We start from the raw sequence: 55,741 nt of genomic DNA, 5'->3' as shown, positions 1-55,741 counted from the left end.
ACCGGTCTCGGCATCCCGATGGCGATGGAGGAGCTCTTCTGGGGTGACGCGGGCATCGCCCTGTCGATCGTCGGCACGGGACTCGCGGCCATCGGCGTCCTCGCCAACGGCACCGAAGAGCAGATCGGCACCTGGATCCCGCAGATGTACGGCGACGCGACCGACGTCAAGGTCGCCGCCTTCTGCTCGTCCGAGCCGGACGCCGGCTCCGACGTGGGGGCCATGCGCACCCGCGCCGTATACGACGAGGCCAAGGACGAGTGGGTCCTGAACGGCACCAAGACCTGGGCGACCAACGGCGGCATCGCCAACGTCCACATCGTCGTCGCCGTGGTCGACCCGGAACTCGAGACGAAGGGGCACGCCTCCTTCATCGTCCCGCCGAACACGCCGGGACTGTCACAGGGGCAGAAGTTCAAGAAGCACGGCATCCGCGCCTCGCACACCGCCGAGGTGGTCCTGGAGGACTGCCGCGTCCCCGGCTCCTGCCTGCTCGGCGGCAAGGACAAGCTGGACGAGCGTCTCGCGCGCGCCCACGAGCGGGCCAGGGCGGGCGGCGAGCGGGTGAAGAACGCGGCCATGGCCACCTTCGAGGCCTCGCGCCCGGCGGTGGGCGCCATGGCCGTCGGCACGGCGCGCGCCGCCTACGAGGTCGCCCTCGACTACGCGAAGACCCGTAGCCAGTTCGGCCGCCCCATCATCGACAACCAGGGGGTGGCCTTCCAACTCGCGGACATGCGCACGCAGATCGACGCGGCCCGGCTGCTCGTGTGGCGGGCCTCCTGGATGGCGGTCGCGGGCAAGCCGTTCACCTCCGCGGAGGGTTCGATGTCCAAGCTCTTCGCGAGCGAGGTGGCCAAGAAGGTCACCGCCCAGGCCGTGCAGATCCTCGGCGGGAACGGCTTCACCCGGGAGTACCCCGTGGAGCGCATGCACCGCGACAGCGCGATCTACACCATCTTCGAGGGCACGAGCGAGATCCAGCGCCTGGTGATCGCCCGCACGATCTCGGACATGCCCATTCGCTAGGCGTGCCCCGGCCGCGGTTGTCCCTGCGCGCGCCCCCGCACTCCCGCGCCTGCGCGCGGGGACGGGGGCGGCCGTCGTTCAGCTCGTCGCGGCGCCGATCACGATCAGCGCGACGATGGACAGGGCGATCAAGGCCATCGGCGTTGCGATGATCAGCGCGGGCGGGCGCTGCCAGAGCGGCTTGCCCGGGTCGAGCGGGGGCCGGAAGCCGCCCACCGGAGGGCCGAGCTTGCGGAACGCCGAGCGGGGCACGAGGTTGACCAGCACCGTGAGGGGCGTGATGAACAAGGACGCCGGGCCCCACCAGCCCTGCCACAGGGTCTTCGCCGACATGTCGCGCACGATGGAGGTGCCGCAGTCCCGGCAGAACGGGCCGTGCGTGCTCAGGAACCGCATCATCAACACCATGCCCTGGTGTCCCCGCACCGTGCCCGGCGCTGCCGGCTGGGCCCCGCAGAAGCGGCAGGCGTACCCGGCCTGGTGGGGCTGCCGGGGCTGAGGCTGCTGCTGGTAGGCGGCGTAGGGGTTGCCGTACGGAACCCCCTGCGGCTGGGGCTGCTGCGGCATGGCGTAGGGGTTGTGCTGCGGGGCCGCGCCCTGCTGCGGCGGCGTGCCGTACGGGTTGTGCGGGGCGGCGCCCTGCTGCGGTGGTGGCGGAGTGGCCATGGAGGTCCCCCTGGAGACGTGACGGGATCACCCGGGCGAGGTGATCACGGAACCCTAGCCTCCCTTGTCAGGAACGCAGCAACCGGGCGAGGGCACGGCCGAAGAGCAGCCGCCCGGCGTGCGCCACGACCGGGTCGAAGAGCCGCCCGAGCCCCCGTACCCGCAGGTCCTCCAGCCACCGGACCTCCGCGCCGGCCGGCTCCAGCGGCAGGACCTCGATCCGCGCCCACCCCAGGACCACCCGTCCCCGTTTGACAAGACGCACCACCCCCGCCGAACCGGCGGTAGGCGGCTGCCAGACGGTGACTTCCATGGGGTCGTCGAAGGTGACCCTTCCCACTCCCGTGCGCGCCGTGAAGCGCGTTCCCACGCGCGTGGGCGGCGCGGTCTCGACCGTCGTGCGGGTGAGGGGGACCTCGGACCCGTGGCGCGTCCAGTCCGTCAGCCTCAGCCAGGCCTCGGCCGCCGGGAGGGAGGTGCGGTGAACGATCCGGATCAGTGGCATGAGCGCATGGTAATCGGGCATACACACCCTGAACTCGACCGCGAATATGGGTTCCGTCAGGGGGCGGCGATCGGTAATACTCACCGCCACCGTGGATCGCGGATTCGACCGGGTGACCACCGGCCCTCCCGCCCCACACTGCGAGGAGGTGCGCCATGTGCTCCCACCAGCCCCCCTGCCCGTCCGCCGACAGCGCCGACCACGACGCTGCCCGCACCGTGGCCTTCCACCCCGAACAGGGATGGAGCCTGCTCTGCAACGGTCTGGTGGTGTTCGACGACACCGGGGAGCTGCTCCCCGACGGCCGCACGGTGGAACCCCGCCGACCGGCCCTGGTCTGAGCCAGGAGGCAGCATGCGCCAGCAGCTGATCCGCAAGCCCGTCCCCAAGCCCGCCCCCCGAGACCTGGACCTGCGGACCCCGTCGGGCAGACCCCTCCCGTACTGACGGCGGCCCGTCCGCCGCCGGTCCGGGACCCGGGGCGTCCGCGGGCGCGCGCTCAGGCGGTCGCCGCCGCCGCGCCGCCCCGGAAGGCGCTCTCGTACGCCGCGTCGCCGATCGCGGCGCGGGCCCGCCGCTCTCCCTCGTCGCGCAGCGCCGTCAGCGAGGGGGAGCCCATCTGCGGGCGCCCCACGGTGCGCCACCAGGCGTGCCCGGTCCCCAGCAGCCGCGCCGCCAGTTCCCCGTCGCCCAGCCCCGCCACGGCCGCGGCGAGCAGGTCCAGGCCGAGCGCGATGCCGAAGCGGTCTCCCAGCAGCCGTTTTCCGGACAGCATGGCCCGGGCGTGTCGGGCCGCCTCCCCGTGGTCGCCGACGCCCAGCGCCGCCACGGCCAGGAGGTAGTCGGCGTAGGCGCGCAACCACCTCTCACCGAGCGCCGCGCACGCCTCGCGCAGACCGCGCGCTTCCTCGGCCGCCTCCTCGAACCGCCGCTCGTCGCACAGCGCGTAGCCGGTGGCCAGCCGGCACAGCAGCCACCCCGTCCCGTCCGGCCGGCCGCCGCGGGCGGCCCGGGCCCGGGGCCCCGCCAGCCCGAGCGCCCCCACCGGATCGCCCGGCATCATCACCGCCACCGCGCGCAGGTAGGCGGCGCGCAGTTCCGGCTCCGGGTCGCCGAGCCGGGACGCCTCCAGGGCACACCGCCGACCGAGCTCCACCGCCGCGTCCATGTCGCCCCGGGCCAGGGCCGTCAACCCCAGCGCCCACAGCGCCCGGGTGTACGCCGGCCCGCTGCGCGGACCCGCCGTGAGCGCCCGCTCCAGGAAGCCGCGGCCCTCGTGGACGCGCCCGCAGGCGGCCCAGAAGAACCACAGCGCCCCGGCCATCTCCTGCGCCGCCGCCGGATCGGTGCGCAGCAGGTGCTCCAGGGCGGTGCGCACCTGCGCGTGCTCTGCGCTCATCCTGCGGTACCAGTCGACCTGCCCCGGTCCCATCCAGCCCCGCTCCGCCGCGTGGCACAGCGCCGCGTACCAGTGGGCGTGCCGGTCCGCGACCGCGCGCAGCTCCCCGAGTTCGCTCAGCCAGTCGCGCCCGTACTCCCGGATAGTGTCCAGCATCCGGTAACGGGTGCCCGAGCCTCGCTCCTCGATCCGCCGGACCACGGACTTCGCCACCAGCCCGGCCAGCACGCGCTCCACCCGGGCGGCGGGCAGCGGGCCGCCCGCGCAGACCGCCCGGGCCGCGGCCACGTCGAAGTCGGCGGTGAACACGGACAGTCGGGCCCACAGCAACCGCTCCACCGGCTCGCACAGCTCATGGCTCCAGCCGATCGCGGTCCGCAGGGTCTGGTGGCGCGGCAGCAGCGCCCGGGCGTCGGTCAGCACCTCGAACCGGGCGTCCAGCCGCCGCACCATCTGCTCCAGCGTCCACGTCCGCATCCGCGCCCCCGCCAGCTCCAGGGCGAGCGGGATGCCGTCCAGCCTGCGGCACACCTCGGCGGCCAGCAAAGCTCGTTCGGGATCGCGGAACGCCTCGGCGGCCGCGGGCAGCGCGGCGACGGCGCGGGCGCGGAACAGGGCGAGGGCGTCGCTGTCCGGTTCCCCGTACGGCAAGGGGCGCACCTCGAAGACCAACTCGCGGGGGCTTCCCAGCGGTTCGCGCGAGGTGACGAGCACCGTCAGCCCGGGCGCGGATTGCAGCAGTTCGCCGACGAGGTGGCGGCACGCGGGAATCAGGTGCTCGCAGGTGTCGAGGACCAGGAGCAGTTCCTTGTCGGCCATCCACGCGCACAGTTCCTCGTCGAGGGGGCGCGCGGTGTGGTCCGCGAGCCCGACGGCGTGCGCCACGGTCGTGTTGAGCAGACCCGGATCGCGCAACGGGGACAGCTCGACCCACCAGACCCCGTCGCGCCGGGGCCGGCCGGTCGCCGCGGCGCGCAGGGCGAGCCGGGACTTGCCGACGCCGCCCACGCCCGTCATGGTGACCAGCCGACGGAGGTCCAAAAACCCGCGCAGCTCCCCCAGTTCGCGCTCCCGTCCGATGAACCCCGCCGACTCCGGCGGCAGGTTTCCCGGCACGGCGCGGAAGTCTGGCCCAGGCGCGCCACCTGCGGAGTGTGCCTGATTGTTGTTGACCGAGTACTCACCGAACACGGATGTATTGTGCGTGATCTTCTTTCGTGGCCATGCCGTTCGCGCCAGAATCACCACCGGATCTCAAGCCGGTCGCTCAACCGGCGAGGGCGGTCCGTCGCTCCGGGGTGAAGGCGCCCCAGGTGCCGTCGGGCAATCTGGCCCGCAGTTTCAGGGACCAGACCGTACCCGCCGGCTCGGTGGTCGTCAGCCGGTACTCCACCTTTCCGCGCGGAACGGCGCCGGCCCCGAACCGGATGACGGTGACGGGCTGTCCGTTGACGTAGAGCTGGTATTCGTCGGTCTGGCGCCCGATGTCGGGCGCGGTCCAGGACAGGGCGACGACGCCCGGGGACGGCAGCGCCGTGAAGTCGGACGGCGCGGTGTCCGGCCCCCGCTCCGGGGCGGGGGCCGTGGTCACCTCGGCGACCGGCCCGTCGGGAGAGGTGTTCTCGGAGCCGTCCCGGGCCCGGACGGTGAACTCGTAGCGGGTGCCGGGCTGGAGGCCCGTCAGGGTGGTGGAGGTCTCGCCGGGGCCGACCGTGTGGACGCGGACACCGCCCTGGTAGACGTCGTACGCCGTCACGCCCGTGTCGTCGCTCGCCGGCGCCCAGACGAGCCTGGCCGAGCGGGGACCGTCGGCGCGGCCGGTGGTGGTGGCCGGGGCGGTGGGGGCCCGGTGGTCCTCGCTCCGCGCGGCGGGGGTGGTGACCCGGGCGGCCGCGCTGAGGGCGGAGCGGTGCCCGGCGGCGTCCTTCGCCCGGACGGTGAAGGCGTAGGCGGTCAGCGGCCTGAGCCCGGTGACGTCCACCATCGTCTTCTCCGCGGGCAGGTCCCGGACCAGCCGGTCGGCCTCGAACAGCTGGTACCCCGTCACCGGTGTCCCCCCGGAGGCGGCCTCCCACATCACATGGACCGAAGTCGCGCTGCCGGCCTGGGCGGTGACCCCGACCGGGGCGGCCGGCGGTCCGGCCCCGCCCCCCGAGCACGCGGCCAGGGTCAGACACAGGGCGAGCGTGGCGGAGGTCCGCCCCGGGTGGTGTCGCGCGCTGTCTCGCACGGGGAGCGCCTTCCGCCGCAAGCCTCGTAAAGGTCTAGACATATATGGCACGTCGGGTGGCGGCCCGGCAAGCCCCGGGCGCCCCCCGGGGTCCCGTCGCAGGACCCGCGTAGGCCCCGCGCGGGTCACGCAGGGTCAACACCCGTACGGCGGACGCGTGTTTTGCCCGAGGAACCCCTCGGCTGCGCCACCATGGCGGCGCCCGAAGGAGGCTTCGATGGTGATTTCCCTCTCTGTGATCGTCCTGCTCCTCGTCCTCGCGTGGATCTTCCTGCGGGGCGGGGGCCTCAAGTTCTCCCACGCCCTCGTCTGTGTCCTGCTCGGCTTCTACCTCGCGAGCAGCAGCATCGCCGCGACCATCCACAGCGGACTCGCGGCGACGGCGAGCGTGGTCTCCGGCCTGAACCCCTGACCCAGTCCCGGCCGTCGGGACCTCCCGACCCCGTTGTCCCGCGCGGTGATCCACTGTTGCGCGTTCGTGAATCATCCGGCTCCTCCATGGACTCCTCCGACCGTTCGACCTAGCGTCTGGCGGCGGCGCGATGTCAGACGTTGTGTCAACACAACGGTTGGGAATGGAGGAAGCCCGGATGTTCCGAAGAGCGCTGAACTGCGCTGTGGTCCCCGCCGTCGCCGTGTTCGTGGCGATGTACGGTATCTCCCCGGCGCAGGCCGAGGAGATACCCAAGGCCCCCGGCCACCGCCTGGTCAGCCAGTACGACGGTGGTCCGGCCACCGCCGTCCCGCTGCCCGGCGAAGCCCCGCCGCAGCACCCCTACCTCGCGCCCAACGGACGCAGCGGCATGCACTCCGACGCCGCGGGCAGCGCCACCTCGCCCTGGTCCGGCCCGCTCGGCAGGAATCCCCGGGTCACCAGCGAGAAGATCGCCACGCTGGGCGGCGAATGCGCCACCGCCACCTTCGACAAGGCCGGCCGCCTCGTGACCGTCTGCGGCACCTTCTCCGGCTTCAAGGTCAAGCTGCTCGATCCGCGAACCCTGGCCACCCTGGCCGAACACCAGCTCCCGCAGCGCTCCTCGACCGTCGAGGCGATCACCTCCCTCGACTTCTCCAAGATCTTCAAGGACACCTCGGGCGGCGCCTACTTCTACCTGGACGACCAGGACCGCGCCGTGCTGGCCGACTCCCGCCAGCACGTCCTGCGGCTGGCCCACTCCCAGAACCCGGACGGGAGCTGGAAGTTCACCGTCGACGCGGACTGGGACCTCACCGGCCACGTCCCCCACGACTGCGTCGGCTGGACCAACCTGTGGCCGAGCGGCACCTGCGACCCCGTCACCTCGGTGATGCCCGACTGGGACGGCCGCATCTGGTGGGTCACCCGCCGGGGACGCGTGGGTACCGTGGACCCGGCGACCTCCCTGATCCGCTCCGTCCGCCTCGACGGCGAGGAGATCCAGAACTCCTTCTCGGTCGCCCGGGACGGCGTCTCCATCGTCAGCGATCACGCGCTGTACAGCTTCCGCGCCGCGGCGGACGGCACGCCCGAGATCCAATGGCGCCAGACCTACGACCGGGGGACCGGAACCAAGCCCGGGTCGGTCAACCAGGGCTCCGGCACGACCCCGGACCTCTTCGGTGACGGCTACGTCGCCATCACCGACAACGCCGACGACCGGATGAACGTCCTCGTCTACCGGCGGGGTGTGGACGTCCCGGCGGACCGGCGGCTGGTCTGCGAGGTCCCGGTCTTCGGCTCGGGTGCCTCCACCACCGACAACTCCCTGATCACCTGGGGCAACAGCATCGTCGTCGAGAACAACTACGGCTACGAGAACCCCACCAGCCTGCTGCTCGGCAAGTCGGTCGTCGGCGGGGTCAGCCGCATAGACGTCCGCCCCGACGGCAGCGGCTGCGACACGGTCTGGCAGAGCGCCGTCCGTTCCCCCTCGGTGGTACCCAAACTGTCCACCGGCAACGGGCTGCTCTACTTCTACGAGAAGGAACCCAATGCCTGGGGCATCGACGCCTGGTACCTCACCGCGGTGGACTTCCGCACCGGTGAGCGTCGCTGGCGGCAGCTGACGGGCACCGGCCCCCTCTACGACAACAACTGGGCGCCGATCACGCTCGGTCCCGACGGTACGGCCTACGTCGGCGTGTTCAACGGCATCGTCGCGGTACGCGACGGGAGCTGACGGGCCCGGGCGGCGGGCGGCGTCGTGGGAGCGCCGCCCGTCACCCGCCGTGCCGCCACAGCGGATGCTCGCGCTCCGCCCACCTCCGGTCGACGGAGCCCGTGCGCAGGCCGCGCCGGGCCTCCGGATCACGCACGGCCATGCCGATGTGTCCGGCGATGACGACGCCCAGGGTCAGGGCGAGCCAGTCGTGCACGAAGGTGGCGCCGGTCCGCAGGACCAGCGGGGCGAGGCCGGTCAGCCACATCAGCAGTCCGGTGCCCAGCATCACCAGGACGGCACCGGCCGACCAGCCCGCGTACAGCTTCTGGCCGGCGTTGAACTTGCCCGCCGGCCGCTCCCGCCCCCCGCGCAGCGTGCTGCGCAGCCAGATCCGGTCGTGCGGCCCGAACCGCCCCAGGCGGCCGAGGTCGGCGCGCACGGCGCGCGACGCCAGGCCGAACAGGACCGGAACCGCCAGCAGGAGCCCCGACCACTCGTGAACGGTGACCACGAGATGGCGCCGCCCCACCAACTCGGCGAGCGGCGGCAGGTAGAGGCACCCGGCGGAGGCCACGCACACGCCCATCAGGGCGGCGGTGGTCCGGTGGACCCACCGCTGGGAGCGGCCGAACCGGTGTACGCGCCGGAGGTCGGCCCGAGGCCGTTCAGCCTGCGGCCGTTCGGACGGGGCTCGTTCAGACGGTCGGGGCATCGTCGCGTCCGTTCGATCTGCCGACCCACGCGTCGACGTCGTAGCCGAGTCGTTCCCAGTAGCCCGGTTCCACCTCGTCGGTGACGGTGATCCCGGAGAGCCACTTCGCGGACTTGTAGAAGTACATGGGGGCCACGTAGAGCCGCGCCGGCCCGCCGTGGGAGTGGCCCAGCGGTTCGTCCTGCATGCGCAGGGCCACCATCACGTCGTCCCGGCGGGCCTGCGGAAGGGTGAGGCTCTCCGTGTAGGCGCCGTCGAAGCAGCTGAACCGGATGGCCCGCGCCTGCGGGCGCACCCCCGCCGCGTCGAGCAGCGTGGACACCGGAACGCCCTCGAAGGACGTACCGGGGACGCGCCAGCCGGTGACGCACTGGACGTCCCGGACCACGCGGGTCTGCGGGAGCCGGCGCAGGGCGTCCAGATCGTACGTGGCCGGCCGCTCGACCAGCCCGTCGACGGTCAACCGGTAGTTGTCCGGGCCGCGTTCGGGGACGGAGGAGGCGACCGAGTAGTACCGGAACCCGCCGCCGTTCGGCAGCAGCCCCGTGAGCCCCGTCGGGTCCTTGTCGGCGGCCGCGCCGAGCGCGGTCTCGACACCGCGCTGCAGGACGGGCGCCGCCAACAGGCCGGCGGCGCCGAGCCCGACCATGCCGAGGATCAGCCGCCGGCCGACCGGGCTGCCGGTCCCGTCGGGGTCGGGGCCCAGGTCCGGGTGCGGGTCGGTTCCGGGCGGGGGCGGCCCGATCTGCTCTTTGCTCACGCGCCGATTGGACCACCGAAGTGCGCCCGCCACCAGGGGCGACGCGGCGACGTCAGACTTCCGTCACATCCTGATCCGACGCCGGCGCGAGATAGCGCATTCGCTACCTGAGAGTCTCGATTCGCGCCGTAATTGCGTCGCTAAGGGCCTGTTAGAGCCCGCCGGTGCAATGCGGATGAGTACGGCGAACCGGCTGTTTCCCGCCCCCACCACCCCGTGGCCCTTCCCGCGCGGGTCGACACACCGGCCCGCCCGCCCTCACCGACCGCGCTCGGCACCTCCGTGGGCACGGCGTCACCGCACATCCCTTCCGTACCGCGTTCCCCATCGCGCATCCCTCAAGGGAGACTCCATGAACAAGGGGCTTCTGCTCCGCCGTGCAACCGGGAAGGCGCTCGTCATCGGCGCCGCGCTGGCCCTGGGCATACCGGCGACCGCGTACGCCAACACCGTGAGCGTGACGGTCAAGACGCCCGGAGCCACGTCCGGGCCGGCCGCCGCCTTCGCCGAGATCTCGACCCACGCGGACTGTTCCGGCGGCCTCGTCGCCGGCGGCGGCGTCAACCAGGCCATCGACCGGCACATCGTCCAACGGCAACAAGATCAACGGTACTTCGCCGAGTCCCGACGGCTCCATCGAGTACACCGGCTCGACCGGCGTCGCCGGGACGGACGTCACGCATTGGCTCGGTATCGGCGGCAGCGGCGGCGCCGTCAACGCCTCGTTCTCGGCCCGTGCCTCGCGTCGAACCGCTCCGGCCCGCTCACGGTGGGCGCCGACCAGGCCGTCTGCGTTCCTCCGGCGGCAGGCAATCGGGTCCCGTCACCCTCCGGCCCGGCGGCGCGCCGGCCGTCCTGGACGGTGGGATCACCGGCCCGGTCTCGGTCGAGGGCGCGCGTGCCCTCACCGTCTGCCGGTCCACGCTGACCCGCCCCGTCAGCGTGCGGGGCAGCGCCGGTGGGTGCTGCTCGGTTCCGACGAGGACGGGGACGAGGGCGGCGACGAGGAGGGCGGTGGGGACACGGGAGCCTGCGGCGGCAACCGGATCACGGGTCCCGTCAACCTGGGCGCCAACACCGGGGGAGTGATGCTGGTGGCCAACCAGGTCACCGGTCCGCTGCGCTGCGAGGGCAACGCGCCCGCGCCGCACCAGGCGGACAGCACCGTCGCCGGGCCTCGCTCCGGCCAGTGCGCTGAGCCGGCCCGGCACCGGGCGACGCATCGGATGACGTCTCGCCGGGCAGGGCCCCACGCCCCGCCCGGTCGGACGGGCGGGGCGTGGGGCACCTCGGGGGCCGCGGCGCCCGCGGCGGCCCGCGTAAGGAGTCCGTCAGGGCCGGACCGTCGGCCGTCAACACGGCGTCAGGGGGCTCCGCGAGCCGGGGCGCCACGCATAGCGTCGGGGAGTGCCCCGGACCGCCTCCCCGCGCCGGGGCGCAATCCCACCGAGGGTCCTCCAGGAGGAAACCCATGGCAGCGCTCTTGCACGGCGAAGACCCCGAACCCAGTGAACGGGGCCCGGCCGGACCGCTCTTCGTGCCCGTCCGGCCGGGACCCGCGGGGTACGCGGCCCGCGTCTTCCGTACGCCCCTCGGCGGCCGTACGGCGGTCGGCTTCACCACCCCCGACCGGCTGTCCGCCGCCCTCGGCCCCGACCAGCGCTGGACGCGACTCGCCGAACCCGCGTTGCGGGCGCTGGTCCGGCCGCTGGGCGTCACCACCGTCACGGTCGACCCTCTGCTGTGCATCCCGCGCTCCGCACCGGGACCCCGCGACGCGGCCGCGACCTCCGAGGCGGGGGTCCGCGCATGCGACGCGGCCCCGGCCGCCGAACCCGTCGGGGCGTTCCCGGCCCGCGTGGACGCGGAACCCGTGGGGGCGGCCCCCGTCCCGCGGATCGGCTGACGGCGCGCACGCGGAGAAGGGACACCCACGCCATGACCACCCGGCACGTACCGCCCTGGCCCCTCCCGGCCGCCCCGGACGGCCTGTCCGTGTGGCCCGCCTCGGCCACCCGGCTCCCCGGCGGCGGGCTCGCCGTCGCCGGAGTCGCACTCGCCGAGATCGCCGACCGCTTCGGCACCCCCGCCGCCGTCCTGGACGAGGCGAGGTGCGCGCACGCTGCCGCCGCCACCGCCGGGCCTTGCCCGACGCCGACGTCCTCTGCGCGGCGAAGGCGTTCCTCTGCCGCGCCCTGGTGCGCCGGGTGGACGAGGAAGCCCTGGGCCTCGACGTCCGCGCGGCCGGCGAGTCGGCACCATCCCGGCCGGCCCGCCCCGTAGGGGTGCGGTAGCGCCCCGGCTGATCGGACGCCGTTCGTCCGCCCCGTCCGACCGGGAGACCGTGGTGGGCGGCACTTCGAGGCGGGTGACGTGATCGCCGCCGGCGCCGAACTCCCGCGAGGGGTGCCCCGGTGACCTGGCGGCGGTCCCGGGCCGGCGCCTACCGGCTCTCGATGGCCTCCGGCTACGACCTGGTCGGACGGGCCCCGGTGGTCGCCGTCGCCGACGGTCGGGCCCGGCTGCTCGTGCGGCGGGAGTCGCTCCCCGGCGTCCGGGCCCGCGACGCAGGTCTGTGACCGGTGCCGGACGCGGGGGACCGGGAAGTCGGCGTCCGTGCAACGTCGACGCAACCTCCCCGCCCCTACCCTTCCCCCGAGCGCCGGCCGACGGCGGCCCGCGCCCGGCAAGGGGAGGAACCATGACCCGTTACGCCGCGCCCGGTACCGAGGGCGCCCTCATGTCGTACGCGTCCCGCTACGACCACTTCATCGGTGGCGCGTACGTACCGCCCGCCCGGGGCGAATACTTCGGCAACCCCTCACCGGTCGACGGGCAGACCTTCACCGAGGTCGCGCGCGGCACCGCCGAGGACGTCGAGCGCGCTTTGGACGCCGCGCACGCGGCCGCGCCCGCCTGGGGCCGCACGTCGGTCACCGAGCGCTCCGCGATCCTGCTGCGCGTGGCGGACCGGATGGAGCGGAACCTGGAGGCCCTCGCGGTCGCGGAGACCTGGGAGAACGGCAAGCCGGTCCGCGAGACCCTGGCCGCGGACCTGCCGCTGGCCATAGACCAGTTCCGTTACTTCGCCGGTGCCCTGCGCGCCCAGGAGGGGGCGCTCAGCCAACTCGACGACGACACGGTCGCCTACCACTTCCACGAACCGCTCGGCGTCGTCGCGCAGATCATCCCGTGGAACTTCCCCATCCTGATGGCGGTGTGGAAACTGGCGCCGGCGCTGGCGGCCGGGAACACGGTGGTGCTCAAGCCGGCGGAGCAGACTCCCGCCTCCGTGCACTACTGGCTGAGCCTGGTGTCCGACCTCTTGCCTCCGGGCGTGGTCAACGTCGTCAACGGCTTCGGGGAGGAGGCCGGGAAGCCGCTCGCCTCCAGCCCACGCGTGGCGAAGGTGGCCTTCACGGGGGAGACCTCCACCGGGCGGTTGATCATGCGGTACGCGGCGGAGCACCTCAAGCCGGTCACCCTGGAACTCGGGGGCAAGAGCCCCAACCTGTTCTTCGACGACATCTGGTCGACGGACGACGACCTGCGCGACAAGGCGCTGGAGGGCTTCACCATGTTCGCGCTCAACCAGGGCGAGGTATGTACCAGCCCCTCGCGCGCGCTGATCGAGCACGGACGCTACGGGGACTTCCTCGACGCCGCCGTCGCCCGCACGGAACTGATCGAGGCGGGCCACCCCCTGGACACCCGAACGATGATCGGCGCCCAGGCCTCGGAGGAGCAGCTCAAGAAGGTCCTCTCGTACGTCGAGATCGGCCGGCAGGAGGGTGCCAAGATCCTCACCGGCGGTGAGCGCGTGCGATACGGCGGCGAGTTGGCGGGCGGCTTCTACGTACAGCCGACGATCTTCGAGGGCGACAACCGGATGCGGATCTTCCAGGAGGAGATCTTCGGTCCGGTGGTGTCCGTGACCTCCTTCCGTGACTTCGACGACGCGGTACGGATCGCCAACGACACGGCGTACGGCCTGGGCGCCGGAGTGTGGACCCGGGACATCAACACGGCCTACCGCGCGGGCCGCGCCATCCAAGCCGGCCGGGTCTGGACGAACTGCTACCACGCCTATCCCGCGCACGCGGCGTTCGGCGGCTACAAGCAGTCCGGCATCGGCCGCGAGACCCACAAGATGATGCTGGAGCACTACCAGCAGACGAAGAACATGCTGGTCAGCTACTCCCCGAAGAAGCTCGGCTTCTTCTAGTCACCGTCGTCGTCCAGGATCATCTGGCGACGTTGCTGTTCGCGCTTGGAGTAGGCGGCCGCCCGGATCGCCTCGTCGCTCTCCAAGCCCGATCCGAGCGCGCCGCCCACCGTGGCGACCGAGGCGACGAACCAGGACAACGTCCAGTACTCCGTGCCGTGCAAGGGGGTCCGCGTCACGGAGGTGAACACCTGGTCGGTGAGGATGAACAGCGCGAACACCAAGTTGATGACGATCAGTCCCGCGTAGCAGACGAGCACCCCGATACCCACGGTCATGATCGTCGAGGCGTTGTAGAGCCTCGCCCTCTGCCTCGCCTCTCTGGAGGCCTCCGCCGATCGATGCCACAGCTGCGCGTCCACGATCAGCCAGCCGATCATGAGCGCGACGGACCCGACCATGGCGATCACGAGACGCGGCACGCTCAGGGACTCGGACAGGCTCCAGATGGTGGAGTTCACGGTGGCGACCGCTCCCGTGGCGAGTGCGGCAGCCAGGGCTTTCGACAGGCCCGGCACCAGGCGCCACGGCCGGTTGGCGCGGACCATGCCGACGAGCACCCTCAGGTAACCGCGCGGCCCGCTGACGACGTACCGGAGATCAGCGGTCTCCTCCTCACCGACCGGGCCCGGGCGGATGGGCGCGAGACGACCGGCGAAGGCCCCCAGCAGCGGCGGAGCCTGCGAGGGTCCTTCCGCCCCGGTGGCCCGCGCACGCGCCAGGCCGAGCACGGCTTCTTCCACGACCCGCCGGGCCCTCGTCGGCAGACGCCAACCCCCCAGCGTGGGAAGGGACAGCAGCGCCAGGCCGTGTGCGTGGCTCAGGTCCACAACGAGCTTGCGCCCGTGCGAGTGCAGCGGAAGGTCGGTGAGGGCCACCACGATGTCCCAAGGCTCCGCCTCTCCGCGGTCGATGATCCGGCGCATCAGGGTGGCCAGGTCCTCCGTTTCCGCGGTGAAGGGCTCACTGACCACCTCGACCTCGAACCGTCGCCCCCCGTCCGACTTGTCGGCGAGCCGCGCGGGAAGCATCCGGGCCATGCGCTCCGCGATTTCCGTGGGCGCGTCCGGATCCGCCAGGAGGGCCACGACCGTGACGTTCCGGGGCGACACCCGCATGACTGTGCCCTTCTCGTCTGCTGCCCCCGCGACCGCAAGTGTCCACAGGATGCCCCCGAGGCGGCGCCGACGCCGCGTGACACACCGCCCCCGCCGGCAGGTGCCGGCGGTACGGCAGATCGTCTCCCGGTCCGTCCCGGCAGGGTCGGCGTCATCCCGGAAGGGTCGGCATCGTCCCGGAAGGGTCAGTGCCGGGCCACGGGCCGGCCCGCCACCGTCGAGGCCGCTCGAGTCCGGCGGTGCGGACGAGGTTGCCCTTCTTCTCCCGGTGCTCGTGTACGAGGCGGATCGCCATGGCCCCCTCACCGGCCGCCGCGGCCACCCGTTTGACCGGGCCGCTCCCGCCCGGTCCGGTGGGCGCGGCGCGAAGGCCGGGGAAGCCGCGCTCGGCGACCTACGATCACCCCCCATGTCGCTTCGCCGTGTGGTGCGCGTCCTCCTCGTCCCGGTCGCGGCCCTGACCTTTCTCGGCCGGTGGCGCCACGAGCGCCGCGTCGGCCGACGGGAACAGAACGCCGACCGGTCGGCAACCGCTGTTCTTCAACCACGCCTACGGTGTCTTCGACCGCGAGACCGCCGACGCCGTCGAGCACTCCGCCTACCTGCGGGACTTCGCCGACTTCCAGGTCCGCACCACGACCGGATCGGGCGGGGAGACCTGGACCGGCCGCTACCTCATGGGACACGAGACGTATCTCGAACCGTTCGGGGTCGGTGACGTCCGCGGCCGGGACGGAACCCTCGGCGCCGGCGGAACGGGCCTCTCGGTCGAACGCGCCGGCGACCCGGCCAGGGTGACCCGACACCTGCCCCGCCACGGCGTCCCCGACCCGGTCGCCTTCCTCCAGACGCGGGACTTCGGGGACGGCGGGTGCGTGGTTCGACGCCGTCCTCACCACCGACCAGTACGACGCCCTCGGCGCCTGGGGCATGGAATACCGGCCGGAGTGCTTCGCCGACCCGCGCGGCCACACCGAGCCGCCCTCGTACCCCGGCGACATGGGCCCCGAGCGGTACCTCTCCGACGGATACCGTGATCATCCGATGCGGGACGTGACCTCGATCCGCCTCGCGGTCACCGCACGCGACCTCGCCGACACGGTGCCGTTGCTCCGGGCCGGCGGCCTCGCCGTCCCGGAGGTCGGAGGCGGAGGCGTGTCGGCGCAGGGCGGAGGGGCGGACGGGGCGTGCCCACACGCGGGCAGCAAGGTATCCGACGATCCGTCAGGTCAAGCGTCCCGGACTCTTGACTCTTGTGGCGGCAGTCGGGATTCTCGGGGAACCTTGCGCGGGACATGACAATGCACCCGCCGTCCACCGACCGGAGACATGGTGATGGCCGTGACCCGACAGCCGCACATCGGAGGCAGGCCGATCGCGGTCCTGTCCTTACTCCTCGCCATGCTCGCCATGGTCCTCGGCCCCACCCAGGGGGCCGCGGCGGCCGACCCCGACTGGTGGGACCCGGTGGCCCGCCCGGCGCCGGACTCCGCGATCAACGTCACCGGCGAGCCCTTCAAGGGCACCGACGCGCAGGGCAACGTACGCGGTTTCGTCGACGCCCACGACCACATCATGTCCAACGAGGGCTTCGGCGGACGACTCATCTGCGGCAAGCCCTTCTCCGACCTCGGTGTCGCCGACGCCCTCAAGGACTGTCCCGAGCACTACCCCGACGGCTCCCTCGCCGTCTTCGACTTCATCACCAAGGGCGGCGACGGCAGGCACGACCCCACCGGCTGGCCCACCTTCAAGGACTGGCCCGCGCACGACTCCCTGACCCACCAGCAGAACTACTACGCCTGGATCGAACGCGCCTGGCGCGGCGGCCAGCGGGTGCTCGTCAACGACCTCGTCACCAACGGGGTCATCTGCTCGGTCTACTTCTTCAAGGACCGCGGCTGCGACGAGATGGCCGCCATCCGGCTCGAAGCGCAGAAGTCGTACGACATGCAGGCCTTCGTGGACAAGATGTACGGCGGACCCGGAAAGGGCTGGTTCCGGATCGTCACCGACTCCGCGCAGGCGCGTGAGGTCGTCAAGCAGGGCAAGCTCGCCGTCGTCCTCGGCGTCGAGACCTCCGAGCCGTTCGGCTGCAAGCAGATCCTCGACGTGGCCCAGTGCAGCAAGCAGGACATCGACCGCGGCCTGGACGAGCTGTACGGGCTCGGCGTGCGCAGCATGTTCCTGTGCCACAAGTTCGACAACGCCCTGTGCGGCGTCCGCTTCGACGAGGGCGCCCTCGGCACGGCCATCAACGTCGGGCAGTTCCTGTCGACCGGCACCTTCTGGCAGACCGAGAAGTGCGCCGGCCCGCAGCACGACAACCCCATCGGCCTCGCCCCCGCGCCACAGGCGCAGGGCGAACTGCCGCCGGGCGTCGCGGTCCCGACCTACGCGGCCGACGCCCAGTGCAACACCCGAGGACTCACGGCTCTGGGCGAGTACGCGGTTCGCGGCATGATGAAACGCAAGATGATGCTCGAAGTCGACCACATGAGCGTCAAGGCGGCCGGCCAGGCCTTCGACATCCTGGAAACCGAGTCCTACCCGGGCGTCATCTCCTCGCACAGTTGGATGGACCTCGGTTGGACCGAGCGGCTCTACAAGCTCGGAGGGTTCGCCGCCCAGTACATGAACGGCTCCGAGGGCTTCAGCGCGGAGGCGAAGCGCACACAGGCCCTGCGCGAGAAGTACAACGTCGGATACGGCTACGGCACCGACATGAACGGCGTCGGCGGCTGGCCCGGCCCGCGCGGCGCGAACACCCCGAACCCGGTGAAGTACCCCTTCCGCAGCACCGACGGCGGCTCGGTCATCGACCGACAGACCGCCGGACAGCGCACCTGGGACCTCAACACCGACGGAGCCGCGCACTACGGACTGGTCCCGGACTGGATCGAGGACATCCGCATCGTCGGCGGCCAGGGCGTCGTGGACGACCTCTTCCGCGGCGCCGAGTCGTACCTCCGCACATGGGGCGCGTCCGAGCACCACCAGGCCGGCGTCAACCTCGCGGCGGGCGCGGCGACCAGCGCCAGCACCTCCGAGTGGAACCCGTTCACCAGCTACGCGCCCGGCCGGGCGGTCGACGGAGACCGGGGGACCCGCTGGGCCAGCGACTGGAGCGACGACCAGTGGCTGAGCGTCGACCTCGGCTCCCAGAGGCTCGTCAAGCGCGTCACGCTCGACTGGGAACGCGCCTACGGCAGGGCCTACCGCATCGAGACCTCGGCCGACGGCAGCAACTGGCAGACGGTCTGGTCCACCACCACGGGTGACGGTGGCCTCGACACCGCCCGGTTCGCGGGCGTCCCGGCGCGTTTCGTCCGCGTCCACGGGCAGGGCCGCGGCACGCAGTGGGGCTACTCCCTCTACGAGGTCGGCGTCTACAGCGGCTGACCCCGCGGGGCGCGCGTCCGGGCGGCGCGGGCCCAGTGAGCGCGTAGGAAAGGAACACGCATGGGACGCATGCCCCTGGCCGACCGGCGGCGCCAGTTGACCGAGGCGGCGATCCGGGCGATGACGCGCGACGGCGTCGCCCGGACGACCACCCGGTCCATCGCGGCCGAGGCCAGGCTGTCCCTGAGCGTCTTCCACTACTGCTTCGACTCGAAGCAGGCCCTGCTGGAATCCGTCATCGAGACGATCACCGAGCACTGCATCGGGGTGGTCCGGGAGGCGCTCCGCCCCCGGACCACCCCGCACGCGACCACCTTGCACGAGACCATTCGGGCCGGCTTCCAGGCCTACTGGGACCACGTGGTGGCCCATCCCGGCGAGCACATGCTGACCTACGAGCTCACCCAGTACGCCGTGCGCCAGCCCGGCTTCGCCCACCTGGCCCGACGGCAGTACCAGTTGTACTCCGACACCTACGGCCTGCTCATCGAAGACCTCCGCGCCGTCATGGGATTCGAACTCGGCGTCCCGGCCGAGGTCCTCGCCCGGTACCTGGCCGCCATGACGGACGGCCTGACCCTGCACTTCCTCGTCCTGGGGGACGAGAAGGCCGCCGCGGAGATCCTGGACATGATCACCGACCACGTCACCGGCCTGGTGCGGGACGCCTGAGCGGGCCGCCGGACCCGGGGGCGCAGGGTCCGAGAACCCCAGTGGACGGTGGCCTCGGCGGGCGGTGGTCCCGGGCGGCGGTGGCCTCGGGCGGGCGGTGGCCTCGGCGGGCGGTGGCCTCGGGCGGCGGCGGCCTGGGGGTGGGGTGGCCGGCCTCAGCGGCGCGCCCGGCCCCGCGGCGTCGTCGGCACGGCGGACAGCTCGCGGTCCAGAGACCGTACGAGGGCCAGCGCGGCCGGCCGGTCCTCGGCGGGCAGGGCCCCCGCCAGGGCCCGCCACACCTCCGGGTCGTCCGCCCCCCACGGACTGCACACCCAGTCCGCCAGCAGCCTCCTGTCCGCCCGGGCGATCACGGCCGCCCGCGCCTGGTCCTCGATCCGGCGCCGCAACCGGGTGATCCCGGGGGCCGTGGAGGACGGCAGCAGGGGCCCCGGATAGCGGGAGAGGGCGGCCGGGACGGCGCCCGCCGCCAGGTGCCGGGTGACGGCGGTGAAATCGGCCTCCAGCGCGAAGGCCGCCCGATACGGGCGGGACAGCAGGTTCCGCGCACCCCACAGGCGCCGAAGCCTGGAGATCTCCGCCCGCAGCGTGACGGACGCGACGGCCTCGTCCTCGTACAGGGCGAGCGCCAACTCCTCGCCCGAAAGCCCCTCGGGGTGGTGCGCGAGCAGGGCCACGATCTCGCTGTGCCGCCGCCCCAGCGGGATCTCGCGGCCGCCGCTCACCAGCAGCGCCTCGTCACGGCCCAGCGCGGTCAGGGTGTCCTGGCCCGGGGCGGCCGGTTCCCGGAGGGCCGGCTGCGCCTCCGCCGCCCTGGCCACGGCCCGGACGAAGGCCAGCGAGTGCGGGTGGGCCAGTCCGTCCCCGCCCGTGATGTCCACCGCGCCGAGCAGTGCTCCGGTGAGCGGGTCGCGCACCGGGGCCGCCGCGCAGGTCCAAGGGTGCACGCGACGGTTGAAGTGTTCGGCTCCGAAGACCTGGACGGGTTCCCCGAGCGCGACCGCCGTCCCGGGAGCGTTGGTTCCCATCGCCGTCTCCGACCAGTGCGCGCCGGGGACGAAACCGAGCCGGTCGGCCCGGCGGATCGTACCCGGCTCGCCCTCCACCCACAGCAGCGTGCCCCGCGCGTCGCACACCGCCAGCAGGTGCGCGCCGTGTGCGGCGAAGGCGCCGACGAGGTCCCGGAACAGCGGCATTACCCGGGCCAGTGGGTGCTGGTCACGGTACGAGCGCAGCTCCGCCTCCGCCATGTCCACCCGCGGCGCGCACTCCGGGCTCACCCGGGCCCGGGCGCAGCGCCGCCAGGATTTCGCGATCACCGCCCGGACGGGAGGTTCGACGCGGCCGTCCCGCGTGAAGGCGTCGTGTGCCCGGCTCAGTACGCGGGTACGCTCCGCGGGGTCGGCCCCACGCGGCAACGCCACCGACGGATCGCCCATGTCGCCCTCCCTGGTGTCGCCACGGCCGGAGCCCGCGTCCACCGTAGTGCGCCCGTCGTCGCGACGGTCCGGCCTCGCGGATCTGTCCGGAAGGCGGCGCGTGCGGCGCGCCCCGTGGCCGGGAACGCGTGGCGGGGGTCACGCGTTGAAGGGGTAGTGGCCGACGCAGGAGGAGGTGTCCGCAGATGTCCACAGGCGGAAAGGTCGCGGTTGTCGGAGTGGTGGCAGCCCTCGTGCTGTTCGCCACGGTCGGATTCTGGGCCGGGCTCCTGGTCCTGATCGGCGTGCCCACGGTGGGGTACTTCATGCTGGACTCCTCGCAGCGGCGTCGGCTCAGGGGCATATCCGGGAAGCAGATCGGCCGCTGACGGCGGCCAGGGGGACGGACATGGAGAACGCGCGGGTCACGGCGGTCGCCGGCAACGGCGTCTACTCGTTCACCAAACCCCGGCGGGAGAGCATCACGCTCCTCGCCGGGCTCGGCGTCGAGGGGGACGTACACGCGGGGGTCACCGTCAAGCACCGCTCACGGGTGGCACAAGATCCGACCCAGCCGAACCTGCGGCAGGTCCACTTGATCCACCGGGAGCTGTTCGACGAGGTCGCCGGGGCCGGCTTCACCGTCGGACCGGGCCAGCTCGGGGAGAACGTGACCACGGAGGGCGTGGACCTCCTCGGCCTGCCGGTCGGGACCCTGCTGCGGCTCGGCGAGGAGGCGGTGGTGGAGGTGACTGGCCTGCGCAACCCGTGTCTCCAGATCGACAAGTTCCAAAAGGGGCTGCTCAAGCAGGTCGTCGGCCGGGACGAAGAGGGCCGTCCGGTACTCAAGGCCGGCGTCATGGGCGTGGTCCGGCACGGCGGCACCGTCCGCCCCGGCGATCACATCGCCGTCACCCTCCCGCCGACCCCGCACACCCGCCTCGCACGCGTCTGACGCTCGCAGGCGCCTGACGTTCGGGCGCGTCTGACGTTCGGACGCGTCTGACGTTCGGGCCCGACGCGGGGCGGGCCCTCTGTCCCTCAGGCCGGTCGACCCGCGACGCGGGCCAAGGCCGCCAGCAACCCGGGTAGTTCCGGCAGCTCGGGATGGGCGGGGAAGCCCTCCCGCGGGATGGCCAGAACCCCACCCGGCTCCTCGTCGAGCAGGACGAATGCCGCCTCGCCGGTACGCGCCACCAGCGACCAGCCGGGCCCGTCCGCCCGGAGCGTCCGCGCGCCCTCCTCCGCGAAGGAGGATCGCACCCGGCCCGGCGGCGGCGTCTGCTCCGCGTAGCCCGCGGCCTCCTCCAGCGCCCGGGCGAGACCCGGGTGGGCGGCGGCCGTGGCCCCGCCGTCCGTCGCCACGCGCTCGCGCCAGTCGGCCCACTCCCGCGCGATCTGGTCGGCGCCCAACCGGCGCTGCACGGGTCCCCACGCCTCCGCCGAGGGCGGGGCAAGCGGCACGCGTCCCGTGCCGTCCGCGCCCTGCTCGGGATCGTGCGGCTCGGGTATGCCGGAGGCGGAGACCGTGAGCTGTAGCGGCCAGCCCGCCAGCGAGACCACTATGGTCCGCTCGTCGGGGGACAGGTCGTACTCCATGCCGCAGTCCCAGGAGGCGATCGCGGTCGCCACCAGCGCGACGTCGTCCACGACGACCGTCCACCGCGCGCCGTCCTCGTCCTGGCCGAGCACCAGCCCGTACCCGTCCGCGACGGGCGGCACGCCCAGGAGCGCGCACGCCTCGGGAAAGTCGTCGCCCAGGACCGTCGGGAACCGGGTGGGGGTCAGCAACACGGCGGTCAGCACGTACAGCGAACCCCCGTCCTCCGCTTCTGACACGTGGCCTCCTCCCGATCCGGTCGCTCGCTCGTCGGCGCACCTTAACCAGTGGGTAACTCACCCGTCGAGAGCCTGCGGCAGTCGATTTTCAAGCCGCGCACGCGCACGACGAGTTGAGCTCCCACCCCGGAAGGACCGGTGTCGGGCCGGGGGAGCGGAAGGGCACGGCGCACGGCCGGACCGAGCCGGGGAGCGGATCTCGACCGTCGCCTTCAGGGCGCCCGGCCGCGCGTGGCAGTGGAAGCGGGAAGGGCTCCGCGGGCCGGCTGCCCGTCCGTCGCCCTCGCACGCCGACCCGCGACGGGGTCAGGGGCGGCGGAGGGCCACGACCAGGAACCGGTCGTCCTCGTCCGCGTACGAGGTCGTCTCCCAGCCCGCCGCCGACAGCAGCGGGTACAGGTTGGGCGCCGCCCGCAGATCGTCCGGGGACAGTTCGCGCCCATGGCGAGCGGCGAGCGCCGCCCGTCCGATCGGGTGGAACAGTGCGAGGTGCCCGCCCGGGCGGACCACCCGGGCGAGTTCACGCAGGTTCGACTCCGGATCGGGCAGGTGCGCGATCAGACCCGCCGCGAACACCGCGTCCAGCACGCCGGTGCGCAACGGCAGGCGGGCGACGTCGGCGAGCAGCAGAGTCGCGACCTCGTCCCGTCCGGCCTCCCGCGCGGCGGCCAGCATCTGCGGGGTGACATCCGCGCCGATCACCGTCCCCGCGGGCCCGACGGTCGCGCGCAGCGCGGGCAGCGCCCGCCCGGTGCCGCAGCCCGCGTCGAGCACCCGGTCCCCCGCGCGCAGACCGAAGTCGGCCACGGCGCGTGTGAAGGCCGGGCCGTCCTCGGGAAACCTGCGGTCCCAGTCCGCGGCCCGCGACCCGAAGAACTCCCGGACATGCGTGTGGTCTTCGCTCATGGCCCCATGATCTCCCACGCGCGCGCCTCCGGTCCGCCGTTCCGCGCGTCGGGCGTGGACAAGGTGACATGCGGCGTGATCGAAGACGAACGTAGCTCTGTCATATTCCAGCAGTTCCAGCGGCTTTCGAAATGCGCCCCTTGTTCGCGCCCTCACCCGCACTAGCGTCCGTTGGCCATGGGACACCTGCACCACGCCGCCTATGGCTGGCTGACACCCGCGCTGTCATACGTGATGGCCTGCATCGGCGCCGCCCTCGGGCTGCGCTGCACCGTCCGTGCCCTCGCCGCGACCGGAACCACCCGCCGCAACTGGCTCCTGACCGCCGCCTCCGCCATCGGCACCGGCATCTGGACCATGCACTTCGTCGCCATGCTCGGGTTCGAGGTCACGGGGACCGACATCCACTACGACGTTCCGCTGACCATCCTCAGCCTCCTCGTCGCCGTGCTGGTCGTCGGCGCGGGGGTCTTCGCCGTCGGTTACGGCAGGGGCCGCGGCAGGGCCCTGGTCCTCGGCGGCCTCACCACCGGCCTCGGCGTCGCGAGCATGCACTACCTGGGCATGGCCGCCCTGCGCCTGCACGGCACGGTCTCCTACCGTCCGCTCACCGTCGGGCTCTCGGTCGCCATCGCCGTCGTCGCCGCGACCGCCGCCCTGTGGGCCGCCCTCCACATCAAGTCGCCGCTGGCCGTCGCCGTCGCCTCGCTCGTCATGGGCGCGGCCGTCAGCAGCATGCACTACACCGGAATGCTGGCTGTCGCCGTCCGCGTCACCCCCTCCGACGCGGCCCTGCCCGGCGCGACCGCCATGCAGTTCATCTTCCCCCTCGCCGTCGGACTGGGCTCTTACCTCTTCCTCACCTCCGCGTTCGTGGCGCTGTCCCCGACCGCCGACGAACGGGCCGCCTCCACCTCGGCGCGCGACCTCGGACAGAGCGCCGTGGGAGCCCGCTGACCGTCCGGCCCCGCCGGCTCACCCGGCCCGCTCCCTCGAACGCCCGACCCGACCACACCCTCCGCACCGCCCCGAACGAGGAGCCCCATGCGCACAACCCGCAGGAGACCGGAAGCCGCGCCGCCGAGGACGTCCGCGCCCCCGGCACGTGGCCGCCGGGCGCACGCCGGGCCGGCCGCCGAGGAGCCGTCGGGCGGGTCGCCCGGGGACACCTCGCGGCGCGGGGCCCGGCGAGGCGCCGGGCCCGGCGTACGTCTGCGCCCCGGCACGGTACGCGCCAAGGTCGTCTGCCTGCTGATGGTCCCCGTCGTCTCGCTGCTCGGCCTATGGGCTTTCGCGACGGTGAGCACCGCCCAGGACATCGCCCGCCTCAGCCGCGCCCGTCGCGTCGACGCGCAGATGCGCACCCCCCTGCGGGCCGCCCTCACCGAACTCCAGGCGGAGCGGCGGGCCGCCGTCCGCTTCCTGGCCGATCCCGCGGCCGAGCAGGGCTCCGCACTGGAACAACAGGCCCGGCGCACCGACGCGGCCGTGCGCCGGCTGCGGCTCGGCGACCGGAACACCGTGGCCGACTCCGGCGACCACCCGGCGGAGGTGGTCTCCCGACTCGGCGCCTTCGTGGCCGCCGCCGAAGCGCTCGGCCCGTTCCGCAAGGAAGTCACCGACCGGCGGGCGAGCCCCGACACCGCCTACGAGACCTACACCCGCGTCGCCGACTCCGACCTCGCCGCCGCCGGGTCGCTCTCGGGCGGCCGGGACCCCGAACTCGGGGCCGCCGACCGGGTGCTGCTGGAGTTCGACCGGGCCGGGGAACTGCTGGCCCGGGAGGACGTGCTGTTCGCCCTGCCGGGGGCCCGGAACGCGGCGACGCCACGCCGCCTGACCGGTGTCATCGAGACCCGGCGCGCGGTCACCGACGCCGCCGCGCGAGACCTGCCGGACGCCGGCCGGCGCGCCTGGGAATCCGTGACGGGCAGCGCCCCCTACACCGAGCTCACCGGGGTCGAGGAACGGGCGCTGGGCGCGGCCGCGACGCCGAACGGGACGTCGGCGGGCGGGACCTCGGCGAGCGGGACGACGCCGAACGGGACGTCCGCGGGCGGGACCTCGGCCAAGGAGACCCGCGGGGTGCCCTCCGGATGGGACTCCGCGTACACCGGCGTCAGCGCTTCCCTGCGCGACATCGCGGAGGCCGCCCGTGCCGGTGCCGCCGACCGAGCCGCCCCGTTCGCCGAAGGCGCGTTCGGCGCGTCCGGCGCCGCCGTGCTGCTGGGTCTGGCCGCCGTCGCCGCCTCCCTCGTCATCTCCGTACGCATCGGGCGCGGCCTGGTCGTCGAGCTGGTCGCACTGCGCAACACCGCCCTGGAGATCGCCCACCGCAAGCTCCCGCAGGCCATGGAGCGGCTGCGGGCCGGGCGCGAGATCGACATCGACGCCGAAATCGCGCCCGCGCCGGTCGCGGACGACGAGATCACCCAGGTCGGCGAGGCGCTGTCCACCGTCAACCGGGCCGCCCTGAGCGCCGCCGTCGAACGGGCCGAACTCGCCGACGGGGTCAGCGGCGTCTTCGTCAACCTCGCCCGCCGCAGCCAGGTCCTGGTGCACAAGCAGCTCACCCTGCTCGACTCCATGGAACGGCGCGCCGACGACCCGAACGAACTCGGGGACCTCTTCCGGCTCGACCACCTCACCACCCGGATGCGGCGGCACGCCGAGAGCTTGATCATCCTCTCCGGCGCCGCTCCCGGGCGGGCATGGCGGTTGCCGGTACCGCTGACCAACGTCGTCCGCGCCGCCGTCTCCGAGATCGAGGACTACCAGCGCGTCGAGGTCCGCCGGCTCGCCGAGGCCGCCATCGTGGGCGGCGCCGTCGCCGACCTCACCCACCTGCTCGCCGAACTCATCGAGAACGCGGCCCAGTTCTCGCCGCCGCACACCAAGGTCCGGGTCAGCGGCGAGCCGGTGGGCGCCGGGTACGTCGTCGAGGTCGAGGACCGTGGGCTCGGCATGGGCGGAACGTCGCTCGACGAGGCGAACCGCCGCATCGAGCAGTCCGAGGCACTCGACCTCTTCGACAGCGACCGCCTCGGACTGTTCGTCGTCAGCCGGCTCGCGACCCGGCACGGCATCCGCGTGCACCTGCGCACGTCACCGTACGGCGGCACGACGGCGGTGGTCCTGCTTCCCAACGCGTTGATCCAGGGCGCCATCGCCCCGGGCGCCCGGCCCCACGGCGCGGAGCGGGCGCGGCCGGTCGGCGGGGCGGCTCCGGGGCCGCGCACCGAGCGGCATCCGGCGGCCGGTGACCTACGGGAACCCGCGCGTGCTGCCGCGGACCCGGACTCCGAGCCGGACCCGGACTCCGAGGACCCGTACCCCGACCTCGACTCGGAGTCGGGCCCGGGCCCGGCCGGGGGACCGGACCCGGCCGGGGCGCCGGAGCACGGGCGCCCCGCCCCGGTGGCTTCGCTCCGGCCGCGCGGTCCCGGTCGCGTCGACGGCGCGATCCGGATCCCCGCCGCACCGACGCCGGTCACCTCGCCCGTCACCAGGCCCGTCGCCGCCTCGGTGACCGAACTGCCGCGCAGGGTCCGCCAGGCCAGCCTGGTCCCGCAGCTGCGCGAGGTGCCCGACCCGGTGGACCCGGTCGCGGCGGGTCGCTTCGAGGACCCACCGGGCCGCAGCCCCGAGCAGGTCCGCGACCGGATGGCGGCGTACCGGGCCGGCTGGACCCGCGGCGCCCAGGAACAGTCCCCCCATGACGGCAGCGAAGGAGAATCACGATGATCGAACAACGGAGAACCGGTCCGGACGGGGTCCACGGGTCCGGCGAGCTGGACTGGCTACTGGACGACCTGGTGGTACGGGTCAGGGAGGTCAGCCACGTGGTGGTCCTGTCCAACGACGGCCTGGCGGTGGGTTCGTCCAGCCGGTTGAGCCGTGAGGACGCCGAACACCTGGCCGCCGTCGCTTCGGGGTTCCAGAGCCTCGCCAAGGGCGCCGGGCGACATTTCCGCACCGGTGGCGTGCGCCAGACGATGGTGGAGATGGACGACGGGTTCCTCTTCGTAGCGGCGGCCGGGGAGGGCTCCTGCATGGCCGTGCTCAGCGCCGCGGGCGCCGACATCGGGCTGATCGCCTACGAGATGGCCCGGCTGGTGAAGCGGGTCGGCGAGCACCTCTACACGCCGCCCCGGTTCACGGCGCGACCGCCTGCCGCCGGTTGAGGGCGGCGGCCGCACAGATGGAAGAGCACTGGTACGACGCGGCGGCGGGCCCGCTCGTGCGTCCGTACGCCATGACCGGAGGGCGCACCAAGCCGGGCCCGCACGGGGTCCGGTTCGACCTGATCGCCTTGGTCGTCGTGGACCGGTCGGGCCCCGAGGCCGCGGACGAGGCGCTGCTCGGTCCCGAACACCGGGCGCTGCTCGGGCTGTGCCGGGCGCAGACGCAGTCCGTGGCGGAGCTCGCGGCCGACGCCGACCTGCCGGTGGGCGTCGTACGGGTCCTGTTGGGGGACCTGCTGGAGGGAGGCCACGTGAAGGTCAGCCGCCCGGTGCCGCCTGCCCAGCTGCCCGACGAGCGGATTCTGCGGGAAGTCATCGAAGGATTGCGAGCACTGTGATGGGACTGCGGGACGACGGTCCGGCCCCGGGCGACGGAGCGGACGACGAGTCGGCGCCACTCGCCTTGAAGATCCTCGTGGCCGGTGGTTTCGGGGTCGGCAAGACCACCCTGGTCGGGTCGGTCAGCGAGATCAGGCCGCTGCGGACCGAGGAACAGCTCAGTCGCGCGGGGGAACTCGTCGACGACACGGGCGGCGTCGGCCGCAAGACGACCACGACGGTGGCCATGGACTTCGGCCGGATCACCATCAGGGCGGGGCTGTCCCTCTACCTCTTCGGCACACCGGGGCAGGACCGGTTCTGGTTCCTTTGGGACGAGCTGTCGCAGGGCGCGCTGGGTGCGGTGGTGCTGGCCGACACCCGCCGCCTGGAGGACTGTTTTCCGGCCGTCGACTACTTCGAGCACCGGCGTATCCCGTTCGTGGTGGCGGTCAACTGCTTCACCGAGGCGCGGCGGTACGGGGCGAACGAGGTGGCGCGGGCGCTGGATCTGGAACAGGGGACACCGGTCGTGCTGTGCGACGCGCGGGACAAGGACTCGGGGAAGGAAGTGCTGGTCAGGCTGGTCGAGTACGCGGGGCGGGTGCACACCGCCCGGATGCTCGACTCGGTGGGCCCCCCGACGGCGCCCCACTGATCGCCGGGCGCGGCGGTCGTCGACGGTGCGGGGGCGGCCCGGGGCGGCTCGCGGCGACCCGGGCGGGCGTCCGCCGCTCCTCTTGAGTCATTTCCGAGCCGGAGGTCCGTGCTCCTTGCCGGGAAGGAGCTGGTGGGGAAGGCTTGCGGACGACCGAGCAGGGTGGGGCGCGGCCGCGTGGGCCGCGCCGACGGGGAGGGGCTCCACATGGCACTGGACAAGCAGCTCGACTGGCTGTTGGACGATCTGACGCGCAGGGTGCCACAGGTCCGGCACGCGGTGGTGCTGTCCAACGACGGGCTGGTCACCGGTGCGAGCGCGGGGCTGGCGCGGGAGGACGCCGAGCACCTGGCGGCGGTCGCGGCCGGGCTGCAGAGCCTCGCGAAGGGTTCGGGGCGGCACTTCCGGGCCGGTGACGTGCGTCAGACGATGGTCGAGTACGACGAGGGGTTCCTATTCGTCATGGCGGCAGGCGCGGGCAGTTGCCTGTGCGCGCTGAGCGCGGCGGAGGCGGACATCGTCCAGGTCGCGTACGAGATGACACTGATGGTGAACCGGGTGGGCGAGCACCTGGGCGTCACGGAGCGGCGGATCACGGGCGGCTGACGGGAGTTGTCCACAGCCCCTGCGCCTTTCGTCGCTCTCGGTTACGGTCTTCACACAGAGTGATCGTCACTCGTGGGGGAGGACCGTGATGAACAGTGATGTGCGGGTGTGCGCCGTGTTGGACGAGCCCGGGCGGGTCGTGCCGGAAGCGCGGGCGGAGCAGCGGGCGGAGACGACGGCGGACGCCCCGCGGGAACCGCTGTTCGGTGCCGTGCGGGCGGCCCGGGAACTGGGTCTGAAGCGGGGCGAGTTGGCCCGCGCCGTCCAGCTGGGGCTGGTGCGCGCCGGGCCCCGTGCGCCCGGCGGAGCCGCCCGCTTCACCCGGGCGGAAGTGGATCGGGTCCGCGCCGCCGAGGGGTTCCCGCAGGCGCTGCGCGGGCGGGTCGAGACCGTGGCCGGCGCGGACGCCGCGGCCGAGGTGCTGGGGATCGGGCCGAGCCGGTTGACCCGGCTCGCGCGCTGCGGGCACCTCGTCCCGATCGGCTACCGGATCAACCGGTACCGGGCCGTGGTGTGGCTCTATCTGGCGGCGGAACTGCGGGAGTTCGCGGTCCGGGAGGCCGGGATGCTGACGGGGATCGCATCTCCGGCGGACCGGGAGCTGATCGCGGCCAGGACGGACCTGCGGCCGCGGGCGTGGCGCGGGCGGCATGTGGGGTTGCTGCTGAGACGGACCGCCGACCCCTGGGAGCGGGCGGCCGTACTGGCTTCCGTCCTGCCGGAGGAAGAGGTCCGGGCGGTGGTGCCCGACCCGGCGGAGCGGATCGTGCTCGCCGCCCTCGCACCCGCGCCGCCGTACGGGCATCCGCGGCTTCCGGCGGCCGCGGCCGTCGCGTCGCGGCTGTCCCGGGCGCAGGACCCGGATGAGATCCACTGGTACCGCACCAGCCTCGACTTCGCCCTGACCGGGGCGCGCGGTCAGTCGAAGTCGACGGGGGAGAGGGGGCCCACGTAGACCCAGGCCCCGCCCTCCCGGGAGAAGCCGCTGAGTTCGTGCAGGGACCCGGTGTGCCGTCCCTCGCGGTAGTGCGCCCGGAACTCCACCGACCCCTCAGTCTCGAACATCCCGCCGCGCTCGACGGCGAGCACCTCCAGCCGCTCCCAGCGCTGCCCGGGATCGAGTTCCAGACCGGCCGGGCGGGTCGAGGAGTGCCAGGAGCGCAGCAGGTAGGCGGTGTCGCCGACGGCGAACGCGCTGAAGCGGGAGCGCATGAGCAGTTCGGCGGTGGGGGCCTGCCGCCCGCCGGTGTGGAAACGGCCGCAGCACTGCGGGTAGGCGGCGGGCAGCCCGCAAGGACAGGGGAGGGCCGGCGTGGGCATGCTGGGGCTCAGTTCTTCGGGGACGAGGGAGCGGACGGCGAGGAGGAGTCCGTCGCGGCGGAGGTCGACGCCGCGGACGGATACGGGCGGAAGAGGCCTTCCTGGACCACGGAGACGAGCAGTCGGCCCTCCAGGTCGTAGATACGACCGCGGGCCAGGCCCCGGCCGCCGTGCGAGATGGGCGACTCCTGGTCGTACAGGAACCACTCGTCCGCCCGGAACGGCCGGTGGAACCACATGGCGTGATCCAGGGAGGCCATGTCGAAACCGCGCATCCCCCACAGGGGTTCGACGGGGATGCGCACGGCGTCGAGGAGGGTCATGTCACTGGCGTAGGTGAGTGCGCAGGTGTGGACGAGAGGGTCGTCGCCCAGCGGGCCGACGGCGCGCATCCACACCGCGCTGCGCGGGTCGGCGTCCTTGAGCTCCTGCGGAGTCCAGCGGAGCCGGTCCACGTACCGGATGTCGAAAGGCTGACGGCGGGCCATCCGCTCCAGCGCCTCGGGCAGCGCGCCCAGGTGCTCGCGGATCTCGTCGACCAGCTTCGGGAGCGAGTCCGGGTGGGGGAAGTCGAGGCGAGGAGGCAGTTGGTGTTCGATGCCGCCCTCCTCCGGGTGATGGAAGGAAGCGGTCAGATTGAAGATGGTCTTGCCCTGCTGGACCGCGGTGACGCGGCGCGTGGTGAAGGAACGCCCGTCGCGCACCCGCTCCACCTGGTACACGATCGGTACCCCCGGGATGCCGGGGCGCAGGAAGTACGCGTGCAGCGAGTGGACCGGGCGGTCGCTCTCGGTGGTGCGGCCGGCGGCCACCAGCGCCTGGCCGGCGACCTGCCCGCCGAAGACGCGCTGGAGGGACTCCTGGGGGCTGGCGCCCCGGAAGATGTTGACCTCGATCTGCTCCAGGTCGAGCAGATCGACCAGTCTCTCGGCGGGGTTCGTCATCAGGGGATCTCCACTGTCAGGTCCGACCGGGTCCGGCGGGTCCGGTGGTGCGGGCTTGCGGGGGCGGGTCAGAGCTCGCCGAGCTCACCGACCGAGGTGACGCGGATGACCGCCCGGCCCTCCTCGTCGGAGGCCGCGAGGTCGACCTCGGCGCTGATGCCCCAGCCATGGTCCCCGTTCGGGTCGGCGAAGGTCTGCCGGACGCGCCACAGGCCGTGCGCCGCGTCCTCCTCGATCTGCAGGAGCTTGGGTCCGCGCGCGTCGGGGCCGGTGCCGAGGTCGTCGTACTCGTCCCAGTAGCGGTCCAGGGCCTCGCCCCAGGTGTCGGCGTCCCAGCCGGAGTCGCCGTCCAGCTCTCCCAGCACGTTGACGTGGTCCAGTGCGGCCAGCTCCACCCGGCGGAACATGGCGTTGCGCACCAGGACCCGGAAGGCGCGCGAGTTCGCGGTGACGGGCTTGACCTGGTCGGCCTTCTCCTGGGCCTCCTCCGCCGTCTCCACCTCCGGGTTCGCCAGCTGCTCCCACTCGTCGAGCAGGCTGGAGTCCACCTGGCGCACCAGTTCGCCCAGCCAGGCGATGAGGTCCTGGAGGTCCTCGGACTTCAGGTCGTCGGGGATGGTGTGGTCCAGCGCCTTGTAGGCACTGGCCAGGTAGCGCAGCACGATGCCCTCGGTGCGGGCGAGTTCGTAGTAGGAGGTGAACTCGGTGAAGGTCATCGCCCGCTCGTACATGTCGCGGATGATCGACTTCGGGGAGACCGGGTGGTCGCGCACCCAGGGGTGGCTCTTGCTGTACACGTCGTAGGCGTGCAGCAGCAGCTCTTCCAGCGGCTTGGGGTAGGTGACGTCCTGGAGCCGCTCCATCCGCTCCTCGTACTCGATCCCGTCGGCCTTCATCGCGCCCACGGCCATGCCGCGTTCCTTGTTCTGCTGCGCGGCCAGGATCTGGCGGGGGTCGTCCAGGGTGGATTCGACGACCGACACCATGTCGAGGGCGTAGGAAGGGGACTCCGGGTCCAGCAGGTCGAAGGCGGCGAGCGCGAAGGTGGACAGCGGCTGGTTCAGCGCGAAGTCCTGCTGGAGGTCGACGGTGAGCCGGATGCTGCGGCCCTCCGCGTCCGGTGTGTCGAGCCGTTCGACGACGCCGCCGTCCAGCAGCGAGCGGTAGATGGCGATCGCCCGGCGGATGTGGCGCAGCTGGGCCTTGCGCGGCTCGTGGTTGTCCTCCAGGAGGTGGCGCATCGCCTGGAAGGCGTCGCCCGGACGGGCGATCACCGAGAGCAGCATGATGTTGGTGACCTTGAAGCGCGAGGTGAGCGGCTCCGGATCGGCGGCGATCAGCTTCTCGAAGGTGGTGTCCGACCACGCCACGAAGCCCTCGGGCGCCTTCTTCCGGACCACTTTGCGGCGCTTCTTGGGGTCGTCGCCGGCCTTGGCCAAGGCCTTCTCGTTCTCGATGACGTGCTCGGGCGCCTGCGCCACGACATAGCCCGCCGTGTCGAAGCCGGCCCGCCCGGCCCGGCCGGCGATCTGGTGGAACTCGCGGGCGCGAAGGGTCCGCACCCGGTTGCCGTCGTACTTGGTGAGCGCGGTGAACAGCACCGTGCGGATCGGGACGTTGACCCCCACGCCGAGGGTGTCGGTACCGCAGATGACCTTCAGCAGGCCGGCCTGGGCCAGCTTCTCCACCAGGCGGCGGTACTTGGGCAGCATGCCGGCGTGGTGCACGCCGATGCCGTGGCGGACGTAGCGGGAGAGGTTCTGGCCGAACTTGGTGGTGAAGCGGAAGTTGCCGATCAGCTCCGCGATCTTGTCCTTCTCCTCGCGGGTGCACATGTTGATGCTCATCAGCGACTGCGCCCGCTCGACCGCCTGTGCCTGGGTGAAGTGCACGATGTACACCGGGGCCTGCCGCGTCTCCAACAGCTCGGTGATGGTGTCGGTGATCGGCGTGGTGACGTACTCGTACGACAGCGGGACGGGTCGGGTCGCGGAGCGGACCACCGTGGTCGGCCGCCCGGTGCGCCGGATCAGGTCCTCCTCGAACCGCTTCATGTCGCCGAGGGTCGCCGACATCAGGACGAACTGGGCCTGCGGCAGTTCCAGCAGCGGGATCTGCCACGCCCAGCCGCGGTCCGGCTCGGCATAGAAGTGGAACTCGTCCATGACGACCTGGCCGATGTCGGCGTACTTGCCGTCGCGCAGGGCGATGGAGGCCAGTACCTCCGCCGTGCAGCAGATCACCGGCGCGTCCGCGTTCACCGAGGCGTCACCGGTCAGCATGCCGACGTTCTCGGTGCCGAAGAGCTTGCAGAGGTCGAAGAACTTCTCCGACACCAGAGCCTTGATCGGAGCGGTGTAGAAGGTGACCTTGTCCTGGGCCAGGGCGGTGAAGTGCGCCCCCGCCGCCACCAGGCTCTTCCCGGAGCCGGTCGGGGTGGACAGGATCACGTTCGCCCCGGAGACGACCTCGATCAGCGCCTCCTCCTGCGCCGGGTACAGGGTGATGCCCTGCTCCTCCGCCCACGAGGAGAAAGCCTCGAAGAGGGCGTCGGGGTCGGCGTTCGGCGGGAGCTGATCAATGAGGGTCACACCCCCCATCTTGCCTGGCTTCCCACCGGATCAGACAACCGGCGGCGGGAAGGAAGATCATCGACTGTACGCTGTGCCGTCGACGCGGCCCGAGCGAATCAGTCACCGGGGCCCTATACGACCGAACCGGGGCGGGAAAAGAACCATGATGGGTCCGGCGCACTCTCTGTCCGGCGCGGCGGCCTGGCTGGGGGTGGGGGCGGCCTCCGCGGCCGCCGGACACCCCATGCCGTGGCCCGTCCTCGTCGTCGGCGCGCTCATCTGCGCGGGCGCCGCCCTCGCCCCCGACCTCGACCACAAATCGGCGACGATCTCCCGCGCCTTCGGCCCGCTCTCCCGGGGGCTGTGCGAGGTGGTGGACAAGATCTCCTACGCCGTCTACAAGGCGACCCGTGCCCCGCGCGACGCCCGCCGCTCCGGCGGACACCGCACGTTGACCCACACCTGGCTGTGGGCCGTCCTCATCGGCGCCGGGTCCTCCGTCCTCGCGGCCACCACCGACCGCTGGGGCGTCCTCCTCCTGCTCTTCGTCCACCTCGTGCTGGCCGTCGAAGGCCTGCTGTGGCGGGCCGCCAGGATGTCCAGCGACATCCTCGTGTGGCTCCTGGGCGCCACCAGTGCCTGGATCCTGGCCGGTGTGCTCGACCAGCCCGGCAACGGGGCGGGCTGGCTGTTCACCGGACCCGGCCAGGAGTACCTGTGGCTCGGCCTGCCGATCGTGCTCGGCGCCCTGGTCCACGACATCGGCGACGCGCTGACCGTCTCCGGCTGCCCGATCCTGTGGCCGCTCCCCATCGCCGGCAAGCGCTGGTACCCCATCGGTCCGCCCAAGGTGATGCGCTTCCGGGCCGGCAGCTGGGTGGAGCTCAAGGTCCTCATGCCGGTGTTCATGCTGCTGGGCGCGGTCGGCGGCGCGGGAGCCCTGAACTTCATCTAGGCCGACCTTCGGGCAGGCCATCCCTCCCCGCCCTCCCGCCCTTCCCGCTCAGGCTCCGACCCGAGGCGCCTGCGACACATTCGGGCGAGTGCCCCGGCCGGCCGGGCGCCGGGGTCCCGGAGCCGGCCGGGGGTGCGGTTCGCGCCGTTTCGCCGCGGGTGGGGCAAAGGCGCCCGGGCCGCATACCGGCCCGCGCGAAGACGGCGCGTACGGGTCCGCGGGCGCCCCGTACGGCGCGCGGCCACCTGCCCGTGCCCGGCGACGGTACGGCGCGTACCGGCTCATTACGGCCACGGACCCGGCCATGCCCGTTTCCCCGCGATGTATAACGTTCGGCGGGCGTGACGACCGCCCGTGCGGGGGCGAGGAGCGGGTTGTGAGCGGGATAGTGATCCATCTGCCGCCGGGAAGCGGCGGCGCGGGGGGCGCGGAGCCGGGCGGCGACGGGGTGACGTTACGGCTCGGCCCGGGGCAAGTGGCGCGATTCGGGCGCGGATCGGCCACCACGCCCGTGGAACTCCGCCTCGTCGACGCCGCCATCTCCCGACTCGCGGGCGAGATCCGGGTGACCGACGACCACTGGCAGCTGAGCAATCTCAGCCCGACGCACAGCTACCTGGTGGAGAACCCCGAAGGAGCGGGCGAGTACCTGCGGGTGCCGCCGCGCCGGGCCGGGGCGCCCATCCCCTTCGAGTTCTCCCGGGTCGTGCTGCCCACCCGTCGCGACACCACCGTCTCCTTCCAGGTCTTCGCCCCCGATCACGTCTACCTCGACCCGGACGCCCTCGGCGGCGCGGGCGGCCAGTGGGGCGGACGCACGGTCACCGCCTACTCCCTGGACGAGACGGCCACCTACTTCCTCGTCCTCGTGGCGCTCTGCGAACCGCGACTGCGCGACGAGTCACCGGTCGCGGTGCCGACCACGCCCCGCATCGTCGACCGGCTCAGGGGCCATCCGGCCTGCGGCAGGCTGACGGCCCGGGCGGTCAGCTCGCACATCGACTACCTCGCCGAGGAGAAGATGCGCGTCGCCCCTCCCGGCGGGCAGGACCCCGGCCGCGGCGCCCGCCGCAACGGCAAGCGGGAGTCGATCGTCGGCCTCGCCCTGCGCTTCGGGCTCGTACGGGAGGAGCACCTGGCACTGCTGCCGCTCCGGAGCGGGACGATCCCGCACGACGAGCCGATCGGAGGAGGGGAAGGTGCACGGCCCGGCCGACACCTCGGGAAGTGACTGCACGGAACTGCTTCCGCGCGGCTACCGAGTCGGGGACTGGGAGGTCACCGAGCCCATCGCGGCCGGCGGTTGGGGGACGGTCTACGCGGGACGCGCGATCGGCGAGGACCGCCCGACGGCGCCCGGGAACCCGGCGCCCGCGGTTCCGGCGCCCGGGCGCCCGACCCCCGCCATCCCGGCGCCCGGGGTCGCCTTGAAGTTCCTGCCGACCTCGGGGCTCGCCCCGCGCCAGGCCCGCAACGTCGTGGACACCGCCCGCCGCGAGGTCGAACTCGGCCGCCGCGCCGGCCATCCCCGGCTGATCCGCCTCCTGGACTCCATCGTGCTCAACGAACCGGACCACCCCTTCCTGGACGGCGCCCTCGTCCTCGTGATGGAGCGTGCCCGGCACAGTCTGCGGGACCTCCTGCGAGCCGGCGCCCCGAGCGAGGCGGAAGGCGCCCGCCTGATCACCGAGATCTGTGAGGGACTCGCCCACCTGCACCGCACCGGCTGGGTGCACGGCGACCTCAAACCGGACAACATCCTGCTCATGGCGGACGGTTCCGTCAGACTCTCCGACTTCGGCCTCGCCGCCGAGCTCACCGGCACGCACGGCACCCACGGCTACGCGCCCCCGATGGGCACCTTCGACTACCTCCCGCCCGAGCGGTGGAAGGCCCCCCTCGGGGAACACGGCGTCGAGGTCCGACCGAGCGCCGACATCTGGGCCCTCGGGATCGTGATCCACGAGGTGTTCACCGCCGGGGCCCCGCCGTTCCCCGGCGCCACGCCCATGGCACGCGGCGCGGCGACCCAGGCGTACGCCGACGGCCGGGCCCCATTGCGCCTGGACCCCGCGGTACCGCCCTTCTGGCGCGCCCTGGCCGCCGACTGCCTGGCCCCCACCCACGCGGCCCGGGCCGCCCACACCGCCGAGAGCATCCTGGCCCGCGTCGCCGCCCGGCCACAGGCGCGCGAGGAGCCCCGTCCCGCCCCCGCGGGCCGCACCCGCCGGGCCGTCCGCGTCGCGCTCGTCTCCGCGCTGCTCTGCGGGACGGCCGCCGCGAGCGGACCGTACACCGCGGCCGACGCCCCGCACGCCCCCGGAATCCGAACGACCGACCGCATACGGGTGTTCAACGCCGAACCGAGCTGCACCTCCCGCACCGACCGGGACCCGGACTGCAGCCTCGGCCTGGCCATCGACCCCCAGCGTCCCTACACATCGGACAACGTCGTCCCGACGCGGGTGTGGCAGGGCGACGAACTGGCCGTCGACTGCTTCCTCGCGCACGGCATCCCCATCATCGACGAGCGGGACACCTGGTCCCCCCGGTGGTTCCGCGTCCGCCTGCCCGCCGGCTCCCCCCGGCTCACCGCCTGGCTGCCCGCCGTCCGCACGAAGGACCGCCCCGAGGTCCCTCCCTGCCCCGCGCCGGCCCCCGAAGGCTGACCCGCCTCCCCGCATCGCCCGCCTCCCGCCCATCCCTATCGGAGCCGGCCCGGCGCTGTCACTCCGGATCGTTCCGGATGCCCTCCGCGCCGCGACCGCGACTAGCTTGCGGGCTGTCGGCGGGCCGATCACGTGCGCACCTCGCCCCGGCACGCCGAACGCCTGTGCAGAACAAGGTGATTCCGACGCGAAGGAGCTGGAACGTGCGTGGCACGAAAGCTGGGCGTGCGAGATCCCTGACGGCGGTCCTGCTGGTCACGGCGGCGGTGACGGCCCTCGGCGGCGGCCCCGCGTCCGCGCGGAAGGCAGCCGACGTACCGGGCCCCCTCGGGCACGCCCTGACGGCGGAGTTCTACTGCGACATCCCCCCGGACCGGGACATCGCCGTCACCCGCAAGGTCTACGAGGTCGGACAGCGCCGGGGAGTGTCCGACAAGGTGATGCTCGCCGGTTTCGAGACGGGCTGGGTGGAGTCCCGGATGAACAACCTGGGCTGCGGGGACCGGGATTCGCTGGGCGTCTTCCAGCAGCGGCCCTCCCAGGGCTGGGGCTCTCCCGAGCAGGTCATGGACGTCGACTACGCGGCGAACAAGTTCTTCGAGGTCGCCCAGCAGATGGAGCCCGGCATGGAGGGCGCCGGCGCCGGGGAACTCGCCCAGGCGGTCCAGCGCTCCGGCTATCCGGAGCGCTACCCGCAGGCGGAGGGCGTCGCCCGTCAGATGCGCGACGAGGCCTTCCAGCCCTACGGGACGATCGGCGCCAGGTACGAAGCCACGGGCGGGCACGACGGCCCCCTCGGATGGCCGCTGCGCGCCGAGGAACCCGCCCAACTGGGTGGCCGGTTCCAGCTCTTCCAGAACGGGATCGTGATCTGGCATCCGGACGCGGCGTTCGCGGTGTACGGGGAGATCTTGGGGAAGTTCTGGGCGACGGACGCGGAGCGGCGTTGGGGTTTCCCGACGATGGACGAGGCGGACGCGGCGCCGGCGCCGAACGGGACGCGGGGCCGGTACCAGTTCTTCGAGCAGGGTCTGTTCATGTGGTCGTCGCGGACGGGGACGCATGTGGTCCACGGTGCGATCTATCAGGCGTTCCACGCGGGTGGTCATGAGGGCGTGTTCGGCTATCCGGTCGGTGACGAGACCGACGAGCCGGGCGGGAAGGTCCAGCGGTTCCAGAACGCGAGCATCCACTGGAGCCCCGACCGGGGCACCTGGACCACCACCAACTGAGCGGGAGACGCCATGAGATCGCTGATCCTTCGGCGCGTGGCCAAGGCGACGGCACCGCTCCTCGCGGCCCTCGCGGTCACCTTCCTCCCGGCGCCCACCGCGAGCGCCTCCGAACCTGACGGCTCGATCGGGCGCGGTGAGGTCATGGACCGCGCCTGGTCCTGGGTCGCCGAGCAGGTGCCCTACAGCCAGAGCGGCTGCCACGCCAACCAGTTCGGCTGCTACCGTCCCGACTGCTCCGGCTTCGTGTCGATGGCCTGGCACCTGGGCTCGTCCTTGACGACATGGAGTCTGTGGAACGTCACCTTCGACATCCCCGCCGCCGATCTACAACCCGGCGACGCGCTGTTGCGCGACTCCGGAGGCACGGACCACGTGGCGCTGTTCGCCCGCTGGGCCGACGCCGCCCACACCCAACCGGTGGTGCGCGAGACGTACGACTTCGGGCACGTGGCCGAGGAACGGGTGTGGGGCGACGGCCTGCGCGGGTTCACCCCCCGCCGCTACAACACGCTGGACGACCTGATGCCGTACGGCGCGATCAGGGCCAAGTACGACAGCATGGGCGGCCTCGACAGCGTGTTGGGGCCGCCGACCTCCGGTGAACGTGACTCCATGATGGGCGGCCGCTTCCAGGGCTTCCGCAACGGGATCGTGATCTGGCATCCGGACGCGGCGTTCGCGGTGTACGGGGAGATCTTGGGGAAGTTCTGGGCGACGGACGCGGAGCGGCGTTGGGGTTTCCCGACGATGGACGAGGCGGACGCGGCGCCGGCGCCGAACGGGACGCGGGGCCGGTACCAGTTCTTCGAGCAGGGTCTGTTCATGTGGTCGTCGCGGACGGGGACGCATGTGGTCCACGGTGCGATCTATCAGGCGTTCCACGCGGGCGGTCATGAGGGCGTGTTCGGTTATCCGGTCGGTGACGAGACCGACGAGCCGGGCGGGAAGGTCCAGCGGTTCCAGAACGCGAGCATCCACTGGAGCCCCGACCGGGGCACCTGGACCACCACCAACTGATCCATCCCCCTACCCCTGACCAGGAGGTCATCGTGAGCGAACACCGCCCCACCCGCAGGAGTCTCCTGAAGTCCATCGGCGGGCTCTCCGCCGCCATGGCCCTCGGTGGCGCGGGCGTCCTCGGGACGGCATCGGCCGCGAGCGCCGCCGACGACGGCTTCGGACTGCGCATCGTCGACCGCAACGAGGGCGACGCCCGCATGTGGTACTACCGTTTCCAGACCGACGCGATCGGCTGGCAGCCCGCCGTCAACGTGCTGCTCCCCGACGACTACCACACCGGCGGCCGCACCTATCCCGTCCTCTACCTCTTCCACGGCGGCGGCACCGACCAGGACTTCATCACCTTCGACCGTCTCGGCATCCGTGCCTGGACCGCCGGCAGGCCGATCATCGTCGTGATGCCGGACGGCGGCCACGCGGGCTGGTACTCCAACGCCGTCACTTCCAACACCGGCCCCCGCAACTGGGAGGCCTTCCACATCAACCAGCTCCTGCCCTGGGTCGAGGCGAACTTCCGGACGTTCGCCGAGTACGACGGCCGCGCCGTGGCCGGGTTCTCGATGGGCGGGTTCGGCGCCCTCAAGTACGCGGCCAAATACTGGGGCCACTTCGCCTCGGTGAGCTCCCACTCCGGTCCGGCCAGCGTGCGCCGTGACAACGGGGCGGTCGTCCACTGGGCCAACCTGTCCTCCGCGGCCCTCGACCTCGCGGGCGGCACGGTCTACGGCGTGCCCTGGGACCAGGCCCGGGTGACCGCCGACAACCCGGTCGAGCGCGTCGAGAGCTACCGCAACAAGCGGGTCTTCCTCGTCGCGGGCACCAGCCCCGACCCGACCAACGCGTTCGACTCTTTCAACGAGACGCAGGTCCTCGCGGGCCAGCGGGAGTTCCGCGGCCTCCTCGACCGGGCCGGGATTGCGCACGAGTGGCACGAGGAGCCCGGTGGCCACTTCGTCCGCGACTACATGATGTGGCGCGATCTCGACGGCATCATCGACCGCCTCCGCAAGGCGTAGAGGCGCCCCTCGCGGCCTCGCGGACACCACCGACCCACGCGTGGCGTCCGCGAGGCTCCCTCTCGTCCGCGAAACCCCTCGGCCGCGGCGCCACCCCACCCGCGCTTGCCGGCCTCGGGGGGCGTCTCACCCGTGCCAGGACCGCCACAGCGCCGCGTAGGCGCCGTCCGCCGCGACGAGCGCCTCGTGGGAGCCGAACTCGCTGATCCGGCCACCCTCGACCACCGCGATCACATCCGCGTCGTGCGCGGTGTGCAACCGGTGCGCGATCGCGATGACCGTCCGGCCGTCCAGCACCCGGGCCAGCGAGCGCTCCAGCTGCCGGGCCGCGCGCGGGTCCAACAGCGAGGTGGCCTCGTCCAACACCAGGGTGTGCGGATCGGCCAGCACCAACCGGGCCAGCGCGACCTGTTGCGCCTGCGCGGGAGTGAGCGCCGAGGCGCCCGAGCCGACCTCCGTGTCCAGCCCCGCGGCCAGGGCCCGCGCCCAGCCGTCCGCGTCCACCGCCTCCAACGCCGCCCACAGCTCGACGTCCCCCGCTCCCGTCCTGGCGAGGCGCAGGTTGTCCCGGAGCGATCCCACGAAGACGTGGTGCTCCTGGTTGACCAGCGCCACGTGTTCGCGCACCCGCTCCGCGGGCATCCTCGACAGCCGCGCCCCACCGAGGGTGACCTCCCCGACCCGCGGCGCGTAGATGCCCGCCAGCAGTCGGCCCAGGGTGGACTTGCCCGCGCCCGACGGACCGACCAGCGCCATCCGGGTCCCCGGCGGCACGGACATCGACACCCGGTGCAGGACGTCCACGCCCTCCCGGTAGCCGAAGCGCACCTCGTCGGCCCGGACCACCCGCCCCCGCGGCGAGACGGTCGCGTCGCCTCCGTCCGGCTCGATCTCGTGGATGCCGACGAGGCGGCCCAACGACACCTGGGCCACTTGCAGTTCATCGTACCAACGCAGGACCAGACCGATGGGGTCGACCATCATCTGGGCGAGCAGGGCGCCCGTCGTCAGCTGCCCCACCGACATCCAGCCGCGCAGCACGCAGTACCCGCCGATCATCAGCACGGAGCCGAGGATCGTCACGTAGGTGACGTTGATGACGGGGAACAGCACGGAGCGCAGGAACAACGTGTACCGCTCCCACGCGGTCCACTCGCCGATGCGCTGTTCCGAGAGCGCGACCCGGCGCCCCCCGAGGCGGTGCGCCTCGACGGTGCGGCCGGCGTCGACCGTTTCCGTCAGGGCCGCCGAGACCGCCGCGTAGCCGGCGGCCTCCGACCGGTAGGCGGAGGGCGCCCGCCGGAAGTACCAGCGACAGCCGATCACCAACACGGGCAGCGCCACCAGCGCGGCAGCCGCCAACTGCGGGGCCGTCACCGCCAGTGCCGCGAACAGCAGCCCCGCCCAGACGACGCCGACGGCCAGCTGCGGCACCGCCTCCCGCATGGCGTTGGCCAGCCGGTCGATGTCGGTGGTGATCCGCGACAGCAGATCACCGGTCCCGGCCCGCTCCAGCACCCCGGGCGGCAGCGCGACCGAGCGCACGAGGAAGTCCTCGCGCAGGTCGGCCAGCATCTCCTCCCCGAGCATCGCCCCGCGCAGCCGAACCATGCGGACGAAGCCGGTCTGGACGGCGAGCGCCAGGGCGAACAGCACGCTCACGCGCACCAGGTGCGGTTCGCGTCCCCCTGCCGAGAGGTCGTCCACGACCCGGCCCAGCAGGTACGGGCCCACCATGGAGGCGATCACCGCGACCGCGTTGACGGCCACCAGCACCGCCAGGGCCCGCCGGTGCCTTCGGAGCAGGCCGCGCACGTAGTCCCGTACGGTCGCCGAGGTGCCGACGGGCAGTGTGTCGGCCGACTCGGGGGACGCCGGGTCGTAGTGCGGCGGTGCCACGCCGATCATGCGGATTCCTCGATCTCGGTGAGTTCTTCGTCGAGCCGGTGGTCGATCTCTTCGTCGAGCCGGTGGTCGAGCTCTCCGTCCCGGGCGGTCAGGGGGAGCCCGTCGAGGCGCTGTTCCTCCGCCGTCTCGCGCGTCACGACCGCCCGGTAGCGGGGTTCGTCCCGCAGCAGTTCGCGGTGGGTCCCGGCGGGCAGCGCCACGCCCTCGTGGATGAGGACGACCCGGTCGGCGCGGTCCAGCAGCAGCGGCGAGGAGGCCAGGACCACCGTCGTACGACCGGCGCGCAGCGCCGCGACACCGTCCGCGACGCGCGCCTCGGTGTGCGAGTCGACCGCCGAGGTCGGCTCGTCCAGCACCAGCACCTCGGGGTCGGTGACCAGCGAACGGGCCAGCGCGAGCCGCTGGCGCTGTCCGCCGGAGAGTGACCGGCCGCGCTCGGTGATCCGGGCGTCCATCGGGTCCGTCACCCCTTCCGGCGCCGACTGGAGCACGGCCTCCAGCACGTCGCCGCACTGGGCGGCCTCCAGCGCGGCCGCCGGGGTCACCGCCCCGGACGCGGGTACGTCGAACAGCTCGCGCAGCGTGCCGGACAGCAACACCGGGTCCTTGTCCTGTACGAGGACGAGCCGGCGCGCGGTGTCCAGAGCGAGCTCGTCCAGTGCCACGCCGCCCAGCAACACCGAGGCGCGGTCGTCGTCTTCGTCGTCGCCCGCGGGATGCCCGCCCAGCCGTTCCGCGAGCCGTCCGGCGAGGTCGGGGTCCCCACACACGACGGCGGTGAACCGGCCCGAGGGAACCAGCAGCCCGGTCCGAGGGTCGTACAGGTCCCCGCCCGGAGGGGGGGCCGCGACAGCGCCCTCCGCCTTCGCCGGCGCCGCGCCCTCGACGCGGGTCAGCCGCAGCACCCGGGCCGCGCGCGTGGCGGAGGGCCGGGAGAACGAGTAGGCCATGGCGATCTCCTGCACGCTGCGCAAGGGGTAGAGCGACAGCGACACGGCGCTGAACACCGCGACGAGCTCACCGACGGCGAGCCGCCGGTCCAGGACGAGCGAGGAGCCGTACCAGACCACCGTGATCAGCAGAACCCCCGGCAGGAACACCTGGACGGCCGAGATCAGCGCCCACATGCGCGCACTGCGCACGGCCGCCGTGCGCACCTCCTGCGAGGCCTCGCGGTACCGGCCGAGGAACAGTTCCTCACCGCCGATGCCGCGCAGGACGCGCAGGCCCGCCACGGTGTCGGAGGCAAGTTCGGTCGCCTTGCCCGCCTTCTCCCGCTGGACGTCGGCGCGTCGGGTCGCACGGGGGAGCAGGGGCAGCGAGGAGAACGCCAGCAGGGGCATCCCGAGGGCGACGACGACACCGAGCGAGGGGGCGTACAGGACGAGGGCCACGCAGACGGCGACGAGGGCGAAGGCCGCCGCGAGGAAGCGGGAGACGGCCTCGACGAACCAGCCGATCCGCTCCACGTCGGCCGTCGACACGGCGACCACTTCGCCGGCCGCCACCTGGCGGGTCAGGGCGGAGCCGAGGTCGGCGGTCTTGCGGGCGAGCAACTGCTGCACGCGGGCGGCGGCGGTGATCCAGTTGGTGACGCTGGTCCGGTGCAGCATGGTGTCGCCGAGCGAGATGGCGACGCCGAGCAGCGCGACCAGCGCGCCGACGAGGAGCAACCGGCGGCCGTCCCCGTTCACGGCCGCCTCGACACCGAGGCCGACCGCGAACGGAAGCCCGGCGATGGCGCAGTGGTGGACCAGCCCCCAGCACAGGCTCTTGGCCTGTCCGCCGAGTTGGGTGCCGCCCAGCCAGAGCAGGAAGCGCGGGCCGGACCGGGCGTCGGGCACTCCGGGATCCGGATGCGGAAGATCGCTGATCTGCATGACGCCCCATGACGGTCGAGTGACTCAAACCACACAAGGTTCGTCTTCCGGGCCGCGCCCCCGCAATCGATTTTCTGGCGGAGCGGGTCGTCGGCAACGAGGTTTGCGGCGGCGGCGGTCGGCGTCCGGGCCGGTGAACCGCCGGTTCAGCAGCGGCGGTCGGCCGGGGCGTCGGACAGGGTGTCGAGCAGGCCGCCGAGCACCTCGCGCTGGGCGGCGGTCAGGGGCGCGAGGATCTCCTCGGCCGCGGCGGTCCGCGCGTTGCGCAGTCGGCGCAGGGTGGCGCGGCCGGTGTCGGTCAGCTCGATCCGGATGACCCGCCGGTTCGCGGGGTCGGGCGCGCGGCGCACGCAGTCGGCCGCCTCCAGGCCGTCGACCAGCGTGGTCACGGCTCGGGGGACGACTTCCAGGCGGGCGGCGAGCTCCGCCATCCGGGGCGGCTCGGCGCAGTCGTAGTGCGAGACCAGCCGGAGCAGCCTTGACTGGGCCGGAGTGATCCCGAGGGGTTCGAGGTGGCGCTTTTGGATGCGGTGGAGCCGACGGGTCAGGCGCAGCAGTTGCTCGGCGAGGACGCCGTCGTCGCTGTCGGGCGCGTCGACGCCGTCCGCGCCGGTCACGGTGCTGTCGGAAGCGGTCCTCATGCTGCGGTCCTCATGCTGCGGTCCTCATGACGGAAGAGTATCAGGACCAGACTCATTGTGAGTATAGGTAACAATGAGCTATGCTCAGGTGAGTCTCGTCAGAAGGAGGCCCATGCGCCCCAGAGAAGCCGATTGGACGCCGTCCAAGGAATCCCTCGATCCCAACCGTCCGGACCCCGCGGAACAGCCCCGCCAGCTGCGCCGCATCATGGGCCTGTTCCGGCCCTATCGCGGCCGCCTCGCCGTGGTCGGCGGACTCGTCGCCGCGTCCTCGCTGGTCTCCGTCGCCTCGCCGTTCCTCTTGAGGGAAATCCTCGACGTGGCGATACCCCAGGGGCGGACGGGCCTGCTCAGCCTGCTGGCCCTCGGTATGATCCTCACCGCCGTGGTCACCAGTGTGTTCGGCGTGCTCCAGACCCTGATCTCCACCACCGTCGGTCAGCGGGTCATGCACGACCTGCGCACCGCCGTCTACGCGCAGCTCCAGCGCATGCCGCTGGCCTTCTTCACCCGGACCCGCACCGGTGAGGTGCAGTCCCGCATAGCCAACGACATCGGCGGCATGCAGGCCACCGTCACCTCCACGGCGACCTCCCTCGTCTCCAACCTCACGGCCGTGATCGCCTCCGTCGTCGCGATGCTCGCACTCGACTGGCGGCTGACCCTCGTCTCGCTCCTGCTGCTGCCCGTCTTCGTGTGGATCAGCCGGCGGGTCGGGCGCGAGCGCAAGAAGATCACCACCCAGCGGCAGAAGCAGATGGCGGCCATGGCCGCCACCGTCACCGAGTCCCTGTCCGTCAGCGGCATCCTGCTCGGCCGTACCATGGGCCGCGCGGACTCCTTGACGCGGTCCTTCGCGGAGGAGTCCGAGAAGCTGGTCGGCCTGGAGGTGCGCTCCAGCATGGCCGGGCGCTGGCGGATGTCCACCATCGGCATCGTCATGGCCGCCATGCCGGCCCTCATCTACTGGGCCGCCGGCATAGCCCTCCAGACCGGCGCACCCTCGCTCTCCGTGGGCACCCTCGTCGCCTTCGTCACCCTCCAGCAGGGGCTGTTCCGACCGGCTGTGAGCCTCCTGTCGACCGGCGTGCAGATCCAGACCTCGCTCGCGCTGTTCGCCCGCATCTTCGAGTACCTCGACCTGCCGGTGGACATCACCGAACGCGAGGACCCGGTACGGATCGGCCGGGCGAAGGGCGAGATACGGCTGGAGGACGTGCACTTCGCCTACGACGCCAAGAGCGGGCCCACGCTCACCGGCATCGACGTCACCGTCCCCGCGGGCGGCTCCCTCGCCGTGGTCGGCCCCACCGGCTCGGGCAAGAGCACCCTCAGCTACCTGGTACCCCGGCTCTACGACGTCACCGACGGGCGGGTCGCCCTCGACGGGATCGATGTCCGCGACCTCGACTTCGACTCGCTGGCCCGGTCCATAGGCGTCGTCTCCCAGGAGACCTACCTCTTCCACGCCTCCGTCGCCGACAACCTGCGCTTCGCCAAGCCGGACGCCACCGACGAGGAGATGGTCGACGCCGCCCGCGCCGCCCAGATCCACGACCACATCGAGTCCCTGCCCGACGGGTACGACACGCTGGTCGGCGAGCGCGGCTACCGGTTCTCCGGCGGGGAGAAGCAGCGCCTGGCCATCGCCCGCACCATCCTGCGCGACCCGCCGGTCCTGATCCTCGACGAGGCGACCAGCGCGCTGGACACCCGCACGGAGCACGCGGTGCAGCAGGCCATCGACAAGCTCTCCGCGGGCCGCACCACCATCACCATCGCGCACCGACTCTCCACCGTGCGCGACGCGGACCAGATCGTCGTCCTCGACGGCGGGCGGATAGCCGAGAGCGGCACGCACGAGGAACTCCTCGCGGCCGACGGCCGGTACGCCGCCCTGGTCCGCCGGGACCGGGACGCCGAGACGGCGCCGCCGCCGGTTGAGGGCGAGCAGACGTCCGCCGCGCGCACGCCGCGTACGAAGATGAACGGGAAAGCCCACGCAGGCCCGGCGGGGGAAGTCGTGGCCGCCCCGGTGAACGTGTGACGGTGCGACCGGCACACCCGCGCGCCACCGGAGCCGGGACCAGCCGGGCAGCCGCTTCTGTCCCGACGGGTGATCGGGACGGTCAGGGCGCTGCGGCCAGTGCCGGAGCCACGGCCGTGTCGCGGGCCAGGAGGCGACGGATCTCGCGGACTGCGGCGCCGCCCGCGCGGTTGGCCCCGATGGTGGAGGCCGAGGGGCCGTAGCCGACCAGGTGGACGCGCTCGTCACGGACCGCCCGGGTGCCGTCGAGCCGGATGCCGCCGCCCGGTTCCCGCAGGCGAAGAGGGGCCAGGTGGTCGATGGCCGCCCGGAAACCGGTGGCCCAGAGGATCACATCCGCGTCCACGCTCCGCCCGTCGGCCCAGGCGACGCCGGTCGGGGTGACGCGCTCGAACATCGGCCTGCGCCGCAACACCCCCGAAACCAGCCCGGCCCGTACGGCTTCGGTCAGCGCCAGCCCGGTCACGCTGACGACGCTCTGCGGGGGCAGACCCCGGCGGACACGCTCCTCGACCAGCGCCACCGCCGCCCGGCCCTCGGCCTCGCCGAACCCGGAGTCGCGGAACACCGGCGGGCGGCGAGTCACCCACGTGGTGGCGGCCGCCACCTCGGAGAGCTCCAACAGGTGCTGCACCGCCGACGTACCACCGCCCACGACCACCACGCGAGCCCCGGCGAACGGGGCCGGTCCCGGGTAGTCCGCCGTGTGCAGGAGGCCGCCCCGGAACGTCTCCTGGCCCGGGTAGCGGGGCCAGAACGGCCGGTCCCAGGTGCCCGTGGCGTTGATCAGGGCCCGGGCCGACCAGCGGTCGCCGGACGCGGACTCCACCAGCAGCCGCCCGTCCGAGCCGTCCCGTACCGCCGTGACGTCCACCGGGCGGCGCACGCGCAGCCCGAAGCGCTCCTCGTACGCGGCGAAGTACTCCCCGATGACCTCGGACGACGGCCGCAGCGGATCGGCGCCGGTCAGTTCCATGCCGGGCAGCGCGTGCATCCCGTGCACCTTGCCGTAGGTGAGCGACGGCTGGCGGAACTGCCAGGCCCCGCCGGGGCGCGGCGCATGGTCCAGGACGACGTGGCCGATGCCCGCCCGGGCCAGATGGTAGGCGCCGGACAGGCCCGCCTGCCCCGCGCCGACGACCACCACGTCCACCGCTGTCAGTTCCCGCTCCGCGAAGTCGTTCACGGTTCTACCAACCTCGGGCCGGCCCGAGGTCTTCCCGCAGGGGCGGGAATCAGGCCGCCCGGTGCTCGCCGAGCCACTCGTAAGCGGTCTCCACGTCGAATTCCCCCGGTCCGCCGCGGAAGAACAGGCCCGCCGAGGCGAAGGCGGGGTGGTGGGCGGTGGCCGCCACCGAGGGGATCGCCAGGCACTCCATGCCCGCCGCGAGGGCGGCCTCCGCGCCCGGCGCCGCGTCCTCGACGACCACGCAGTCGGCGGGATCGGCGCCGAGCCGGCGCGCCGCCTCCATGAACACGTCCGGGGCGGGCTTGCCGCGTGCGACCTCCTCCGCGGAGACGACGACGCCCAGCAGGGCGTCCAGGCCGGTCCCGGCCAGGACGGCGTCGATCGCCTCGCGCGAGGAGCCGGACGCCACGGCCATCGGAACGCCGTCGGCGTGCAGCCGCTCCACGAACCTGCGCATCTCGGGGAACACCTCGGTCCCGGCGCGGGCCAGCTCCAGATAGGCGGCGTTCTGCTCCGCCAGCAACCGCGCGACCGGCGCGCGCAGCCCGTACCGCTCCTTGAGGATCTCCAGCGTCTCCATCGTCCCGATGCCGATGAAGGGGGAGTGCTGCTCCCAGGTGAAATCGGGGACGCCGTGCCTCTCCAGGGTGCGTCGCCCGGACTCGTAGTAGTTCGGCTCGCTGTCCACGAGGGTGCCGTCGAGATCGAATATGACGGAAAGCATCCGTTGTGCCCGTCCTGCCGGTCGTATACGTGTCACGACCATCTTGTCAGGATTTGCGCGCTTCTCTTCCCACCGCCTCGACCAGCGGCAGCAACCGGTGCGGCACCCGCTCGCGCAGGGCCACCTCGGTACGGGTGCGGACGACACCGGGAAGCCGGATGAGTCGCTGGATGACGTCCTCCAGATGGGCGTTGTCCCGGGCCGCGACCCGGGTCAGCAGGTCCCCGCCGCCCGTGATGGAGAACGCCTCGATGATCTCGGGGACCGCCGCGAGCGCGTCGCCCACCTCGTCCAGGTGCCCCTGGGTGACTTCGATGTGGACGAAGGCCAGCACCGGGTGGCCGAGCGCGGCGGGGGAGAGGACCGGGCCCGTCCCGGTGATCACCCCCGTGCGCTCCAGCCGGTCCAGCCGGGCCTGGAGGGTGCCGCGCGCGACGCCCAGCAGCCGGGCGTACTCGCGCACGCTGGTGCGCGGCTGCTTGATCAGCAGGCTCAGGATGCGGGTGTCGAGCTCGTCCACCGCCATGTCGCGACTGTACCAACGGGCCGGTGCGCCGCGACGGCGTCGCGCGCCCGGCGGCCGGGACGTCGGCGCCGTACCGCCGCCCCCACCAGGAGACCCCCGGCACGGCGGCCGCCTCCACGCCCGACCGGCAGCCGTCCTCGTGGAACCCCCACCCGTGGTACGCCCCCGCGAAGGCCGTCATCGGACGCGACAGGGCGGCCGGCAGCCGCCGGGCGGCCACCGACTCCGGCGTGGCACGGGGTGCTCGCCGGCAGGCCCGAGACACCCCCGCCCACGACGGCCGTACGCCGCCGGGGTCGTCCTCGCTCCGCCATCGTGCTCCCCCTTCCGCCGTTCCCTCGTTCTCTCGGAGCGGAAGGGGCCCGGATGGGCCCGGGGGCGGCCCCGGCACGGACCGCACCGACGGCGCGCTCCGAGCGACGCCGCCGCAGGCGCATCCGTACGGGCCTCGCACGCGGAATCCACCACGACGGGACCCGCGCGGAATCCCACGGAATGCCGAGCGGGAACCCGTGCGGAATCCTGAACGGGGGCACGAGAGCGGATACAGCCACGACGGGAGCGCCATGAAGGACGCGGAGGCCACCCACTGCCTGGTCACCGGGGCCAGCGGCTACATCGGCGGCCGACTGGTACCGGCGCTCCTCGACGCGGGACACCGGGTGCGCTGCCTCGCCCGGACGCCGGAAAAACTGCGCGACCACCCCTGGGCGGCGCGCGCCGAGGCGGTGCGAGGCGACGTCACCGACCCCGCGTCGGTCGCGGCGGCGATGCGCGGCATCGACGTCGCCTACTACCTCGTGCACGCCCTCAACTCCGGCTCCGGCTTCGAGGACCGCGACCGCGAGGCCGCGCTCGTCTTCGCCGAGCAGGCCCGGGCGGCCGGCGTCCGGCGCATCGTCTACCTCGGGGGCCTCACCCCCGAGGGCATCCCGCTACGGGACCTCTCCCCGCACCTGCGCTCCCGCGCCGAGGTCGGGGAGATCTTCCTCGACTCCGCCGTCCCGGCCACCGTCCTGCGCGCCGCCGTGATCATCGGCTCCGGCTCCGCCTCCTTCGAGATGCTGCGCTACCTCACCGAGCGACTGCCCGTCATGGTCACCCCCAGCTGGGTCGGCACGCGCTGCCAGCCCATCGCCGTACGCGACGTGCTGCGCTACCTCGTCGGCAGCGCCGGTATGCCGCCCGAGGTCAACCGGGCGTTCGACGTCGGCGGCCCGGACGTGGTCACCTACGAGGAGATGATGCGCCGCTACGCGGAGGTCGCCAAGCTCCGCAAACGGCTCATCATGCGGGTCCCGATGCTCACCCCCGGCCTCTCCAGCCACTGGATCGGCCTCGTCACCCCCGTCCCGAGGGCGCTGGCCCGCCCGCTCGCCGAGTCCCTCCGGCACGAGGTGGTCTGCCACGAGCACGACATCGCCGCCTACGTCCCCGACCCGCCCGGCGCCCCGCTCCCCTTCGACCGGGCCCTGGACCTGGCCCTTCAGCGGGTGCGCGAGGCCAAGGTGACCACCCGGTGGTCCTCCGCCGGCGTCCCCGGCGCCCCCAGCGACCCGCTGCCCACCGACCCCGACTGGGCGGGCGGCAGCCTCTACACCGACCGGCGGGAGCTGTCGGTCGACGCGTCGCCCGCCGCGCTGTGGCGGGTGATCGAGGGCATCGGCGGGGACAACGGCTGGTACTCCTTCCCGCTCGCCTGGGCGGTACGGGGCTGGCTCGACCGACTCGTCGGCGGGGTCGGCATCCGCCGCGGCCGCCGGGACGCCGCCAGGCTCCGGGTGGGCGACAGCCTCGACTTCTGGCGGGTGGAGGAGATCGAGCCGGGGGCCCTGCTGCGGCTGCGCGCCGAGATGCGACTGCCCGGCCTGGCCTGGCTGGAACTGCGCGCCGACCCCGATCCGGGGGACCGCCGACGCTCCCGCTTCCGCCAGCGCGCCCTGTTCCACCCGCGCGGGCTGCTCGGCCACATGTACTGGTGGAGCGTCTCCCCGTTCCACGCCGTGGTGTTCGGCGGGATGGCGCGCAACATCGCCAAGGCCGCCGAACGGCTGGGCGGCGAAGGCCCGTCGAGCGCATCCGTTCCGGCGACCGCCGCCGAAGTACCCGGCGCAAGCAGTACCCCACAGCCCTGACCCGGAGCGAGAGCCCATGAACGTCGCGGTGGTCCTGTACACCTCCGACCTGCGCGTGCACGACCATCCGCCGCTGCGCGCCGCGCTGTCCTCCTGCGACCAGGTGGTTCCGCTCTTCGTCCGGGACCGGGCCATCGAGGAATCCGGGTTCGGCGCGCCCAACCGGCGGGCCTTCCTCGCCGACTGCCTCGCCGCGCTGGACGACGCCCTGCGCGAGCGCGGCGGCCGCCTGGTGATCCGCTGCGGGGACGCCGTCGAGGAAGTGCTGGCGCTGGTGAAGGAGTCGGACGCCGACGAGGTGCACATGGCGGCCGGGGTGAGCGCGTACGCGCACGCCCGCGAGGAGCGGTTGCGCGCCGCCCTGGAAGCGGAGGGCAGGCGGCTGTACGTGCACGACATGGTGGTGACCGCGGTGACCCCGGGAGCCCTGCGCCCCGCCGCCTCGGACCACTTCTCCGTCTTCACGCCCTACCTGCGCCGCTGGACGGAACTGCCCCCGCGCGCCGTCACGTCCGCCCCCCGCGCGCTCCGGGTCCCCGGCTCCCTGCGGTCCGACCCGGTGCCCGAGCGCGCCGCCGTCACCGGGACCTCCCCGGGCCTGGCGCGCGGCGGCGAGCGCGAGGGGCGCCGGCTGCTGGCCGCGTGGCTTCGTACGGGCGTCGACGGCTACCACGACGCCCATGACGACTTGGCCGGCGACGCCACCTCCCGACTCTCCCCCCACCTGCACTTCGGCACCGTCTCGGCCGCCGAGGCCGTCCTCCGCGCCCGGGCGGTCACGGGTCCCGGCGCCGAGGCGTTCGTCCGTCAGCTGTGCTGGCGCGATTTCCACCACCAGGTGCTCGCCGCCCGCCCCGACGCGGCCCGCCTCGACTACCGCGCCCGCCACGACCGCTGGCGCACCGACACCGACGCGCACGAGGAGATCCGGGCCTGGAAGGAGGGCCGCACGGGCTACCCCGTCGTCGACGCGGCCATGCGCCAGTTGCGCCACGAGGGTTGGATGCACAACCGGGGCCGGCTGCTGGCCGCGAGTTTCCTCGCCAAGACCCTCTACGTGGACTGGCGGATCGGTGCCCGCCACTTCCTGGACCTCCTGGTGGACGGGGACCTCGCCAACAACCAGATGAACTGGCAGTGGGTGGCCGGCACGGGCACCGACACCCGGCCGGGCCGCGTCCTGAACCCGGTCCGTCAGGGCCTGCGCTACGACCCCGAAGGGGCGTACGTACACCGTTGGGTACCCGAACTGGCCGGGCTGCCCGCGCCGCGCGTGCACGAACCGTGGCGACTGCCGGCGGCGGAGCGCGCCCGGTTCGACTACCCCGAGCCGGTGGTGGAGCTGGCCGACGGGCTCGCCCGTTTCCGGCGGGGGCGGGGGATCGAGTGAGCGGCTCCCGGCTCCGCCGCGTCCTATCGTGAGCGGGTGGACCCCGTGCCGCCCGCCCAGCCCGACGCTCCCGCCCCGTCCGACGTCCCCGCCCCGTCCGACGCCTCCGGACGGCCGCAGGGCCCGACGTCGCTGCCCGCCGCCGCGCTGAGCACCGGCGCCGTCGCCCGCCGCCTCGGGGTCTCGCCGACCACGCTGCGGTCCTGGGAGCGCCGTTACGCCATCGGCCCGGCCCGCCGCGAGGACGGCCGGCACCGCCGCTGGACCCCCGCCGACATCGGCCGCCTGGAGCTGATGTGCCGGCTCACCGCGCAGGGCGTGCCCCCGTCCGAGGCGGCCAGGGCCGCGCTCGACGCAGCCGCCGGCGGCTCCGGGGAGGCCCGCCCGGCGACCGTGACGCCGGGCGGGTCCGCCGCCCTTCCGCTCGGGGAGGTGCGGGCGGAATGCAGGGGGCTCGCACGGGCCGCCGTACGACTGGACGCGCCGGCGGTGGAGCACCTCCTGGACACCGCGCTGGCGGAACTGGGCCCGGTCGTGGCGTGGGAGGAGGTCATCGCGCCGACCCTGCACGCCGTGGGCCGCAAATGGGCCTCGGCGGGCGAACGTTACGTCGAGGTGGAACACCTGCTGTCCTGGCACGTCTCGGGCGCCCTGCGCCGCATGCGGCCCGCGCCCCGGCGGTACGAGGTGCCCCCCGTGCTCCTGGCCTGCGCCCCGCTGGAGCAACACAGCCTGGCCGTGGAGGCGCTGGCCGCCGCCCTCGGCGAGCGGGGTCTGCCGGTCCTGATGTTCGGCCCGGCCCTGCCCGCCGAGGCGCTGCGGGAGGCGGTGCGTCGTACGGGTCCCCGAGCCGTCGTCCTGTGGGCGCAGTCGACCGCGACCGCCGACCACGCCCTGGCCCGCGCCGTCGCGGGCATCGAGTGGGGGCCGCACGGTGCCCGCGGGCACTCGGTGCTGCTGGCGGCCGGGCCCGGCTGGGGTCCGGGCGTGTCGGGACCGCGCGTCGAGCGGCTCTTCGGCCTGCGCTCGGGTCTCGTCGTCATCGAGCGGATCACGTCGGCGCCGGCTCCCCGAGCGACTGCCGCAGGACCCGCAACGCCCGACGCATGTGGCTCTTGACGGTTCCCAACGGCAGCCCCGTGCGGGCGGCGATCTGGGACTGGGTCAGGTCCCCGTAGAACGCCAGCCACAGCACGCGCTGCTGGGCCGCCGGAAGCCGGGCCAGTTCGCCGAGGACCAGCACCCGGTCGAGCGCCCGGTCGGGCTCCGGCGGCGCGTGGGCGGCGGGGGACCGGGTGCGTTCGTGGAGGGCGTGCGCGGCGGCCTCGGCGACGCGGGTCCGCCGGGTCCGGGCCTCCAACGCGTCCGCCACCTTGTGTCGGGTGATGCCGGTGAGCCAGGCCCCGAGCCCCCCGGGTCCGGGGCGGTAGTGGCGTCGGCCGCGCCAGGCGGCGAGGAACACCTGCTGGGTCACGTCCTCCGCCTCGCGTTCGTCGCCGAGGGCGCGGCGGGCGAGGGAGTGCACGAGCGGCCGCCAGTGCCGGTAGGCCGCTTCCATGGAGCGCTCGTCACCCTCGGCGAACCCCGCCGCCATGTGTGCTTCCCGGGTCGGGCCGCCGCTCGGCGGGACCTCCGTCCGCAACTCCTCGTGGATCACGTCGTCCATGGGACGAGCGTGACGAGCGGCAGCGACGGGGCCAACTCGCACCGTTTCCGCATCGAAATGCTTCCCGTGGCGTACATGACACGCTGCGGTCACCCCATCGGCGGGGCGGACCGTCTAGGGTCCAAGGATGAGCGACTTGTTGCTGGTGAGACACGGTGAGACGGCTTGGAGCGCCACCGGGCGGCACACCGGCCTCACCGACGTGCCGCTGACCGCGCGCGGCGTCGAGGAGGCCATCTCCCTCGCCCCGTTCTTCCGCGACCGCGACCCCGCGCTGGTGTTGACCAGCCCGCTGCGCCGGGCGGTCGCCACCGCGGAACTCGCCGGTCTCTCCGGCGGGGTCAGCGACCCCGACCTCCACGAATGGGACTACGGCGGCTACGAGGGCATCACCACGGCCGAGATCCGGCGGACCCGGCCCGACTGGTCGCTGTGGACCGACGGGGTCCCGCCGGGCGACGCGGAGCACCCCGGGGAGGACGCCGAACAGGTCGGCGCCCGCGCCGACCGCGCGCTGGCCCGCGTCGACAAGGTCCTCCGCGAGGACCGCGGCGACGCCGTCGTGGTGGCCCACGGCCACTTCCTGCGCGTCCTGACGGCGCGCTACCTCGGCCTGTCTCCCCGGGACGGACGGTTGTTCCTGCTGCGTACCGGCACGGTCGGCGTGCTGTCCACGGAACACGGCCTGCCGGTGGTCGCCGGCTGGAACACCCGCCCCTGAGGCTCCGGGCGGCGACTTCCCCGTCGGGCCGCCGGCCGCCCGGGGCGCGGAGCCGCCTCGCGCACCGTCGCCGCGTGCCCGAGCATGCGTATATGGCGCAGGACGGTAGGGGCGGCGGCGGTCACCAGGAGGGCGGCGGCGGTGGCGACGAGCGCTCCGCGGAGGCCGAGGCGGGGCTGAAGGCCGACGCCATCGGTTTCCTCGACGCGCTCGTCATCGGCCTGAACTCCACCTCGCCCGCCTACTCGCTGGCCGCCGTCATCGGCCCGATCGTCGCGGTGGCGGGCATCTACGCGCCGGGCGTCATGCTGGCGTCGTTCGTACCGATGCTGCT

General features: G+C 73.1%; 49 protein-coding genes and 4 pseudogenes (2 of these 53 cut by a window edge). 31 read left to right on the top strand and 22 right to left on the bottom strand.

The annotated features are described in order from the left end of the window. On the top strand, positions 1-1,029 hold the 3' portion of the coding sequence (locus E6R62_RS04400; protein ID WP_136211511.1) for an acyl-CoA dehydrogenase family protein. Its footprint begins 198 nt before the window's first position; 1,029 of the gene's 1,227 nt are visible here — the last part of the coding sequence; the start codon falls outside the window, past its left edge; the stop codon is at positions 1,027-1,029. 78 nt (positions 1,030-1,107) lie between these two features. Here E6R62_RS04400 and E6R62_RS04395 read toward each other — a convergent pair whose 3' ends face one another. Next, positions 1,108-1,695, bottom strand: coding sequence for a hypothetical protein (locus E6R62_RS04395; RefSeq protein ID WP_136211509.1), 588 nt, complete (start codon positions 1,693-1,695; stop codon positions 1,108-1,110). A 67-nt stretch (positions 1,696-1,762) separates the two neighbouring features. Then, a complete protein-coding gene (locus E6R62_RS04390; protein ID WP_136211507.1) occupies positions 1,763-2,200 on the bottom strand; it encodes an SRPBCC family protein in 438 nt (145 codons plus the stop codon). A 155-nt stretch (positions 2,201-2,355) separates the two neighbouring features. Between E6R62_RS04390 and E6R62_RS04385 the strand changes: the two genes are divergently transcribed. Next, entirely contained in the window at positions 2,356-2,541 is a 186-nt protein-coding gene (locus tag E6R62_RS04385; protein ID WP_136211506.1) for a DUF5999 family protein, read from the top strand. A 158-nt stretch (positions 2,542-2,699) separates the two neighbouring features. Here the strand turns inward: E6R62_RS04385 and E6R62_RS04380 are convergent, their stop codons facing one another. Together E6R62_RS04380 and E6R62_RS04375 are read right to left on the bottom strand one after the other, a co-directional pair. Further along, complete coding sequence (locus tag E6R62_RS04380) at positions 2,700-4,715, bottom strand: NB-ARC domain-containing protein (RefSeq protein WP_136211504.1); 2,016 nt, start codon at positions 4,713-4,715, stop codon at positions 2,700-2,702. 151 nt (positions 4,716-4,866) lie between these two features. Further along, entirely contained in the window at positions 4,867-5,829 is a 963-nt protein-coding gene (locus E6R62_RS04375; protein ID WP_240801462.1) for a fibronectin type III domain-containing protein, read from the bottom strand. A gap of 217 nt (positions 5,830-6,046) precedes the next feature. Between E6R62_RS04375 and E6R62_RS04370 the strand changes: the two genes are divergently transcribed. Continuing rightward, entirely contained in the window at positions 6,047-6,241 is a 195-nt protein-coding gene (locus E6R62_RS04370; protein WP_136211500.1) for a hypothetical protein, read from the top strand. Between the two features lie 235 nt (positions 6,242-6,476). After that, positions 6,477-7,988: a hypothetical protein gene (locus E6R62_RS04365; RefSeq protein ID WP_240801474.1), complete on the top strand. Its 1,512-nt coding sequence runs from the start codon at positions 6,477-6,479 to the stop codon at positions 7,986-7,988. Positions 7,989-8,028: 40 nt separating this feature from the next. Here E6R62_RS04365 and E6R62_RS04360 read toward each other — a convergent pair whose 3' ends face one another. Beyond that, positions 8,029-8,682, bottom strand: a complete 654-nt coding sequence (locus E6R62_RS04360; RefSeq protein ID WP_136211498.1) for a cytochrome b/b6 domain-containing protein — start codon at positions 8,680-8,682, stop codon at positions 8,029-8,031. Then, on the bottom strand, positions 8,666-9,388 hold the full coding sequence (locus E6R62_RS04355) for a molybdopterin-dependent oxidoreductase (RefSeq protein WP_240801473.1): 723 nt from the start codon (positions 9,386-9,388) through the stop codon (positions 8,666-8,668). The genes E6R62_RS04360 and E6R62_RS04355 overlap by 17 nt, the downstream gene beginning before the upstream one ends. A gap of 1,525 nt (positions 9,389-10,913) precedes the next feature. Between E6R62_RS04355 and E6R62_RS40650 the strand changes: the two genes are divergently transcribed. The 3 genes and pseudogenes from E6R62_RS40650 to E6R62_RS04335 all read left to right on the top strand — a co-directional run bounded on the left by E6R62_RS40650 (position 10,914) and on the right by E6R62_RS04335 (position 13,667). Beyond that, entirely contained in the window at positions 10,914-11,348 is a 435-nt protein-coding gene (locus tag E6R62_RS40650) for an SAV_915 family protein (protein ID WP_240801461.1), read from the top strand. Between the two features lie 32 nt (positions 11,349-11,380). Then, positions 11,381-12,021 (top strand): annotated as a pseudogene (locus tag E6R62_RS04340) (hypothetical protein). A gap of 122 nt (positions 12,022-12,143) precedes the next feature. Further along, a complete protein-coding gene (locus E6R62_RS04335; protein ID WP_136211496.1) occupies positions 12,144-13,667 on the top strand; it encodes an aldehyde dehydrogenase family protein in 1,524 nt (507 codons plus the stop codon). Here E6R62_RS04335 and E6R62_RS04330 read toward each other — a convergent pair. Then, positions 13,664-14,785: a hypothetical protein gene (locus tag E6R62_RS04330; protein ID WP_206308642.1), complete on the bottom strand. Its 1,122-nt coding sequence runs from the start codon at positions 14,783-14,785 to the stop codon at positions 13,664-13,666. The two genes, E6R62_RS04335 and E6R62_RS04330, sit on opposite strands and share 4 nt — an antisense overlap. Positions 14,786-14,936: 151 nt before the next feature. Beyond that, positions 14,937-15,161: pseudogene (locus E6R62_RS40645) on the bottom strand (hypothetical protein); the annotation flags it as partial. 33 nt (positions 15,162-15,194) lie between these two features. On the opposite strand from E6R62_RS40645, the pseudogene E6R62_RS40640 reads away from it, so the two are divergent. The 3 genes and pseudogenes from E6R62_RS40640 to E6R62_RS04315 form a co-directional block, all read left to right on the top strand. Further along, positions 15,195-15,961 (top strand): annotated as a pseudogene (locus E6R62_RS40640) (DUF5829 family protein); the annotation flags it as partial. Between the two features lie 159 nt (positions 15,962-16,120). Next, the gene (locus E6R62_RS04320) at positions 16,121-18,187 is read left to right on the top strand and encodes a discoidin domain-containing protein (RefSeq protein ID WP_136211494.1); all 2,067 of its coding nucleotides are present in this window, start codon (positions 16,121-16,123) and stop codon (positions 18,185-18,187) included. Between the two features lie 60 nt (positions 18,188-18,247). Further along, positions 18,248-18,859 carry a TetR/AcrR family transcriptional regulator gene (locus tag E6R62_RS04315; protein ID WP_136211492.1) on the top strand — a complete coding sequence of 204 codons (612 nt, stop codon included), beginning with the start codon at positions 18,248-18,250 and terminating at the stop codon, positions 18,857-18,859. Positions 18,860-19,014: 155 nt separating this feature from the next. Here the strand turns inward: E6R62_RS04315 and E6R62_RS04310 are convergent, their stop codons facing one another. Beyond that, positions 19,015-20,298 (bottom strand): GAF domain-containing protein, encoded by a 1,284-nt coding sequence (locus E6R62_RS04310; protein ID WP_136211490.1) that lies wholly within the window; start codon positions 20,296-20,298, stop codon positions 19,015-19,017. A 185-nt stretch (positions 20,299-20,483) separates the two neighbouring features. Between E6R62_RS04310 and E6R62_RS04305 the strand changes: the two genes are divergently transcribed. Together E6R62_RS04305 and E6R62_RS04300 are read left to right on the top strand one after the other, a co-directional pair. Then, positions 20,484-20,666 carry a hypothetical protein gene (locus E6R62_RS04305; RefSeq protein ID WP_136211489.1) on the top strand — a complete coding sequence of 61 codons (183 nt, stop codon included), beginning with the start codon at positions 20,484-20,486 and terminating at the stop codon, positions 20,664-20,666. A 20-nt stretch (positions 20,667-20,686) separates the two neighbouring features. After that, entirely contained in the window at positions 20,687-21,232 is a 546-nt protein-coding gene (locus E6R62_RS04300; RefSeq protein WP_136211487.1) for an MOSC domain-containing protein, read from the top strand. A gap of 86 nt (positions 21,233-21,318) precedes the next feature. Here E6R62_RS04300 and E6R62_RS04295 read toward each other — a convergent pair whose 3' ends face one another. Together E6R62_RS04295 and E6R62_RS04290 are read right to left on the bottom strand one after the other, a co-directional pair. Continuing rightward, the gene (locus E6R62_RS04295) at positions 21,319-22,116 is read right to left on the bottom strand and encodes a hypothetical protein (RefSeq protein WP_136211485.1); all 798 of its coding nucleotides are present in this window, start codon (positions 22,114-22,116) and stop codon (positions 21,319-21,321) included. A gap of 306 nt (positions 22,117-22,422) precedes the next feature. Further along, positions 22,423-23,022, bottom strand: a complete 600-nt coding sequence (locus tag E6R62_RS04290) for a class I SAM-dependent methyltransferase (RefSeq protein ID WP_136211483.1) — start codon at positions 23,020-23,022, stop codon at positions 22,423-22,425. A 177-nt stretch (positions 23,023-23,199) separates the two neighbouring features. Between E6R62_RS04290 and E6R62_RS04285 the strand changes: the two genes are divergently transcribed. From E6R62_RS04285 to E6R62_RS04255, 7 genes are all read left to right on the top strand, one after another. Further along, entirely contained in the window at positions 23,200-23,979 is a 780-nt protein-coding gene (locus E6R62_RS04285; protein ID WP_136211481.1) for an MHYT domain-containing protein, read from the top strand. An 87-nt stretch (positions 23,980-24,066) separates the two neighbouring features. Beyond that, positions 24,067-26,766: a nitrate- and nitrite sensing domain-containing protein gene (locus tag E6R62_RS04280; RefSeq protein WP_136211479.1), complete on the top strand. Its 2,700-nt coding sequence runs from the start codon at positions 24,067-24,069 to the stop codon at positions 26,764-26,766. Then, positions 26,763-27,206, top strand: a complete 444-nt coding sequence (locus E6R62_RS04275; RefSeq protein ID WP_136211477.1) for a roadblock/LC7 domain-containing protein — start codon at positions 26,763-26,765, stop codon at positions 27,204-27,206. Before E6R62_RS04280 ends, E6R62_RS04275 begins: the two co-directional genes overlap by 4 nt. A 17-nt stretch (positions 27,207-27,223) precedes the next feature. Beyond that, entirely contained in the window at positions 27,224-27,604 is a 381-nt protein-coding gene (locus E6R62_RS04270) for a DUF742 domain-containing protein (RefSeq protein WP_136211475.1), read from the top strand. Beyond that, a complete protein-coding gene (locus E6R62_RS04265) occupies positions 27,604-28,242 on the top strand; it encodes an ATP/GTP-binding protein (RefSeq protein WP_136211473.1) in 639 nt (212 codons plus the stop codon). Before E6R62_RS04270 ends, E6R62_RS04265 begins: the two co-directional genes overlap by 1 nt. Positions 28,243-28,449: 207 nt before the next feature. Then, complete coding sequence (locus tag E6R62_RS04260) at positions 28,450-28,848, top strand: roadblock/LC7 domain-containing protein (RefSeq protein ID WP_136211471.1); 399 nt, start codon at positions 28,450-28,452, stop codon at positions 28,846-28,848. A gap of 88 nt (positions 28,849-28,936) precedes the next feature. Then, entirely contained in the window at positions 28,937-29,803 is an 867-nt protein-coding gene (locus E6R62_RS04255; RefSeq protein ID WP_136211470.1) for a DUF6397 family protein, read from the top strand. Here the strand turns inward: E6R62_RS04255 and E6R62_RS04250 are convergent. The 3 genes from E6R62_RS04250 to E6R62_RS04240 all read right to left on the bottom strand — a co-directional run bounded on the left by E6R62_RS04250 (position 29,767) and on the right by E6R62_RS04240 (position 33,703). After that, positions 29,767-30,168, bottom strand: a complete 402-nt coding sequence (locus E6R62_RS04250; protein ID WP_136211468.1) for a YchJ family protein — start codon at positions 30,166-30,168, stop codon at positions 29,767-29,769. The genes E6R62_RS04255 and E6R62_RS04250 overlap by 37 nt on opposite strands. An 8-nt stretch (positions 30,169-30,176) precedes the next feature. After that, positions 30,177-31,112 (bottom strand): acyl-CoA thioesterase II, encoded by a 936-nt coding sequence (locus E6R62_RS04245; protein ID WP_168713955.1) that lies wholly within the window; start codon positions 31,110-31,112, stop codon positions 30,177-30,179. Positions 31,113-31,180: 68 nt separating this feature from the next. After that, positions 31,181-33,703, bottom strand: coding sequence for an RNA helicase (locus tag E6R62_RS04240; RefSeq protein WP_136211466.1), 2,523 nt, complete (start codon positions 33,701-33,703; stop codon positions 31,181-31,183). Between the two features lie 145 nt (positions 33,704-33,848). Here E6R62_RS04240 and E6R62_RS04235 point away from each other — a divergent pair, with 145 nt between their 5' ends. The 6 genes from E6R62_RS04235 to E6R62_RS04210 all read left to right on the top strand — a co-directional run bounded on the left by E6R62_RS04235 (position 33,849) and on the right by E6R62_RS04210 (position 40,580). Then, positions 33,849-34,640, top strand: a complete 792-nt coding sequence (locus E6R62_RS04235) for a metal-dependent hydrolase (RefSeq protein WP_136211464.1) — start codon at positions 33,849-33,851, stop codon at positions 34,638-34,640. 376 nt (positions 34,641-35,016) lie between these two features. Next, positions 35,017-35,871 carry a serine/threonine protein kinase gene (locus tag E6R62_RS04230; RefSeq protein WP_240801460.1) on the top strand — a complete coding sequence of 285 codons (855 nt, stop codon included), beginning with the start codon at positions 35,017-35,019 and terminating at the stop codon, positions 35,869-35,871. After that, positions 35,840-37,309, top strand: coding sequence for a serine/threonine-protein kinase (locus E6R62_RS04225; RefSeq protein WP_136211462.1), 1,470 nt, complete (start codon positions 35,840-35,842; stop codon positions 37,307-37,309). Before E6R62_RS04230 ends, E6R62_RS04225 begins: the two co-directional genes overlap by 32 nt. Before the next feature lie 203 nt (positions 37,310-37,512). Further along, positions 37,513-38,541, top strand: coding sequence for a hypothetical protein (locus E6R62_RS04220; RefSeq protein WP_240801459.1), 1,029 nt, complete (start codon positions 37,513-37,515; stop codon positions 38,539-38,541). A 12-nt stretch (positions 38,542-38,553) separates the two neighbouring features. After that, complete coding sequence (locus tag E6R62_RS04215; protein WP_136211458.1) at positions 38,554-39,561, top strand: hypothetical protein; 1,008 nt, start codon at positions 38,554-38,556, stop codon at positions 39,559-39,561. Positions 39,562-39,593: 32 nt separating this feature from the next. Next, the gene (locus E6R62_RS04210) at positions 39,594-40,580 is read left to right on the top strand and encodes an alpha/beta hydrolase family protein (RefSeq protein ID WP_206308641.1); all 987 of its coding nucleotides are present in this window, start codon (positions 39,594-39,596) and stop codon (positions 40,578-40,580) included. A gap of 126 nt (positions 40,581-40,706) precedes the next feature. Here the strand turns inward: E6R62_RS04210 and E6R62_RS04205 are convergent, their stop codons facing one another. From E6R62_RS04205 to E6R62_RS04195, 3 genes are all read right to left on the bottom strand, one after another. Further along, on the bottom strand, positions 40,707-42,488 hold the full coding sequence (locus tag E6R62_RS04205) for an ABC transporter ATP-binding protein (protein ID WP_136211454.1): 1,782 nt from the start codon (positions 42,486-42,488) through the stop codon (positions 40,707-40,709). Next, entirely contained in the window at positions 42,485-44,368 is a 1,884-nt protein-coding gene (locus tag E6R62_RS04200; protein WP_136211452.1) for an ABC transporter ATP-binding protein, read from the bottom strand. The genes E6R62_RS04205 and E6R62_RS04200 overlap by 4 nt, the downstream gene beginning before the upstream one ends. 146 nt (positions 44,369-44,514) lie before the next feature. After that, entirely contained in the window at positions 44,515-45,009 is a 495-nt protein-coding gene (locus E6R62_RS04195; protein WP_136211450.1) for a MarR family winged helix-turn-helix transcriptional regulator, read from the bottom strand. 112 nt (positions 45,010-45,121) lie between these two features. Between E6R62_RS04195 and E6R62_RS04190 the strand changes: the two genes are divergently transcribed. Next, positions 45,122-47,056 (top strand): ABC transporter ATP-binding protein, encoded by a 1,935-nt coding sequence (locus E6R62_RS04190; RefSeq protein ID WP_136211448.1) that lies wholly within the window; start codon positions 45,122-45,124, stop codon positions 47,054-47,056. A gap of 82 nt (positions 47,057-47,138) precedes the next feature. On the opposite strand, the gene E6R62_RS04185 is transcribed toward E6R62_RS04190, so the two are convergent. The 4 genes and pseudogenes from E6R62_RS04185 to E6R62_RS40635 form a co-directional block, all read right to left on the bottom strand. Then, positions 47,139-48,242, bottom strand: coding sequence for an NAD(P)-binding domain-containing protein (locus E6R62_RS04185; protein ID WP_206308640.1), 1,104 nt, complete (start codon positions 48,240-48,242; stop codon positions 47,139-47,141). Between the two features lie 49 nt (positions 48,243-48,291). Next, positions 48,292-48,969, bottom strand: coding sequence for an HAD family phosphatase (locus E6R62_RS04180; RefSeq protein WP_136211446.1), 678 nt, complete (start codon positions 48,967-48,969; stop codon positions 48,292-48,294). A 46-nt stretch (positions 48,970-49,015) separates the two neighbouring features. Further along, positions 49,016-49,495 (bottom strand): Lrp/AsnC family transcriptional regulator, encoded by a 480-nt coding sequence (locus tag E6R62_RS04175; RefSeq protein ID WP_136211444.1) that lies wholly within the window; start codon positions 49,493-49,495, stop codon positions 49,016-49,018. A gap of 85 nt (positions 49,496-49,580) precedes the next feature. Beyond that, a pseudogene (locus E6R62_RS40635) lies at positions 49,581-49,727 on the bottom strand (amine oxidase); the annotation flags it as partial. Between the two features lie 334 nt (positions 49,728-50,061). On the opposite strand from E6R62_RS40635, the gene E6R62_RS04165 reads away from it, so the two are divergent. The 3 genes from E6R62_RS04165 (at position 50,062) to E6R62_RS04155 (ending at position 54,139) form a co-directional block, all read left to right on the top strand. Then, positions 50,062-51,630 carry an SDR family oxidoreductase gene (locus E6R62_RS04165; protein WP_136211683.1) on the top strand — a complete coding sequence of 523 codons (1,569 nt, stop codon included), beginning with the start codon at positions 50,062-50,064 and terminating at the stop codon, positions 51,628-51,630. Positions 51,631-51,646: 16 nt separating this feature from the next. Beyond that, positions 51,647-53,020 (top strand): deoxyribodipyrimidine photo-lyase, encoded by a 1,374-nt coding sequence (locus tag E6R62_RS04160; protein WP_136211442.1) that lies wholly within the window; start codon positions 51,647-51,649, stop codon positions 53,018-53,020. 132 nt (positions 53,021-53,152) lie between these two features. Continuing rightward, positions 53,153-54,139 carry a MerR family transcriptional regulator gene (locus E6R62_RS04155; protein ID WP_136211681.1) on the top strand — a complete coding sequence of 329 codons (987 nt, stop codon included), beginning with the start codon at positions 53,153-53,155 and terminating at the stop codon, positions 54,137-54,139. Here the strand turns inward: E6R62_RS04155 and E6R62_RS04150 are convergent. After that, positions 54,072-54,614 (bottom strand): RNA polymerase sigma factor, encoded by a 543-nt coding sequence (locus tag E6R62_RS04150; protein WP_136211679.1) that lies wholly within the window; start codon positions 54,612-54,614, stop codon positions 54,072-54,074. The genes E6R62_RS04155 and E6R62_RS04150 overlap by 68 nt on opposite strands. A 199-nt stretch (positions 54,615-54,813) precedes the next feature. On the opposite strand from E6R62_RS04150, the gene E6R62_RS04145 reads away from it, so the two are divergent. Both E6R62_RS04145 and E6R62_RS04140 read left to right on the top strand, forming a co-directional pair. Continuing rightward, positions 54,814-55,407: a histidine phosphatase family protein gene (locus E6R62_RS04145; protein ID WP_136211440.1), complete on the top strand. Its 594-nt coding sequence runs from the start codon at positions 54,814-54,816 to the stop codon at positions 55,405-55,407. A gap of 92 nt (positions 55,408-55,499) precedes the next feature. Beyond that, positions 55,500-55,741, top strand: partial view of an APC family permease gene (locus tag E6R62_RS04140; protein ID WP_136211438.1) — the start only. The gene runs 1,318 nt beyond the window's last position; only the first 242 of its 1,560 coding nucleotides appear in the window; the start codon lies at positions 55,500-55,502; its stop codon lies beyond the right edge, outside the window.

This window comes from Streptomyces sp. A1136 (genome assembly GCF_004795055.1).
Taxonomy (GTDB): Bacteria; Actinomycetota; Actinomycetes; order Streptomycetales; family Streptomycetaceae; genus Streptomyces.
Note: the sequence above shows the minus strand (reverse complement) of the source record. Positions and strands in the feature narration are given on the sequence as shown.

Excerpts from the sequence above, each read along its gene's own strand:
- E6R62_RS04310 (WP_136211490.1), bottom strand. The coding sequence starts at position 20,298 with ATGGGCGATCCGTCGGTGGCGTTGCCGCGTGGGGCCGACCCCGCGGAG.
- E6R62_RS04200 (WP_136211452.1), bottom strand. The coding sequence starts at position 44,368 with ATGCAGATCAGCGATCTTCCGCATCCGGATCCCGGAGTGCCCGACGCC.
- E6R62_RS04215 (WP_136211458.1), top strand. The coding sequence starts at position 38,554 with ATGAGATCGCTGATCCTTCGGCGCGTGGCCAAGGCGACGGCACCGCTC.
- E6R62_RS04190 (WP_136211448.1), top strand. The coding sequence starts at position 45,122 with ATGCGCCCCAGAGAAGCCGATTGGACGCCGTCCAAGGAATCCCTCGAT.
- E6R62_RS04180 (WP_136211446.1), bottom strand. The coding sequence starts at position 48,969 with ATGCTTTCCGTCATATTCGATCTCGACGGCACCCTCGTGGACAGCGAG.
- E6R62_RS04385 (WP_136211506.1), top strand. The coding sequence starts at position 2,356 with ATGTGCTCCCACCAGCCCCCCTGCCCGTCCGCCGACAGCGCCGACCAC.
- E6R62_RS04270 (WP_136211475.1), top strand. The coding sequence starts at position 27,224 with ATGGAAGAGCACTGGTACGACGCGGCGGCGGGCCCGCTCGTGCGTCCG.
- E6R62_RS04300 (WP_136211487.1), top strand. The coding sequence starts at position 20,687 with ATGGAGAACGCGCGGGTCACGGCGGTCGCCGGCAACGGCGTCTACTCG.
- E6R62_RS04260 (WP_136211471.1), top strand. The coding sequence starts at position 28,450 with ATGGCACTGGACAAGCAGCTCGACTGGCTGTTGGACGATCTGACGCGC.
- E6R62_RS04290 (WP_136211483.1), bottom strand. The coding sequence starts at position 23,022 with ATGAGCGAAGACCACACGCATGTCCGGGAGTTCTTCGGGTCGCGGGCC.
- E6R62_RS04245 (WP_168713955.1), bottom strand. The coding sequence starts at position 31,112 with ATGACGAACCCCGCCGAGAGACTGGTCGATCTGCTCGACCTGGAGCAG.
- E6R62_RS04330 (WP_206308642.1), bottom strand. The coding sequence starts at position 14,785 with ATGCGGGTGTCGCCCCGGAACGTCACGGTCGTGGCCCTCCTGGCGGAT.
- E6R62_RS04255 (WP_136211470.1), top strand. The coding sequence starts at position 28,937 with ATGAACAGTGATGTGCGGGTGTGCGCCGTGTTGGACGAGCCCGGGCGG.
- E6R62_RS04395 (WP_136211509.1), bottom strand. The coding sequence starts at position 1,695 with ATGGCCACTCCGCCACCACCGCAGCAGGGCGCCGCCCCGCACAACCCG.
- E6R62_RS04205 (WP_136211454.1), bottom strand. The coding sequence starts at position 42,488 with ATGATCGGCGTGGCACCGCCGCACTACGACCCGGCGTCCCCCGAGTCG.
- E6R62_RS04150 (WP_136211679.1), bottom strand. The coding sequence starts at position 54,614 with ATGGCGGCGGGGTTCGCCGAGGGTGACGAGCGCTCCATGGAAGCGGCC.
- E6R62_RS04320 (WP_136211494.1), top strand. The coding sequence starts at position 16,121 with ATGGCCGTGACCCGACAGCCGCACATCGGAGGCAGGCCGATCGCGGTC.
- E6R62_RS04275 (WP_136211477.1), top strand. The coding sequence starts at position 26,763 with ATGATCGAACAACGGAGAACCGGTCCGGACGGGGTCCACGGGTCCGGC.
- E6R62_RS04285 (WP_136211481.1), top strand. The coding sequence starts at position 23,200 with ATGGGACACCTGCACCACGCCGCCTATGGCTGGCTGACACCCGCGCTG.
- E6R62_RS40650 (WP_240801461.1), top strand. The coding sequence starts at position 10,914 with ATGGCAGCGCTCTTGCACGGCGAAGACCCCGAACCCAGTGAACGGGGC.
- E6R62_RS04390 (WP_136211507.1), bottom strand. The coding sequence starts at position 2,200 with ATGCCACTGATCCGGATCGTTCACCGCACCTCCCTCCCGGCGGCCGAG.
- E6R62_RS04335 (WP_136211496.1), top strand. The coding sequence starts at position 12,144 with ATGACCCGTTACGCCGCGCCCGGTACCGAGGGCGCCCTCATGTCGTAC.
- E6R62_RS04265 (WP_136211473.1), top strand. The coding sequence starts at position 27,604 with ATGGGACTGCGGGACGACGGTCCGGCCCCGGGCGACGGAGCGGACGAC.
- E6R62_RS04315 (WP_136211492.1), top strand. The coding sequence starts at position 18,248 with ATGGGACGCATGCCCCTGGCCGACCGGCGGCGCCAGTTGACCGAGGCG.
- E6R62_RS04365 (WP_240801474.1), top strand. The coding sequence starts at position 6,477 with ATGTACGGTATCTCCCCGGCGCAGGCCGAGGAGATACCCAAGGCCCCC.
- E6R62_RS04165 (WP_136211683.1), top strand. The coding sequence starts at position 50,062 with ATGAAGGACGCGGAGGCCACCCACTGCCTGGTCACCGGGGCCAGCGGC.
- E6R62_RS04370 (WP_136211500.1), top strand. The coding sequence starts at position 6,047 with ATGGTGATTTCCCTCTCTGTGATCGTCCTGCTCCTCGTCCTCGCGTGG.
- E6R62_RS04280 (WP_136211479.1), top strand. The coding sequence starts at position 24,067 with ATGCGCACAACCCGCAGGAGACCGGAAGCCGCGCCGCCGAGGACGTCC.
- E6R62_RS04360 (WP_136211498.1), bottom strand. The coding sequence starts at position 8,682 with ATGCCCCGACCGTCTGAACGAGCCCCGTCCGAACGGCCGCAGGCTGAA.
- E6R62_RS04160 (WP_136211442.1), top strand. The coding sequence starts at position 51,647 with ATGAACGTCGCGGTGGTCCTGTACACCTCCGACCTGCGCGTGCACGAC.
- E6R62_RS04305 (WP_136211489.1), top strand. The coding sequence starts at position 20,484 with ATGTCCACAGGCGGAAAGGTCGCGGTTGTCGGAGTGGTGGCAGCCCTC.
- E6R62_RS04145 (WP_136211440.1), top strand. The coding sequence starts at position 54,814 with ATGAGCGACTTGTTGCTGGTGAGACACGGTGAGACGGCTTGGAGCGCC.
- E6R62_RS04235 (WP_136211464.1), top strand. The coding sequence starts at position 33,849 with ATGATGGGTCCGGCGCACTCTCTGTCCGGCGCGGCGGCCTGGCTGGGG.
- E6R62_RS04195 (WP_136211450.1), bottom strand. The coding sequence starts at position 45,009 with ATGAGGACCGCTTCCGACAGCACCGTGACCGGCGCGGACGGCGTCGAC.
- E6R62_RS04250 (WP_136211468.1), bottom strand. The coding sequence starts at position 30,168 with ATGCCCACGCCGGCCCTCCCCTGTCCTTGCGGGCTGCCCGCCGCCTAC.
- E6R62_RS04175 (WP_136211444.1), bottom strand. The coding sequence starts at position 49,495 with ATGGCGGTGGACGAGCTCGACACCCGCATCCTGAGCCTGCTGATCAAG.